At 69.3% G+C, this 56,541-nt stretch carries 52 protein-coding genes, 1 pseudogene and 1 riboswitch (2 of these 54 cut by a window edge); of the genes and pseudogenes, 35 read left to right on the top strand and 18 right to left on the bottom strand.

Annotation, left to right across the window (positions count from 1 at the left end; translation table 11 throughout):
* The 5 genes from KVT44_RS21210 to KVT44_RS21190 form a co-directional block, all read left to right on the top strand.
* Positions 1-371, top strand: partial view of a sugar kinase gene (locus KVT44_RS21210; protein WP_308314058.1) — the 3' end only. Its footprint begins 697 nt before the window's first position; only the last 371 of its 1,068 coding nucleotides appear in the window; the start codon falls outside the window, past its left edge; its stop codon occupies positions 369-371.
* Positions 368-1,141, top strand: a complete 774-nt coding sequence (locus KVT44_RS21205; protein WP_060899204.1) for an IclR family transcriptional regulator — start codon at positions 368-370, stop codon at positions 1,139-1,141. The genes KVT44_RS21210 and KVT44_RS21205 overlap by 4 nt, the downstream gene beginning before the upstream one ends.
* Complete coding sequence (locus KVT44_RS21200; protein ID WP_217568134.1) at positions 1,138-1,548, top strand: RidA family protein; 411 nt, start codon at positions 1,138-1,140, stop codon at positions 1,546-1,548. The genes KVT44_RS21205 and KVT44_RS21200 overlap by 4 nt, the downstream gene beginning before the upstream one ends.
* 168 nt (positions 1,549-1,716) lie before the next feature.
* Positions 1,717-3,192, top strand: a complete 1,476-nt coding sequence (locus KVT44_RS21195; protein WP_217568200.1) for a GntP family permease — start codon at positions 1,717-1,719, stop codon at positions 3,190-3,192.
* 86 nt (positions 3,193-3,278) lie between these two features.
* Complete coding sequence (locus tag KVT44_RS21190; RefSeq protein ID WP_217568133.1) at positions 3,279-3,860, top strand: hypothetical protein; 582 nt, start codon at positions 3,279-3,281, stop codon at positions 3,858-3,860.
* 69 nt (positions 3,861-3,929) lie between these two features.
* Here the strand turns inward: KVT44_RS21190 and KVT44_RS21185 are convergent, their stop codons facing one another.
* From KVT44_RS21185 to KVT44_RS21175, 3 genes are all read right to left on the bottom strand, one after another.
* Entirely contained in the window at positions 3,930-5,267 is a 1,338-nt protein-coding gene (locus tag KVT44_RS21185) for a M14 family metallopeptidase (protein ID WP_190172228.1), read from the bottom strand.
* A 192-nt stretch (positions 5,268-5,459) separates the two neighbouring features.
* Positions 5,460-6,749: a hypothetical protein gene (locus KVT44_RS21180; RefSeq protein WP_217568132.1), complete on the bottom strand. Its 1,290-nt coding sequence runs from the start codon at positions 6,747-6,749 to the stop codon at positions 5,460-5,462.
* Positions 6,750-6,850: 101 nt separating this feature from the next.
* Positions 6,851-7,366: a SigE family RNA polymerase sigma factor gene (locus KVT44_RS21175; RefSeq protein ID WP_075032300.1), complete on the bottom strand. Its 516-nt coding sequence runs from the start codon at positions 7,364-7,366 to the stop codon at positions 6,851-6,853.
* A gap of 150 nt (positions 7,367-7,516) precedes the next feature.
* Here KVT44_RS21175 and KVT44_RS21170 point away from each other — a divergent pair, with 150 nt between their 5' ends.
* A complete protein-coding gene (locus KVT44_RS21170) occupies positions 7,517-7,885 on the top strand; it encodes a hypothetical protein (protein WP_217568131.1) in 369 nt (122 codons plus the stop codon).
* A 12-nt stretch (positions 7,886-7,897) separates the two neighbouring features.
* Here the strand turns inward: KVT44_RS21170 and KVT44_RS21165 are convergent, their stop codons facing one another.
* Both KVT44_RS21165 and KVT44_RS21160 read right to left on the bottom strand, forming a co-directional pair.
* Positions 7,898-8,089 carry a hypothetical protein gene (locus tag KVT44_RS21165; RefSeq protein ID WP_217568130.1) on the bottom strand — a complete coding sequence of 64 codons (192 nt, stop codon included), beginning with the start codon at positions 8,087-8,089 and terminating at the stop codon, positions 7,898-7,900.
* Positions 8,090-8,100: 11 nt separating this feature from the next.
* Entirely contained in the window at positions 8,101-8,952 is an 852-nt protein-coding gene (locus KVT44_RS21160; RefSeq protein ID WP_217568129.1) for a helix-turn-helix transcriptional regulator, read from the bottom strand.
* Positions 8,953-9,157: 205 nt separating this feature from the next.
* On the opposite strand from KVT44_RS21160, the gene KVT44_RS21155 reads away from it, so the two are divergent.
* On the top strand, positions 9,158-9,661 hold the full coding sequence (locus KVT44_RS21155) for an ATP-binding protein (RefSeq protein WP_217568207.1): 504 nt from the start codon (positions 9,158-9,160) through the stop codon (positions 9,659-9,661).
* 181 nt (positions 9,662-9,842) lie between these two features.
* Here the strand turns inward: KVT44_RS21155 and KVT44_RS21150 are convergent, their stop codons facing one another.
* Complete coding sequence (locus tag KVT44_RS21150) at positions 9,843-10,277, bottom strand: VOC family protein (RefSeq protein ID WP_217568128.1); 435 nt, start codon at positions 10,275-10,277, stop codon at positions 9,843-9,845.
* Between the two features lie 1,414 nt (positions 10,278-11,691).
* Between KVT44_RS21150 and KVT44_RS21145 the strand changes: the two genes are divergently transcribed.
* From KVT44_RS21145 to KVT44_RS21135, 3 genes are read left to right on the top strand one after another with little or no spacing between them, the layout of a single operon-like run.
* On the top strand, positions 11,692-12,117 hold the full coding sequence (locus tag KVT44_RS21145; RefSeq protein ID WP_217568127.1) for a hypothetical protein: 426 nt from the start codon (positions 11,692-11,694) through the stop codon (positions 12,115-12,117).
* A complete protein-coding gene (locus tag KVT44_RS21140) occupies positions 12,117-13,469 on the top strand; it encodes a hypothetical protein (RefSeq protein WP_217568126.1) in 1,353 nt (450 codons plus the stop codon). The genes KVT44_RS21145 and KVT44_RS21140 overlap by 1 nt, the downstream gene beginning before the upstream one ends.
* Before the next feature lie 4 nt (positions 13,470-13,473).
* A complete protein-coding gene (locus KVT44_RS21135) occupies positions 13,474-14,283 on the top strand; it encodes a hypothetical protein (protein WP_217568125.1) in 810 nt (269 codons plus the stop codon).
* A 72-nt stretch (positions 14,284-14,355) separates the two neighbouring features.
* On the opposite strand, the gene KVT44_RS21130 is transcribed toward KVT44_RS21135, so the two are convergent.
* Both KVT44_RS21130 and KVT44_RS21125 read right to left on the bottom strand, forming a co-directional pair.
* Positions 14,356-14,577 (bottom strand): hypothetical protein, encoded by a 222-nt coding sequence (locus KVT44_RS21130; RefSeq protein WP_217568124.1) that lies wholly within the window; start codon positions 14,575-14,577, stop codon positions 14,356-14,358.
* 2 nt (positions 14,578-14,579) lie between these two features.
* The gene (locus tag KVT44_RS21125) at positions 14,580-15,080 is read right to left on the bottom strand and encodes a DUF3293 domain-containing protein (protein ID WP_217568123.1); all 501 of its coding nucleotides are present in this window, start codon (positions 15,078-15,080) and stop codon (positions 14,580-14,582) included.
* Positions 15,081-15,330: 250 nt separating this feature from the next.
* Positions 15,331-15,441: riboswitch (SAM riboswitch) on the top strand.
* Positions 15,442-15,498: 57 nt separating this feature from the next.
* On the opposite strand from KVT44_RS21125, the gene KVT44_RS21120 reads away from it, so the two are divergent.
* Positions 15,499-16,551 (top strand): hypothetical protein, encoded by a 1,053-nt coding sequence (locus KVT44_RS21120; RefSeq protein ID WP_217568122.1) that lies wholly within the window; start codon positions 15,499-15,501, stop codon positions 16,549-16,551.
* 239 nt (positions 16,552-16,790) lie between these two features.
* On the opposite strand, the gene KVT44_RS21115 is transcribed toward KVT44_RS21120, so the two are convergent.
* Complete coding sequence (locus KVT44_RS21115) at positions 16,791-18,491, bottom strand: chitinase (RefSeq protein WP_217568121.1); 1,701 nt, start codon at positions 18,489-18,491, stop codon at positions 16,791-16,793.
* Positions 18,492-18,865: 374 nt separating this feature from the next.
* On the opposite strand from KVT44_RS21115, the gene KVT44_RS21110 reads away from it, so the two are divergent.
* The 17 genes and pseudogenes from KVT44_RS21110 to KVT44_RS21030 form a co-directional block, all read left to right on the top strand.
* Positions 18,866-19,741 (top strand): hypothetical protein, encoded by an 876-nt coding sequence (locus KVT44_RS21110; protein WP_217568120.1) that lies wholly within the window; start codon positions 18,866-18,868, stop codon positions 19,739-19,741.
* Positions 19,742-19,823: 82 nt separating this feature from the next.
* On the top strand, positions 19,824-20,537 hold the full coding sequence (cpaB, locus tag KVT44_RS21105) for a Flp pilus assembly protein CpaB (RefSeq protein WP_217568119.1): 714 nt from the start codon (positions 19,824-19,826) through the stop codon (positions 20,535-20,537).
* A 39-nt stretch (positions 20,538-20,576) separates the two neighbouring features.
* Positions 20,577-22,196, top strand: coding sequence for an AAA family ATPase (locus tag KVT44_RS21100; protein ID WP_099920869.1), 1,620 nt, complete (start codon positions 20,577-20,579; stop codon positions 22,194-22,196).
* Positions 22,193-22,561, top strand: coding sequence for a TadE family protein (locus KVT44_RS21095; protein ID WP_254649660.1), 369 nt, complete (start codon positions 22,193-22,195; stop codon positions 22,559-22,561). The genes KVT44_RS21100 and KVT44_RS21095 overlap by 4 nt, the downstream gene beginning before the upstream one ends.
* Positions 22,562-22,605: 44 nt before the next feature.
* On the top strand, positions 22,606-23,946 hold the full coding sequence (locus tag KVT44_RS21090) for a CpaF family protein (protein WP_217568118.1): 1,341 nt from the start codon (positions 22,606-22,608) through the stop codon (positions 23,944-23,946).
* 28 nt (positions 23,947-23,974) lie between these two features.
* Positions 23,975-24,916: a type II secretion system F family protein gene (locus KVT44_RS21085; RefSeq protein ID WP_054234988.1), complete on the top strand. Its 942-nt coding sequence runs from the start codon at positions 23,975-23,977 to the stop codon at positions 24,914-24,916.
* A 16-nt stretch (positions 24,917-24,932) separates the two neighbouring features.
* Positions 24,933-25,823 carry a DUF5936 domain-containing protein gene (locus KVT44_RS21080; RefSeq protein ID WP_095852807.1) on the top strand — a complete coding sequence of 297 codons (891 nt, stop codon included), beginning with the start codon at positions 24,933-24,935 and terminating at the stop codon, positions 25,821-25,823.
* Positions 25,823-27,232 (top strand): sensor histidine kinase, encoded by a 1,410-nt coding sequence (locus KVT44_RS21075; RefSeq protein ID WP_217568117.1) that lies wholly within the window; start codon positions 25,823-25,825, stop codon positions 27,230-27,232. Before KVT44_RS21080 ends, KVT44_RS21075 begins: the two co-directional genes overlap by 1 nt.
* Complete coding sequence (locus tag KVT44_RS21070) at positions 27,225-27,956, top strand: response regulator transcription factor (protein WP_217568116.1); 732 nt, start codon at positions 27,225-27,227, stop codon at positions 27,954-27,956. Before KVT44_RS21075 ends, KVT44_RS21070 begins: the two co-directional genes overlap by 8 nt.
* Before the next feature lie 105 nt (positions 27,957-28,061).
* Entirely contained in the window at positions 28,062-28,301 is a 240-nt protein-coding gene (locus KVT44_RS21065) for a hypothetical protein (RefSeq protein ID WP_190172242.1), read from the top strand.
* Positions 28,298-28,897, top strand: coding sequence for a pilus assembly protein TadG-related protein (locus KVT44_RS21060; protein WP_302832080.1), 600 nt, complete (start codon positions 28,298-28,300; stop codon positions 28,895-28,897). Before KVT44_RS21065 ends, KVT44_RS21060 begins: the two co-directional genes overlap by 4 nt.
* Positions 28,898-28,912: 15 nt before the next feature.
* Positions 28,913-29,503, top strand: coding sequence for a hypothetical protein (locus tag KVT44_RS21055; protein ID WP_190172243.1), 591 nt, complete (start codon positions 28,913-28,915; stop codon positions 29,501-29,503).
* A 2-nt stretch (positions 29,504-29,505) separates the two neighbouring features.
* Complete coding sequence (locus KVT44_RS21050) at positions 29,506-30,162, top strand: OmpA family protein (RefSeq protein ID WP_107437862.1); 657 nt, start codon at positions 29,506-29,508, stop codon at positions 30,160-30,162.
* 12 nt (positions 30,163-30,174) lie between these two features.
* The gene (locus KVT44_RS21045) at positions 30,175-30,768 is read left to right on the top strand and encodes a dihydrofolate reductase family protein (RefSeq protein WP_217568115.1); all 594 of its coding nucleotides are present in this window, start codon (positions 30,175-30,177) and stop codon (positions 30,766-30,768) included.
* A 40-nt stretch (positions 30,769-30,808) separates the two neighbouring features.
* Entirely contained in the window at positions 30,809-31,681 is an 873-nt protein-coding gene (locus KVT44_RS21040) for an LLM class flavin-dependent oxidoreductase (RefSeq protein WP_217568114.1), read from the top strand.
* 38 nt (positions 31,682-31,719) lie between these two features.
* Positions 31,720-32,181, top strand: coding sequence for a GNAT family N-acetyltransferase (locus KVT44_RS21035; RefSeq protein ID WP_217568113.1), 462 nt, complete (start codon positions 31,720-31,722; stop codon positions 32,179-32,181).
* Positions 32,182-32,280: 99 nt separating this feature from the next.
* Positions 32,281-33,042: pseudogene (locus KVT44_RS21030) on the top strand (class I SAM-dependent methyltransferase); the annotation flags it as partial.
* An 81-nt stretch (positions 33,043-33,123) separates the two neighbouring features.
* Here the strand turns inward: KVT44_RS21030 and KVT44_RS21025 are convergent.
* The gene (locus KVT44_RS21025) at positions 33,124-34,272 is read right to left on the bottom strand and encodes a winged helix DNA-binding domain-containing protein (protein WP_217568112.1); all 1,149 of its coding nucleotides are present in this window, start codon (positions 34,270-34,272) and stop codon (positions 33,124-33,126) included.
* A 277-nt stretch (positions 34,273-34,549) separates the two neighbouring features.
* Entirely contained in the window at positions 34,550-34,885 is a 336-nt protein-coding gene (locus KVT44_RS21020; protein WP_054234999.1) for a DUF192 domain-containing protein, read from the bottom strand.
* A 607-nt stretch (positions 34,886-35,492) separates the two neighbouring features.
* Here KVT44_RS21020 and KVT44_RS21015 point away from each other — a divergent pair.
* The 4 genes from KVT44_RS21015 (at position 35,493) to KVT44_RS21000 (ending at position 40,658) form a co-directional block, all read left to right on the top strand.
* Positions 35,493-36,266 (top strand): isoprenyl transferase, encoded by a 774-nt coding sequence (locus KVT44_RS21015; RefSeq protein ID WP_190172251.1) that lies wholly within the window; start codon positions 35,493-35,495, stop codon positions 36,264-36,266.
* A 297-nt stretch (positions 36,267-36,563) separates the two neighbouring features.
* Positions 36,564-37,889, top strand: coding sequence for a PhoH family protein (locus KVT44_RS21010; RefSeq protein ID WP_217568111.1), 1,326 nt, complete (start codon positions 36,564-36,566; stop codon positions 37,887-37,889).
* A 505-nt stretch (positions 37,890-38,394) separates the two neighbouring features.
* Positions 38,395-39,081: a transglycosylase SLT domain-containing protein gene (locus KVT44_RS21005; RefSeq protein WP_308314057.1), complete on the top strand. Its 687-nt coding sequence runs from the start codon at positions 38,395-38,397 to the stop codon at positions 39,079-39,081.
* Positions 39,082-39,215: 134 nt separating this feature from the next.
* On the top strand, positions 39,216-40,658 hold the full coding sequence (locus tag KVT44_RS21000) for an AI-2E family transporter (protein ID WP_217568109.1): 1,443 nt from the start codon (positions 39,216-39,218) through the stop codon (positions 40,656-40,658).
* A 323-nt stretch (positions 40,659-40,981) separates the two neighbouring features.
* Here the strand turns inward: KVT44_RS21000 and KVT44_RS20995 are convergent, their stop codons facing one another.
* Both KVT44_RS20995 and KVT44_RS20990 read right to left on the bottom strand, forming a co-directional pair.
* Positions 40,982-41,515, bottom strand: a complete 534-nt coding sequence (locus KVT44_RS20995) for an alkyl hydroperoxide reductase (protein ID WP_099920853.1) — start codon at positions 41,513-41,515, stop codon at positions 40,982-40,984.
* 6 nt (positions 41,516-41,521) lie between these two features.
* On the bottom strand, positions 41,522-42,076 hold the full coding sequence (locus KVT44_RS20990) for a peroxiredoxin (protein WP_054235005.1): 555 nt from the start codon (positions 42,074-42,076) through the stop codon (positions 41,522-41,524).
* A 251-nt stretch (positions 42,077-42,327) separates the two neighbouring features.
* Here KVT44_RS20990 and KVT44_RS20985 point away from each other — a divergent pair, with 251 nt between their 5' ends.
* The gene (locus tag KVT44_RS20985; RefSeq protein ID WP_099925409.1) at positions 42,328-43,281 is read left to right on the top strand and encodes a LysR substrate-binding domain-containing protein; all 954 of its coding nucleotides are present in this window, start codon (positions 42,328-42,330) and stop codon (positions 43,279-43,281) included.
* Between the two features lie 22 nt (positions 43,282-43,303).
* Here the strand turns inward: KVT44_RS20985 and KVT44_RS20980 are convergent, their stop codons facing one another.
* The 4 genes from KVT44_RS20980 to KVT44_RS20960 form a co-directional block, all read right to left on the bottom strand.
* Positions 43,304-45,652, bottom strand: a complete 2,349-nt coding sequence (locus tag KVT44_RS20980) for an ABC transporter permease (RefSeq protein ID WP_217568108.1) — start codon at positions 45,650-45,652, stop codon at positions 43,304-43,306.
* Positions 45,649-46,335: an ABC transporter ATP-binding protein gene (locus KVT44_RS20975; protein ID WP_217568107.1), complete on the bottom strand. Its 687-nt coding sequence runs from the start codon at positions 46,333-46,335 to the stop codon at positions 45,649-45,651. The genes KVT44_RS20980 and KVT44_RS20975 overlap by 4 nt, the downstream gene beginning before the upstream one ends.
* Positions 46,332-46,856, bottom strand: coding sequence for a PadR family transcriptional regulator (locus KVT44_RS20970; RefSeq protein ID WP_067368291.1), 525 nt, complete (start codon positions 46,854-46,856; stop codon positions 46,332-46,334). Before KVT44_RS20970 ends, KVT44_RS20975 begins: the two co-directional genes overlap by 4 nt.
* Positions 46,857-47,753: 897 nt before the next feature.
* Positions 47,754-48,734, bottom strand: a complete 981-nt coding sequence (locus KVT44_RS20960; RefSeq protein WP_254649658.1) for an SPFH domain-containing protein — start codon at positions 48,732-48,734, stop codon at positions 47,754-47,756.
* Positions 48,735-49,089: 355 nt separating this feature from the next.
* On the opposite strand from KVT44_RS20960, the gene KVT44_RS20955 reads away from it, so the two are divergent.
* On the top strand, positions 49,090-51,390 hold the full coding sequence (locus KVT44_RS20955) for a transglycosylase domain-containing protein (RefSeq protein WP_217568106.1): 2,301 nt from the start codon (positions 49,090-49,092) through the stop codon (positions 51,388-51,390).
* A 449-nt stretch (positions 51,391-51,839) separates the two neighbouring features.
* The gene (locus tag KVT44_RS20950; protein WP_217568105.1) at positions 51,840-56,291 is read left to right on the top strand and encodes a hypothetical protein; all 4,452 of its coding nucleotides are present in this window, start codon (positions 51,840-51,842) and stop codon (positions 56,289-56,291) included.
* A 66-nt stretch (positions 56,292-56,357) separates the two neighbouring features.
* Here KVT44_RS20950 and KVT44_RS20945 read toward each other — a convergent pair whose 3' ends face one another.
* On the bottom strand, positions 56,358-56,541 hold the 3' portion of the coding sequence (locus KVT44_RS20945) for an SMI1/KNR4 family protein (protein ID WP_217568104.1). Its footprint extends 368 nt past the window's final position; only the last 184 of its 552 coding nucleotides appear in the window; the start codon falls outside the window, past its right edge; it ends in the stop codon at positions 56,358-56,360.

The raw sequence follows: 56,541 nt of genomic DNA, 5'->3' as shown, positions 1-56,541 counted from the left end.
GGGCGACCGTGTTCGAGAGGGCCGCGGCGGGCCGCGCGGCTTCGGGGGCCGGCCAGGACGCCCCCGACACCGCCACGTTCGTACGCGCCCTGCGCGTCGACGTGATCGCGGCCGTCGGCGCGGGCGACGCCTTCGCCGCCGGGTTCCTCTCCGCCACCCTGCGCGCACTGCCCGCCCGGGAGCGGCTCCGGCACGGCCACCTCATGGCCGCCGCCGCCCTCACCGTCCACGGCGACCTCGCCGCGCCCCCCTCCCGCGACCACGCCGACCGGCTGGCCGCTGTGGACGACGACGCGTGGGAGACACTTCGACTCGGCCCCGGCTGGACCGAAGCCGTCACGCGGGCCCAGGAGGAGGTACGTACCCCATGAGCCAGACCGTCGACCGAGCGCTGAGCATCCTGCCGCTGCTCGCCGAGGGACCCGCCGACCTCGGCCAGGTCGCCGACCGCCTCGGCGTCCACAAGTCCACCGCGCTCCGCCTCCTGCGCACCCTGCACGAGCACGGCCTCGTCTACCGCCAGTCCGACCAGCGCTACCGCCTCGGCGCCCGCCTCTTCGCCCTCGCCCAGGAAGCCGTCGAGAACCTCGACGTCCGCGAGATCGCCCACCCCCACCTCGTACGGCTCAACGAGACGTGCGGGCACACCGTCCACCTCGCGGTGTACGAGGAGAACGAGGTCCTCTACATCGACAAGGTGGAGAGCCGCTACCCGGTGCGCATGTACTCGCGGATCGGGAAGCCGGTCGCCATCACGGTCGCCGCCGTCGCCAAACTCCTCCTCGCCGATCTTCCCGAGCCCGAGCGCCGCGCCCTCGCGGACAAGCTCGACTACCCCATGTACACGGCCCGTTCGACCCCCAACGCGCCCGCATTCCTCAAGGAGCTGGCCACGGTGCGCGAACAGGGCTGGGCCACCGACCTCGGTGGCCACGAGGAGTCCATCAACTGCGTCGCGGCCCCCATCCGCGGCGCCGACGGACGCGTCGTCGCCGCGATGTCGGTCTCCGCGCCGAACGTCGTCGTCACCGCCGACGAACTCCTCACCCTGCTCCCGCTGGTGCGCCGGACCGCCGACGCCATCAGCCACGAGTATTCCGGCAAGCCCCCAGCCAAGGAAGAGAGTTCCCGACGTCCATGACCGAGAAGACCGCCCTCACCCCCAAGACCCACACCACGCCGCCCGCGAAGTTCTCGCACGGCGTGAAGAAGGGGAACATCCTCCAGGTCGCCGGACAGGTCGGCTTCCTCCCGGCCGAGGAGGGCAAGCCGCCCACGCCCGCCGGTCCCACCCTGCGTGAACAGACCCTCCAGACCCTCGCCAACGTTCAGGCGATCCTCGAGGAGGGCGGCGCGAGCTGGGACGACGCGATGATGATCCGCGTCTACCTCACGGACGTCGACCACTTCGCCGAGATGAACCAGATCTACAACACCTACTTCGAGGAGCAGGGCCTCACCGAGCCCCCCGCCGCCCGCACCACGGTCTACGTCGGCCTGCCGGCCGGCCTCCTCATCGAGATCGACGCGCTCGCCGTACTGGGCTGAGCAACCCCCTCCAACTCCCGCACCCCGTACGTCATCACGGCACGGCGTCCATCCCCATGGGACGCCGAGCCGCGATCCCCCCTGCCCGAAAGCCGCATGCCCCACTTACCCGACTGCAGAGGTCCCCCGCCCATGTCCTCGCCCCTGTCCTCGCTCATGTCCGCGCCCATGCCCCTGCTGGCCGCCACCACCGCACCACCGGCCCCACTCCACACCGGCGGTCTGATCGCCCTCATCCACGGCACCGCCGGTCTGTTGACCGTCGCCGCGCTCGGCATCGCCCTGCTCCTCGTCCTGATCATCAAGGCGAGACTCCAGCCCTTCGTGGCGCTGCTCGCGGTCTCCATAGCCGTCGGCCTCGCGGCCGGTCTCTCCGTCACCGAACTCTTCGGCACGGTCCAGCGCTCCGACGCCGTCTCCCTCATCGAGTCCGGCATGGGCGGCACCCTCGGCCACATCGCGATCATCATCGGGCTCGGCACGATGCTCGGCGCGATCCTCGAAGTCAGCGGCGGGGCCGAGGTGTTGGCGTCCCGGCTGCTGAACCTCTTCGGCGAGGAGCGGGCGCCCCTCGCCATGGGCCTCACCGGCCTCATCTTCGGTATCCCGGTCTTCTTCGACGTCGGCATCTTCGTCCTCGCGCCGATCGTGTACGCGGCAGCCAAGCGCGGCGGCAAGTCGATCCTGCTCTACTGCCTGCCCCTGCTCGCGGGTCTCTCCATGACCCACGCGTTCCTGCCGCCGCACCCGGGCCCGGTCGCCGCCGCGGGACTGCTCCACGTACAGCTCGGCTGGGTCATCCTCATGGGCATCGTCTGCGGCATCCCCGCCGTGCTCGCCGCCTGGGTCTGGTCCGCGTGGATCGGCAGGCGGATCTTCGTCCCCGTACCGCAGGACATGGCCGAGGCCGCCGACGAGGCGAGGGCCGCGCTGGTCGAGGAGCAGCGGGCCGCCGGGGTCGCGCCGCAGGAGAAGCCGGTGCCGCTCGGCACGGTCCTGGCCATCATCGGTACGCCGCTGGTGCTGATCCTGCTCGCGACCTTCTCCTCGATCGCCTTCGACCCCTCCACGGGCCGCTCGGTCATCACGTTCTTCGGCCACCCCTTCGTCGCGCTGACGATCGCGCTGCTGCTGGCGTACTACCTGCTCGGCATCCGCCGCGGCTGGTCCCGCAAGTCGCTGGAGACGGTGTCCACGGCCTCGCTGAAGCCGGTCGGCAACATTCTGCTCGTGGTCGGCGCGGGCGGGGTCTTCGGCGCGGTCCTCAAGGGCAGCGGGGTCGCCCAGGCCCTCTCCGACACCTTCAACGACGTCGGCCTGCCGGTGATCGTCCTCGCCTACCTCATCTCCTTGGTCCTGCGTGTCGCCCAGGGCTCGGCCACGGTCGCCATCGTCACCACGGCCGGTATCGTGGCCCCGCTGCTGACCGAGGGCGACCACTCCCAGGCCTTCGTCGCTCTGGTCATCATGGCGATCTCGGCGGGCTCCATCTTCGCCTCGCACGTCAACGACGGCGGCTTCTGGATGGTCGCGAAGTACTTCGGCATCTCCGAACGGGACACCCTCAAGACCTGGACGGTTCTGGAGTCGGTGCTGTCGGTCGCGGGCTTCGCGGTGGCGGCGGTGGTGAGCCTGTTCGTGTAGGTACGGGGCGTCTTCGTACAACAGTCGCGTTGCCAACTTGGGGGCTGGCTGTGTCCGGCACAGGATCTTCGACCATACTGCCCGCTGTGGAGCAGCGCATAGGTTCGAAGAGCCAGCCCCTGGACGCCGCCGCGGTGAACCCGGCGTACATCCCCGGGCTCACGTCACCCGCGAAGGCGGAGCCGATGGACGCGGCCGTCGAGGAGGCCGCCTCCGAAGAGGCCGCGTCCGAGGAGGCGGTTGTCGAGGACGCCGCCCCCGAGACGGCGGTCGCCGAGGAGGCACCCGCCGAGCCCGAAGAGGAGGCCACCTCCGAATCCGACCCGGACTCCGAGCCCGAACCGGACCCGGACGGGCCGGTGTTCGAGGCGTCCGACCGGCGCGCCTCGATCAAGGCAGACCACAGCGGCGTACGGCTGCGTCTGGACGACCAGGAGGCGGAGTTCCGCTGGGACGAGATCGGCGCCGTCGAGACGGAGTCGCCCCGCTTCGGGAAGCGGTTCACCATCACGGTGCACACCCCGGACCGCCGCTGGTACCCGATCGAGATCGAGGCGACGGCCCGGGCCCGCTTCAAGGAGTGGGAGGACCAGCTGGACGCGGTCCTGGACGCCTACTTCGAAGACGGTGACGATTCCGAAGAGGCCCCGGAGGAGAGCGCCCCGTAAGGGGCGCGGGGAACTGCGCGACCAGCTACATCCGGCCCGCAGTTCCCCACCCACCGGTCTGTCCCACTCCTAGCTGCAGTACTGCGTCGCCTTACCGATCGACCGGTACATGCAGTCCGCGTTCTCCAGCAACTGCAACACCGCGTCCCGGTTCCGCGAGGTCTCCCGCTCGATGACCTCGTCGGGCGGGTAGAACCCACCTCCGGAACTGGACGTCGGGTACATCTCGAAGGTGTAGTCGAAGATCTTCTGACTGCCCCAGAGGTAGTCGTCGATCGACCCGTCGGTGATGTAGAGGTCGCTGGACTGCTCCGGGGTGTACCCGTTGCTGGCCGCCATCTTCTGGCCGACGGCCTTGAACGCGGCGGCGTCGTCCGCGGTCATGCCGGTCGCGGTGTCGGCGGTGGTGTACCCGAAGGGCCACAGCACGAGTTCGCTGTACGTGTGGAAGTCGATCCCGGCCTTGATCTGCTGCTTCCCGCCGACGACCCGGCCGCGCACGAAGTCGGCGACGACCTTCACCTCGGGCGCGGACTCGGCGGAGGCGCCGCGGTAGGTCTCGGAGGACGTGGAGCCGGACGAGCCGCCGCAGCAGCCCCACTTGTAGTTCCAGTTGCGGTTGAGGTCCGTACCGACGTACGAGGAACCGGAGTTGGGCTGACGGTTCTTGCGCCAGGAGCGGTAGGAGCCGGTCGCGATGTCGTACTCGCCGCCGTCCGGATTGAGGTCCGGGACGATCCAGATCTCACGGTTGTTCACCATGTCGGTGACCCGGGAGTCGCTGCCGTACCCGGCCCCGAGCTCGCGCAGCAGATACAGCGCCATCTCGACGGTCAGGTGCTCGCGGGCGTGCTGGTGGAAGGTGAGGAGGACCTCGGGCTCGTTCTCGTCGGTGGCCACGTTGTCGCTGACCTTGATGGCGACGATGTCCCGGCCCTGGTACGACTTGCCGATCACCCGCTTGCTCATGATGCTCGGGTAGGCCGCGAGGCGCTGGTCGATCTCCGTGTTCATCTCGGCGTAGTTGTGGTACTTCGAGTCGGCCGAGGGGAAGTCGAGGAGGCGGACGTCACCGGCGCCGTTCGACCGGTTCGGCGCGGACCCCAACAGGGAGACCTCGTAGCCGAGTTGGCGCAGCTCTTTGACCTGGTCGGCGCGGCCCGAGACGACGACGGTCTCCTCGTCGGCCTCGTCCACAGTGACGCCGGTCCGCTGGATGGCGGTGCGGGTCACCGGGGTGGTGCTCTGGTGGATCTCGTACTGGCGGATGTCGTCGGCCGAGGGCGCGGGGGCCTTCGCTCCGGTCGCCGTGGCGTGGGTGGCGGTGGCGGTGATCGGGGCGGCGAGGGCGAGCGCGAGCAGGGTCGCGAGGGTGACGGTGCGCCTGCCGCGTCTGTGAAGTCGCATGAATTCTCCTTGGCGGAGTGTGGGGGGTGGAACCAGTGCGACGTACGGAGTGCGGGTGTGGCGCTCATGGTGAGTGTTTGGCATGGGCAGGTCAAGAGTCCCTAAAGGGCCGGTGGCGGAAACCGGTCATGCGTCGGACCCCGCCGGCAGGTCCGCCCGACGGGGCCCGAGTTGGGAAAGAGGCGAGGGAACTCAGCCCAGACCGCGCCACTTCGCACTGAGGGCGATCGCCCGGAGCTGCTTCGTCGTGAGCGCGGGGGCGGTGCGCGTCGCGGCGGTCGCCTGGCTGCCGGAGTTGAAGGCGCTGACCACCACGCGGAATCCGTTGGTCCTGATGGTGTCGGCGGTCCACATGACGACGCCGGCGCCGCCCTTCTCGCCCGGCTCCTCGCGCGTGACGACCTTCGCGCCGTCGGCCAGCGTCTCGGTGCCCGCCCCGAAGAGCTGGTGCTCGACGTCCGACATGTTCGGCTGCACGTTGATCTGGACCAGGCTCCTGCCCTTGCCGTCGTCGAGGACGACATAGCCGTACCCGCTGTCCGCGCCGCTCTTGGCGACCACCTTGACGCCCTTGGGGAGCAGCGAGACAAGTGTGGAAGCGACCGCGCCGCCGTGGGCGCCCGAGGGCTGTGCGGGTGCCGCCGTCGGGGCCTTGGGTTCCACCGGGATCGCGTCGACGACGCCCAGCCACACGCGGGCCGTGACGAGTGTCTTCAACCGTGCCGTGGACAGCGGGGGTTCGGCCCTGCTGACCGGCGCGCCCTTCTCGGCCGCGGCGTTCCATTCACTCACGCCGACGTGCTGACCCTTGGGGGTGACGAGGTCCGCCGTCCATAGCTTCGTGTCCGCGCGGCGGTCCGGGTACTCGTACCCCTGGAAGATCTTGAGTGCCGAGCCGTCGGGCAGCCTGGTCACGGCGCAACTGTCGTACGGCGTCAGGACCTTGTCCGGGCATTCGACGGTCTGGCGGGCCTGCTCGCTGCCCGGCAGGACCCGGTCGAAGCCGACGGCGATGGCCGCCTTGCCCTTGCCGTCGTTGTAGACGACCTGGGCGTACGGCGGCAGCTCCGCGTCCGTGCCGCGTGCTTCCGCCGAGGCGAACTCGCCCCGGGGGAGCAGCTTCTCGAGGATGCCGATCAGTTCGTCGCCGGTGTACGACGCCTTGGGGGTGGCCGAAGCGACGGGGGTCTTCGCACCGGTGGCCACGGACTGCCGCCCGTCGTCCCCGCCCGGTACGAGGAGTGCCCCGCCGAGGCCCACGAGCGCGACCGAGGCCAGGCCCGCCACGACGGCGGCCCTGCGCCGCAGCAGCAGTCGGTGGCCGCGCGTCTCGCCGGCGGCGACCAGGGCGCGCCGGTCGGTCTCGTAGGCCCCGCCGGCCTGGTGCAGGGCCTCGCCGAGCCGTTCCTCGAAACGGTCCTCGTGGTCGTGGTCGTGGTCCTGGTCGTGGCCGTGGTGGTGGTCGTGGTTGTCAACGGGCATGGCGAATCACCCTCTCTGCTCTCCGTAAGGGCTGTCTGTCGGAGCTGTGGGTCGGAGCTGTGGGTCGGAGTCTCGGTACGGTCGTCGGCGCCGGGGCGGCGTCAGGGTCTGGCGTGCTCGCCGAGGGCGTCCCCGAGCAGCAGCCGCAGCCGGGCGAGTGCGCGGGTGCAGCGGGTGCGTACGGCGGCCGAGCTGACGTTCATGGCCTCGGCGGTCTCCTCGACGCTGCGGTCCTCCCAGTAGCGCAGCACGACCACGGCCCGGTCCTTGGCGGACAGCCGGCCGAGTGCCTCGACCAGGGTCAGCCGCAGGGGCGTGTCGGTGTCGGCCGCGCGCGGGTCGGGAAGGTCGGGGAACTCGTCCGTGGCGCGTTCCCGGCTGCTGCGGCGCCGCTGGTGGGCGAGGAAGGTACGGGTGAGGACGGTCTGGGCGTACCCGGCGGGGTTGCCGACGCGGGAGACCCGGTACCAGCGGACGTACAGGCGACCGAGGGTCTCCTGCACCAGGTCCTCGGCGAGATGGGTGTCCCCGCCGGTGAGCAGACAGGCGGAACGGTAGAGATGCCCCGCCCGCGCCGCCGCGAACTCGGCGTAGTCGGCCCCCCGGATCTGTCTCATCCCGCCCCCGTGTCTTCGGTACCGCCGCCTTCACTTCATTGATGCGCCGGCCCCCCGGAAATGTTTCAGCGGATGGAAAGAAGGTCCGGAGGGGGCTCACAGGGGGCCCTCCACGTAGGGGGTCCGCGTGCGCAGGGATAGGTTGCCGGAGTGACAGACCAGCCGCCCGCCTCCACCCCACCGGGCTTCGGCCCGCCCCCGCCGCAGTACGCCCCGCGGCCGCCCCAGCCCCCGGCGCCCGGCCCGGAGTTCCTGGCGGTCGACAAGCACAACTCGGTCGTTGTCGACGCGTCTGGTGTGGCCTTCGAGATGTACGACATCACGGTCGACTTCCCCTGGGCCGAGATCCGCAGCGTCCACTACAAGGCGAGCCCCAACGGCAAGGCCCTGATGGTCGCCGTGGTCCACCTGGACGGCAGGGTCTACGAGTGCGTGGTGACCGCGAAGCCGCGGGAGTTGTTGCGCGGGTGGTTCGCACAGTTGGCGTGGGTGCTGGGGTACTACCGGCCGATGGGGTAGCCGTCCGACGACTCAGAGGAGGTGGTCGGCCCTGCCCGCCTTGATGTCGAGGATCATGGTGCGGAGCGCTTCGCGGGTGTCGGTGAGGTAGGTGTCCTCGGCGCCGGCTATGGCGATGTAGGCGTTGCCTTGGGGGTCGGTGCCGAGGCGGAAGCAGCTGGCTCCCTCGCCGCAGAACGGGTCCTCCCAGGTGATGTTGTCCATCGGGCGTCTCCTCACAGGCTGTTGGCGATGTCGCGGATGAAGTCGCGTGATGCCTCTGGGGAGAGGGCCATGCGCTCCATCCAGTCCAAGTGCGCACGGTACTTGGCCAACTGCACGGCCCCGCCCAGGAATTCCGGGCCGTGCGAGTTGTCGACCTGGACGGTGTCGAGTTGCGGCACGGACGCTTCCAGGTAGTTGACCGTGTTGCCCGCGCCGGGGAACGTCCCTGCGGCGAAGGGGATGACCAGGAGACGAATCGGTGGGCGCTCCGACAAGCTGAGCAGGTGCTCCAGCTGGGCGCGGGCCACTTTGCGGCCACCGAACTGCATGCGCAGCACGGCCTCGTGCACCAGGCCGACGTACTCGGGCGGGTTCTCGCCTTCCAGTACTTGCTGCCGCTCCACTCGGTAGGCGAGTCGCAGGGCGACCTCACGCTCGGGCAGCGGTGGCAGTACAGCCCTGAAGAGTTCGAGCGCGTGATCGCTGGTCTGCAGTACCCCCGGAACATGGATGGTGTGGGCCGTGCGCATCCTGACCGCGTGTGACTCCAACTCCGCGATGTCCAGCAGATTGGAGGGAAGGGAGCCCCGGTACCGCTCCCACCAGCCACGACCGCTGGGTTGAGCCATGGCTACCAGCGCCTCCACGTACGCCGGGTCCGAGCAGTCGCAGTTGCAGGCGAGGGTGCGTAGCCGCTCGGGGCTGATGGTGCGGATGCCCGTCTCTACGTTGGAGATCTTCGCCCGGTCGAGACCGAGCAGCCCGGCGGCATGGTCTGCGGTCATTCCCGCTGCCGTCCGCATCTTGCGCAGCTCGGCGCCCAGACGCTTCTGACGCTCCGTGGGTGTCGTCCTCGGTGGCATGGCCTCCCTCTCGCGCGGCTCGGCAGCAGTCTGCCGTTACTGGCCGTCGATGGACCACGAATGGGTCAATTTCTTCACCCAGGTGGCAATGTAACCATCGCTTGCCCTACGTTGAGTAACGCACCAGCCACTGACGGCAGTTGGAAGTGCACCGCAGGCCCCTGCCCGCGACAGGCCACCGCTGCCCTCCCCCCAAGGAGGACCGATGTCCCCATGCCCCCTCGCGACCGCCTACCCCGCCGACCCCACCCGGCCCAGCCCCGAAACCCTCGCGTACAGCCTCACTCTCCCGGCGGCGCTGGCCAGCCCGGCGCTCGCGCGAGCGGCCACGCGTGCGTTGCTGGCTGCGCACGATCTGCGCGACATCATGGACGCGGCGCTACAGGCGGTCGGTGAACTGACCGCGACCGCCTGCCAGTTCACCGAATCCCCCGACTTCTACCTGTCGCTCCGCTATCGGGGTGGCGCCTTCCGCGTGATTGTCTACGACCGTCACCCACGCCACACCCACCCCCGCCTGACCGCGGCCTGCGACGCCCGCCGCCGCGCGGGCCTGCGGGTCCTGGCCTGCGTATGCCGGGCCTGCGACGGCGACTGGGGCTTCGGGGAGTCGCGGGAGCCGGGCGGGGGGACGCGGATGTGGGCGACGTTGCCGCGGGTGAGCGCGGCCGAGTACGGCGCGCGGTCGAGCGCGCTCGACCCCGCATGACGACTCCACCGAGCGTGCGGGGTGAGCGCGTCACAGCACCTATCACCGCATGGTCCGGGCCCGCGTCGAGCACGTCTTCGCCCGGCTGCACAACCTCGCCCTCACGGGATAACTCCCGCCCCATACGAGACCAGAGAGGTCCAAGGGAGGCGGCTCCCCGCCTTTTCGGCTCGGAGAATGCTCAGTCGATACAGAACTCGTTGCCCTCGATGTCCAGCATCGGGATGCACGACTCGTTTTCCTCATCGGCGTACAGCGTTTGCACGTGTACCGCGCCGAGCGGGACCAGTCGTGCGCATTCGGCCTCAAGTGCGGCGAGGCGCTCTTTGCCCACGAGCCCGGTGCCGACCCGCACATCAAGATGCACCCGGTTCTTGGCGGCCTTCCCCTCGGGAACACGCTGGAAGTACAGTCGCGGGCCCACACCTGAGGGATCACTGCAGGCGAACCATGAATCCCGCTGCTCAGGTGGCTGCGAGCGCTTGAAATCGTCCCAAGTGGCAAAACCCTCCGGTGGCGGTGGCACGACGTACCCCAACACCTCGCACCAGAAACGAGCGAGACGCTCAGGTTCTGCGCAGTCAAAGGTGACTTGGAACTTCTTGATCTCTGACATCGGCGCACCATAACAGGGGCATTCTGCGCACCTGGCGGCGGAGCCCACCAGCGGCCTCCAGGGTCCAGTCCTGACCAACCACCCTCATGCCAAAGATCAGTTACGGGACAGGCTGCGGCCGAGGGATTCAAGGGCCGCCCTCATACGGACCGCCCCGGAAGTACATGCTCCCGTGCGGGCGGGGACGGTCACCGCGCTCATGTGCGGCGTCCGATCGGTCGGCAGGTGCTGACCGCCTGGCCAGCGCTCGCAGCGTCTCCAGGCCGGCCAGGACCTCGGAGCGATTGTGGGACCTCTTCATCCACGGTGGCAGCCGCGCAAACATTGCCCTCGTCGGCCGCGCCCCACCCCGCTCGCGCAACTGCGCACCGACATAGGCCGAAAGTTCGTCGACGTGCTCCTCGTTGTAGGCCCACAGGACGTGGCCGACGCAACGGGTCTGCAGCCAAAGGGGCTGCCAGAAGAACGGATCCTCACTACCGCCCAGTACCGCGCCGACCAGACCGGCGCCCCGCACCTCGGGTTCCCAGCCGGCGACGGCACCGCACCCTCCGCAAGCCAGACGGCGTGGCTGGAACAAAAGCTCGCTGAAATACCTCGGTGCAGGAAGACCGGGCCGGGGAACCACGAGCGCGCAGCCGCCGCACTGCGGGCAGACCACAAGCATTCGGCCCGCGTACTGGGCCAACCAGCCCCCTGGGTCGTAGTGGCGCGCCGGAGCGTCACCCGGCTCAGAATCCATGGCGAACACCTTCCCAGGTTCGCGACGCCGCCCGCGACCTGATGGTGACTCTCTTGTTCAGCGGGTCCTCAATGATCCGAAGGGGCCGTGTGCATGAGGTCTACGCTCGCGAACTCAGCCGTGCGATGACCAGACTTGGCGCGCTTACTGCGAGGCATGGTCGGCGGCCGGGCGTTCCGTACAGGCGGCGTGCGGCGAGGCGGGCGCGACGAGGTCTGGCCCGATGGGGGAGGGGTACCGGAGTGTGCCGTGCGACGGTGGCACGCCTGCCGGTCCCGCGCCCCGGACGACTGCGCGGGACCTGCAGGTCCGGTCCAGCTCTCCGATCGCGAAGAAGTGGCTGGCCATCCTGCCGTACACCTGGGCAGTAACCGCTGCGTTGTCGCTACCGGCGGTGCGGCCGTGCTGGTCCCGGACAAGAAGGCAGCCGAGCGTCACCGCCTGAGCGAGACCGTGATCGACATCTGTCCGTCGGACGCGGCCGGGAATGCGGGATCGTACGCGAGCGAGCCCCAGGTGTTGATGATGAGGTTTCGCAAACGCCGCATCCGTGCTCTCGGCCACGAACCGTTCGGAGGGCGGCGCAGCTTGGGGCTTCCAGAGGGGCGTCCGTACACAACAGGTAGAGTTGACTGCGGTGTTATCCAAGACGCATGTGCAACGGGGGAATGCATGTCGTTCGAGGAAGAGTGGCGTCAGCTCAAAGCGGATGCACTTCGCAGGTCCAACACACACACGGAACTCGCTTCTGCCGACGGCGGTGCCTCGGCTGCGCCGGGAGCGCAGGGTGTGGACCTCGGGCTGACCGACGCGCCGATCCGTGCCAAGGCGTCGAACCTGCGGACCGCGCACCGCGACGCGCGGGAGAAGTCGAAGCTCGAGGATGCCGAGGCCGTGGGAAAGACGCACGCCGGCTGGGATGCGGGAGCTGCCAGCAATGCCAGTGTGTCCGCCTGGCAGAAACGTCTCCGCGAGCTCAGTGATCTGGTCGAGGACGCCACCGACGCGCTCACCAAAGGAATGGACCAGCAGATCAGTGACGACGGCTCGATCGCGGCACAGCTCAGGAAGTCGGCCGACTGGCTGGAGGACGCCTGATGGTCTCCGTGAGCGACCTCGACACGGCGAAGCCCCAGCAGTGGCGCGACGCGGCGAGCGACGCGGTCGAGGCCGCCAAGCAGTGCGACGGCATCGCCTCCATCGCCCGCGACGAGATGGCGGCCACCCTGCGGCAGTGCTGGGTCGGTGACGCCGGGCGTGCGGCGCGGGAGAAGTTCGTCAAGCACGCCGACGACTACGAAGCGGCCTCCGTTTCCCTTCGCGCACTGGCCCGGGTGTACGACGGCCTCGCCGACGACATCACTGACGCCCAACGCGACCTGCACAGCAGCCTCGACTACGCAGCGCGACACGACCTGAAGGTCGACGACAGCGGTCGCGTCGACTTCGCCCACCCGGTCGCGACGTCACCGGACAGCGATGAACATCAGAAGGTCACTCACGCGCACCAGGTGATCGCGGATGCCTTGACGAAGGCGGACAAGGCCGACGCCGAGGCGGCCCGCACACTGCGGACCATCGAGGGACTGACCGGGATCGGCGATCCCAAGCTGGCCAAAGAGGCCCTCGACGGCAACAGCCCACTGGCCATCGCGCTCCGTCTGTCCGGCGGCCTGGACGGTCTCCACCCGATCAACGTTCCGCCGAACGTCCTCAATCAGGTGAAACTGGCCTCCGCCGAGACCGGGGTCAGCCAGAAGCTGCTGCTCGCCATCTTGTGGCAGGAGCAGCAGTGGTACCAGAACTCCAACCCGAGCCTGAGCGGGCCGCTGACAGAGTTCGGTCGGTTCTTCGACTGGAGCCTCACCCTCGGAGCGAAGCCCGACAAGTCGCTGGGCATCACGCACATGAAGCTGGAAACGGCCCGGTCGGTCGTCGACCAGCACCGCGAGGCGTTCCAGCTCGAAGACGGCAGATACCTCAGCGACCTGAGCGACGCCGAACTCGCCGCGAACATCGAGGGGCACCCCGACCTGGACGTCCGGTTGAGCGCGTACCACCTCTCGGACCTGCGCGACGATCCCTACGGCTCCGACACGGACAAGCAGCTGTTCACCCTTTACGCCGCCGACACCCCTGACGTGCGGGAGAAGAACGAGCAGTACGGTGACGACTCCGACCACCGCGGCGCCGACATCAAGGTGCGAGGCAAGAACTGGGACAAGATGGAGCCGCACCTCGACGACGCGATGGCCTGGAACGCCCTCAGCGACGATGAACGAGCCAGGGCCATAACGCAGTTGGAGTCGCAGACTCCCGCAGGACACCACGTCTCCCTCGACCCGCTCTACAGCACCGGCCAGACCACCGGCACCGGCACCGGCGAGCCCGAACCGGGAACACCGTCACCGAGCCCCGGCCCGACCCCCACGCCGCCAGGAGCCCACTGACCCCATGAAGAGGACCGCACCGGCGCTGATCGCATGTCTTCTGGCGGTACTGCTCACCGCATGTGACGCCGTCAAGGCCCCCAGCTCCGATCAGCTCACCCCCATGCCCAGCAACGTGCCTACGACGCCGCAGTACCGGACGGCGGATGACGTGGTGGCCGCACTCGAGCGAGGGGGCATCACCTGTGACGTGCTCCGGCGCAAGGCCGGCGGCCTCGACTGCAAGACCGCGATCGACGGAGCGGAGGTGGAGAACCAGATCCAGGTGTTGAATCCCAAGAAGTCCAGCCGGAACGAGGTCGGGGACTCCATCGCCAGTTGGCGCAGCAGCGGCAACACCATCGTGGCCGCCGGTAACTGGTTCATCCGCGTCCTGCCCAACGGCTCCCCCGACTATTCCGTAAAGATCGCCAAAGCCGTCGACGCCGTCGTCCTTCCTCCTCTGTATCGCCTGCCCGCCATTCCCCAGAAGCCCCGATACAAGAGCGTTGACGCACTCGCCGACGCGCTGGACAAGTCCGTCGGCTGCGACCGGCGGAAGACGGAGTCAGCCGACCAGGCACTGTGCGAGACGCAGGCGGCGAAGACGCACCCCTGCGGTCGGTCCGGCGACGGACGCGACGCCCACCTCATGCTGCACGACAGCTCTGCCGCTCGGAACGACTACATCCGGCTGCTCCTCAGCGACGACCACGTTCCGTACTACATCGCCACGGCCGGGAACTGGACCATCCAGTTCTGCGACGCCGCCACCGGGCAGGAAGCGGCCCGGGAACTTGGAGGGGTCGTGGTCGACCACAAGACGAACAAGTGAACCGGTACAGCGACGCAGTGCGTCGCGACCGCCGGGCCGGGGATGCTCGCCGTTCCGCCGAGCATCGTGATCTCAGTCGGTGCCGTCCACACGGGAGCGGGCCAGGCCACGCAGCGGGGACGTCTTGTCCCACACGTGCCAGCGCGCCCCGCACAAGGGGTCGGTCTCGTACGTCACCTCCGCGGGAAACCCGTCGACCCTGACCCGCTCGGCCGGCGGGCCGTCAAGAGTTCTTCCGAGGGTTCTGCCGCAGCGGGGACAGTGGTCCGGGGTCCGCATGGGGTACATGCCCATCGTCACCGCTCCTGTCGTACGCCGGTGCCTGTGGTCTTGGTGAGCGCCGCCCATCCACTCACGGCTGCGGTGTCGCCGTCGCACGACGACACACGCCATGCGTCGGGAGTCCAGGTGAAGATCGCGTCCTGGCCGAAACGCCGCCCCAGTTCGCGTGCCGCGCTGTCGCTCATGCCCGTGACGGCGACACTCTCCTCGACGTGCGTGCCGCGCGCGTCGCCTCCTGCCGCGGGCCACCAGGTGAGCCGCTGCCGGTTGAGCTCATCGATCAACAAGCTCTGAGCGTGGGCGTTGTACTCGGCAGAGGCGGTATGACCACGAGGATTCCAGGCCGTGATCACGTGAAGGGCGGTGTTGCCGGCCGGTTCCGGGAAGGATCCCTCGGCCGTGCCCGGCGAACGCGGTTCGACCCGTACGGTCCGGTCGTGGAAGTGGATGTCCACGACCGCGTGACGGTAGAGCTCCCAGTTCTGGGGCGCACCGGATGCGTCGGTGGTGTGCACAAGGGCCTCCTGTGGAACGAAGGACCCCCTTACACGCCGTGCAGGGAGATCGATGCCTGCCCCCATGGGCATGGGAGCACGGTGTGGCCCGGAAGGTCACCCGCACGGTGTGCGCGATGGCCGACCGGTGGCTTCCCCCGGCCGAGTTCGGCCGGGTCGACCGAGTCGCAAGGTGTCACGCATCGGATCCTGGAGCAAGGGGTTTCGGATCACGTTGCGAAGGCCGGTCAGGAGTGTTAATTTCCCGCTCGGTCACGAGTTCCAGCGCCAAGTCCCGGCTTGCTGGACGGCATCCCGTCCGTCGCGGATGTCCCCGGGGGACGGCCGATCGCCGCGCGTGGTGCGTGGTGAACCGCAGATCACCGGGGTGCGGACAGTGCGCTACCGGGGTCCTTCGACTCCGGGAGGCTGCCCGACCATGCCCGTTCCCTCCGAGACCGAGCCCGACCGCGCGGGCCTGCCGGTCATCGAACTCGCCGCCGCACGGGTGCTGTTCCGAACGGCCGAGGCGAGCGGCCTCGGTTCGCCAGGGACTGATGACCTCTTCGGCGAATGGCTCGACCGCGGCTTCGACATCGCCTTCTACCGCTCCGCGGACCGGCCTCTGCAAGCGCGTGCCGTCGAACAACGGGACGACGTGCCCGAGTGGCTGAGCAACAGCCGTATCGGCAAGGCCCCCTTGGAGGCAGTCTGTCTCAACCCGCGCCGGGATGCTCCCTCCCCGGGTGAGGAGCCCACCCCGGTGTCCCCAGAAGTCGAAGGGACCTCGGAACCCGAGGAGACCACCGAGTCCGCCGAGGGGACGGACACGTGCACCTGCGCGCATGGCGGCATGCCTGGCCTCTGTTGGGGACACGAAGCCGACAAAAGGCAGTACGCGAAGGTGGAGAACCAGGACGAGGACGACGAGGATGACGAGAACGATGACTGCGTCCTGGTGGTTGTGGACGACTTCGCCGAAGGGATGGCGAACGATCCGATCTACGACCTGAGTGACACACTTCCCCCCGACTTCGACAGGCGCTCGCTGCGGGGGCTCACCACCCTGATCGATATCGCCCAGGCGAGACTGGACAGGGAGGAAAGGACCACTGACGGGCCGTGGCAGCTCTGGTGGTCCTCCTGCGGCAGCGACGTCGCAGGGCCCCTGAACGCAACCGACGACACCGATTCCTCCAGTGCCGATTCGGACGAGGGAGTGGACGACGGCAGCTGCTATGTGTCCCTCCAGAACGACGACGACCACACCGTCGAGGTCATCAGGGCGCGCGGGGCGGAACAGCACGTGATGTACTCCGCGCCCGCCTGGGAGCCCGGCAGCGAGCCTCAGGTCCGTGATACTTCGGATGCGCTGCGGAGCCTCCTGGACCGGGTGACGGAACAGGTGCGCGAGGCCGGCTACACGGTGGCGGGCGACTGGACCGTCAACTGGTCACGCTGCTACGTGCTTCTGGCCAACCGGGACTACTGATGGCCATGGCCGCGCTGCCCTCCGCCGTCTGGTCCCGTTGGCGACGAATTCGGCAGTGCTGAGCGTCAAGGTCTCCCTGAGGCCGAAGACGTACGGACGGCCCCGGAGGTCCGGCCGGGTCGCCGAAACAACCCCGCGGCCCGCCACCGCCGAAACCGTTCGCACCTGGCAACAAGCCGGGATGCGATGACAGCTCCGGGCGGGGCGGGCCGTGCTCAGGGGGCGTGGAGGCAGGCGCGTCAGCCGAGCGCGTGCACGTGCGCCCCCACCGAGTTCGACCACGCGTTGCCCGCCGCCGCGTCCCAGTTCGTCGACCAGGTCATCGCGCCGCGCAGGTCCGGGTAGGTCTTGGAGGGCTTGAAGGAGCCGCAGTTGGTGCCCTTGGCCAGGCAGTCCAACGCGTTGTTCACCACCGTCGGAGACACGTAGCCGCTGCCCGCGCCGCTCGTCGAGGCCGGGAGGCCCAGGCCCACCTGGGAGGGGGCCAGGCCGCCCTGGAGCTGGATGCAGGCGAGGGCGGTGAGGAAGTCGACCGAGCCCTGGCTGTAGACCTTGCCGTCGCAGCCCAGCATCGAACCGCTGTTGTAGTACTGCATGTTGACGACCGTCAGGATGTCCTTGATGTTCAGGGCGGTCTGGAAGTAGGTGTTCGACGTGGACTGCATGTCGATCGTCTGCGGGGCCATCGTGATGATGAGAGACGACCCTGCCTTGGCGGAGAGGGACCTCAGGGCCTGCGTCATGTACGTGGCGTTGAGGCCGTTCTCCAGGTCGATGTCGACGCCGTCGAAGCCGTACGTCTGCATGAGGGAGTAGACGGAGTTCGCGAAGTTCGTCGCGGACGTGGAGTCGCTGATCGACACCGTGCCGTTCTGGCCGCCGATGGAGATGACGACCTTCTTGCCCGCGGCCTGCTTGGCCTTGATGTCCGCCTTGAACTGGTCGACGGTGTAGCCGCCGAGCCCGGCCGAGTCGAGGTTGAAGGTCACCGCGCCCGGCGTGGTCGTCGCGTCCGCGAACGCCACCGCGATGATGTCGTACTGGGACTGCACGGCGGAGATCTTCTGGACCGTCGCGCCGTTGTTGAAGTTCTGCCAGTAGCCCGTGACGGCGTGCTTGGGCAGGGAACCGCCGCCACCGCCGCCCGAGGACGCGGTCGTCGTGCCCGTCACCGCCGTCGACTTCGCCGACTCACCCGCCGCGTTCGTCGCCGTGACCTGGAAGGAGTACGAGGTGGAGGCCGCGAGGGACGAGACGGTCGCCGAGGTCCCCGTCGTCGACTGGACCTTCGTACCCGCCTGGTAGACGTTGTAGCCCGTCGCGCCCGACACCGTGTTCCAGGAGAGGGAGACGGAGGAGGACGTGGCGGAGGAGACCGTCAGACCGGTGGGTGCCGCCGGGACCGTGGGGGCCGGGTCGCCGCCTCCGCCGCCGTCGGGGCCGAAGACCGAGAGGTCGTCGGCGTAGTACGGGGCCTGGCCGTACCACCCGTGCGTGTACACCGTCACCGAGGTCGTCGACGCGCCCGTGGTGAAGGTGGTCGAGAGCTGTTTCCAGGAGGCGGAGTCGGGGGTCCAGGTCGAGACGTCCGTGGTGCCGGTGCCCGTCACGCCCAGGTAGGCGTATCCGCCCTGCAGCCACGCGCTCAGCGTGTACGTCGAGTTGGGCTTGACCGCGACGGCCTGGGTGCACTGGGCGTTGTCCTGCCCGGCGGGCGTGCCCTTGAGCGCGGCCGAGCCGCCGTGCACCGGCGAGGAGACGGTCGAACCGCTGCCCGCCGTACAGGTCCAGTTGCTCAGGCCCGACTCGTAGCCGCCGTTCTTGGCGTTGTTGACGTCCGCCGCCTGGGCCTGGCCCGCCAGACCGGTGAGGGAGAGGACGGAGGCGGTGACGACGGCGGCGAGGGCGCCCGCCCATCTCCGTCGGGGCGGTCGGGGCATACGTATGACGCGGTCCACTGGGACCTCCGGTGAGGGGAGGGGAGGGGGGAGGAGAAGGGGAGAACCGGGGTGCGGAACGGTGGCCACCGTCGTACGTTGCTGGCGTACAAGTTGGTCCAGACCAATTGGGTTGTCAAGACCTCTGGTGGGTGACAGGGGTGGCCGGGTGCCCCAATGGGCCCAAAGAGTGGGCGACTTGTGGCATATTCGTCTCACTCTCCGTTGATCAAGGCCGTACCTTCCGTGAGTTGATGTGGAAGATTCGGTGTTGAGGCGGCCATGCCGTGGATATGGTGCTGATGCAAGAGGACGTCACAGGGGCCATCTGAGGCGGTGGTCGACCACCCCGCCACAGTGAACGGGGTGTGTGCAGCGTGCCGACCGCGATAGCCGTCACCAGTCCCGATCTGGTGCTCCCGCCGCACGACCGGCAGACCCCACCCGCCGTGGTCCAGCCCCTCGACAGTCTCGAAAGCTCCCTCACGGGCATGCACGCCCTCATCGAGCAGCACGGATACGTCATCGCGCTCTACCCGGCCTCGGCCGAGGACGCGGTCACCCGGCGGCTGCACACCGTCCGCTCCGTCCTGGAGAGCGACCGCATCGCCCTGCTCGGCATCGACCTGCCGCCGCTCGGAGTGGCCCTGCTGGCCCAGCAGTTGCGGCAGCTGTCGGTCTGCGACTTCAGCCCGGGCGTGCTCGCCTCCTCCGCCCGGCTGCTCGCCCACTACATCTACGCCGGCGCCCTGCTCGGCTCGGTCGCCAAGCTCGACCGGGTCCCGGTGACGCTGAAGTCGCACGCCAAGTCATGGGTGCCGGGCGCCCAGTTCGCCGTACTGTCCCATCCACGCCCGCAGCTGGCCCGGATCGGTCAGGACGAGCTGACCGGGCCCGAGTTCGGCACCCGGCTGCTCGTCGCCGCGGGCCAGCCGCCCTCCGACTGGGTCACCGCGACCCTCGCGCCCGCCTGGCGTGTGCAGGGCGTCGCGACCGTACCGCTGCCGCAGGAGTCGGCCCGCTGGTGGGGCACCACCAAGCTCGCCGAGTTCGCCGCCGGTCTGTACGACGTCTCCGTGCTCTACCAGCTCGTGTCGTCCGTCCGCCGGGAGGAGTGCCACTGGTGCGGTCTCGAACTCATCGGTGACCGATGCGGGTTCTGTGCCGCGCCGCTGCCCCCGCCTCCCGAGCTTCCGACGGCCACGGTGCGGGCAGCATCCTCAGTACGCGCTCTGCCCCGAGGCGCAACTTGAGCACCCGCAGTACACGTGAAGAGCACCAGGCACGACCGCTCGACCCCGCCGTCCCCGCCCCACGATCGAGGTTGTCCGCGTCATGAACTCACGCCAGCGCCGCGGCGTCATCCTGCTGGTCCTGTCGGTCCTGTGCGCCCTGGGCGCCTTCGCCGGAGTGCTCTCGGTGATCCGCGACGTGAACTCCAAGGTCGGCCCGGAGGTGGCGGCGTACCGCCTGAAGAACGACATCGCGCCCTACAAGGAGCTGTCGGCCGACCAGTTCCAGAAGGTCTCGATGCCCAAGCGCTGGCTGTCGAGCACGGCGGTCACGAACCTAGGCCAGATCCGCGGGAAGATCGCCGTCACCCAGCTCCAGAAGGGCTCCCTGCTCCAGACCGACATGATCGTGGACCGGCCCGCGCTGGAGGCGGGCCAGCAGGAGATCGCGATCATGATCGACGCGGCGACCGGTGTGGCCGGAAAGATCGACCCCGGCTCCAGGGTCAACATCTACGCCACCTTCAAGGCCGAGAACGACAAGCAGAAGGACCAGTCCAAGGTCATCGTGGCGAACGCCCGCGTCATCGACGTCGGCAAGCTCACCGCCCTCGACCCCGGCCAGTCCAGCAACGACCGGCGCAACAGCGCCACCCAGGCCGTCCCCATCACCTTCGCGCTCGACACCGCCGACGCCCAACGCGTCGCGTACGCCGAGTCGTTCGCCGAACACGTCCGCCTCGCCCTGGTCGCGGGCGGCTCCGACGCGACCGTCGCCCCCGGCGACCGTACGTACACCCTCGACGAGGACAAGTAGGAGGCCGCGCATGAGGTCCACGCCCACGGGGCTGTGCCGATGACCATCCGTATCCTCCCGGCCGTCAGTGACGTCGACTCGGCCCGCGCGCTCGCCACTCTGCTGAGCCAGCTCGCGGACGCCGAGCCGGCCCCGCCCGTCCCCGACTCGACGGCGCTCCTCGACACCCTGGCGCGGCTCGCCGCCGAGTCCCTCGACGAACTGCCCGAAGTGGTCCTGGTCCATGAACGCATAGGTCCCGTACCGGCGTTGGACCTGATTCGCGACGTGGTCATGCGCTTCCCCGCGATCGGCGTCGTCTTCATCACCGCGGACACCAGCACCGGTGTCCTCACCGCCGCCATGGACTCCGGCGCCCGCGGCATCATCGGCCTCCCGCTGGGCTACGACGCCCTCGCCGAACGCGTCCAGGCCGCCGCCGGGTGGTCGCTCGGCATGCGCCGCCACCTCGGCAGCGGCACCCCCGAGCTGTACGCGGGCCCCGGCGGCACCGTCGTCACGGTCACCGGGGCGAAGGGCGGCGTCGGAGCGACGGTCACCGCCGTCGAACTCGCCCTCGCCGCCCAGGCGTCGGGGCGCAGCGTCGCGCTGGTGGACCTCGACCTCCAGTCCGGGGACGTGGCCTCGTACCTGGACGTCCAGTTCCGGCGGTCGATCGCCGACCTCGCCGGAATCAGCGACATCAACCCCCGCGTCCTCCAGGACGCCGTCTACACCCACGACAGCGGAGTGGGCCTCCTGCTGGCCCCGGCCGAGGGGGAGCGCGGCGAGGAGGTCACCGACCGGGTGACCCGCCAGGTCCTGAGCGCCCTGCGCTCCCGCCACGACGTCGTGGTCGTGGACTGCGGCGCCCAGATGAACTCCGCGACCGCCGCGGCCGTCGAGATGGCCGACCGGGCCCTGCTCCTCGTCACCCCCGACGTGGTCGCCGTGCGCGCCGCCAAACGCATGGTCCGCATGTGGGACCGCCTCCAGATCCGCAAGGCGGAGGAGACGACCACGGTCGTCAACCGTTTCGCCCGCGGTACGGAGATCCAGCCCTCCCTCGTCGAACGCGTCACCGGCACCAAGGTCGCCCGCACCCCCGTCCCCGCCGCCTTCAAGGAACTCCAGTCCGTCGTCGACGCGGGGCGCCTCCAGGACCTGGACACCCGCTCGACGGTCAAGCAGGCGCTGTGGGCGCTGGCGGGGGAGCTGGGGCTGGTGGTCGCCCAGGAGACCGGCGGGGGCGGCGGCAGGCGCCGCAAGGCCTCCTCGGACCGGGGCGCACTGGCCCTGCGGCGCAAGGGCGGCGACCGGGGCGCGGTCACCCTCGAATTCGCCGGCATGTTCCCCATCCTGCTCGTCGTGATGACGATCCTGTGGCAGTGCGTGCTGTACGGCTACTCGTACTCGCTGGCCGGGAACGCGGCGGACGAGGCGGCGCGGGCGGCGACGGCGGCGTACGCAGTCAACGGTGACGTACCCGGGGCGTGCCAGACGGCCGGGAGCAAGCATCTGCCGGGCGCCTGGAACGGCGCCGAGATCCGCTGCGGCGCGGCGGGCTCGGTCATGAAGGCCACCGTCGACGTCAAAGTGCCCCTGTTCTTCCCCGGCTTCGACGCCGGGTGGCGCGTGAAGGGGAACGCGGGCGCCGCGCTGGAGGGGAACAACGGATGAGGCCCTTACGGTGGCTGAGGCGTCGGCTCCGCGACGACCGGGGCGTCTCCATGCTGGAGTTCGCCGGGTTCCTGCCCATCCTGCTCCTCATCGGGATGGCCGCCATTCAGCTCGGCCTCATCGGCTACGGGATCAACCAGGCGGGGACGGGGGCGCGGGCGGCGGCACGGGTCGCCTCGCAGGGCGGCGACGGCACGGCGGCCGGACAGGCCGCGGTGAGCGGCTGGCTCAACCCGAACATCCCACCGCCCGCCCAAGGCCCCGACGTCACCACCGCCACTGTCACCGTCACCGTCCCCGGAGTCATCCCCTTCTTCGGCCCCTACCCGGTGACCCGCCACGCCACCATGCCCACCGACAACTGACCCGGAAACGGACAACCGACGAATGACCGGGAGGAGCTGAACCCATGAGTCTGCGCAGCCGACTCTCCACCCCCGACGAGTCGGGCCCCGCCCGCGAGGACGGACACCTCGTCGCCGTCTACCGAGCCAAGCTCCTCGAGGAGATCGACCTCGCGGAGATGTCGAGCCTGGCGGCGGCCGAACGCCGGGTACGCCTGGAGCGCGTGCTCGGCCACATCATCAGCCGTGAGGGCCCGGTCCTGTCCTCCACCGAGCGCTCCCAGCTGATCCGGCGGGTCGTCGACGAGGCCCTCGGCCTCGGCGTCCTGGAACCGCTGCTCGCCGACGCGTCGATCACCGAGATCATGGTCAACGGGCCGGACTCCATCTTCGTGGAGCGGGCGGGACGGGTCGAACAGCTCCCTCTCCGTTTCGCCTCCCACGACCAGCTGATGCAGACCATCGAGCGCATCGTCTCCACGGTCAACCGCCGCGTCGACGAGTCGAACCCCATGGTCGACGCCCGTCTCCCCACCGGCGAGCGCGTCAACGTCATCATCCCGCCGCTCGCCCTCACCGGCCCCACCCTCACCATCCGCCGCTTCCCCCGCGCGTACACCCTGCCCGAACTCATCGATCTCGGCTCGCTCGACGAGCAGATGCTGATGCTGCTCGCGGCCTTCGTGCGGGCCCGCTTCAACGTCATCGTCAGCGGCGGCACCGGCAGCGGCAAGACGACCCTGCTCAACGCCCTCTCCGGCCTGATCCCGTCCCGCGAGCGCATCATCACCATCGAGGACTCGGCCGAACTCCAGCTCCAGCAGGAACACGTCATCCGGCTGGAGTCCCGCCCACCGAACGTCGAAGGCAAGGGCCATATCACCATCCGCGACCTGGTCCGCAACTCCCTCCGTATGCGGCCCGACCGCATCATCGTCGGCGAGGTCCGCGGCGGCGAGACCCTCGACATGCTCCAGGCGATGTCGACCGGTCACGACGGGTCCCTGGCGACCGTGCACGCGAACTCCGCCGAGGACGCCCTCATGAGGCTCCAGACCCTCGGCTCGATGTCCGAGGTCCAGATCCCCTTCGAGGCGCTGAAGGACCAGATCAACTCGGCCGTGGACGTCGTCGTCCAGCTCACCCGCCACGCCGACGGCTCCCGCAAGGTCACCGAGATAGCCCTGGTCGTCTCGCACGGCCGCGAACAGTTCCGCGTCATCCCCGTCACCCGCTTCGTCCCCCGCCCCGCAGGACCCGACCGTGTCGTACACGGCCGTTTCGAGCACCTTCCGGTGCCGCGCCAGGTCGCCGAGAAGCTGTACGTCGCAAACGAACCGCTGCCGCCCGCGTTCGGCGTGGCCGAGGTCCTCGACGTACTCGACACGAGGCGGGCCATCGGATGACCAACCCCGCCCCCGAAGGGAGGCAGTCATGAACGACCCCGCACTCCTCGCCCTCGGCGCCACCGTGCTGTGCGGCACCCTCGCCGTCGCGGGCGTCCACATGTACGCCTCGGGCCGTGCCCAGCGCCAGGCCCTCGTCGACCGCCTCTCCGGCGGTGGCCCGCTGCGCACCGCGGCCGGCCGCGTACGCCGTTTCGCCGCGATCGACCGCCGGCTGCGCCGCACCCGCCTCGGCCGGACGATCCACCTGCGCCTGTCGGCGACGGGCCTGGACGTGACGGCGGGGGAGTTCGCCACGTACGTCACCGCCGTCGTCGTCGCGCTGTGGCTGATCGCCGCGTCGGTGCTGGCCCCCTTCTTCGGTCCTATCGCCGCCCTCGTGGGCGTGTGGAGCGCGGCCATCTTCCTCAACTGGCAGCGCCAGAAACGCATCGAGGCCTTCATCGGCCAACTCCCCGACGTCGCCCGCCTGCTGGCCAACGCGACCGCCGCGGGACTGGCCCTGCGGACGGCTCTGGCGATGGCGGCGGAGGAGCTCGAAGCCCCCGCGGGCGAGGAACTCGCGCACGTGGCCGACCAGTTGATGCTGGGCCGCACCATCGACGACGCCCTCGGTGAACTCTCCGAGCGCCTCCCGTCCCGTGAGCTGATCGTCCTCGTCACGACCCTGGTCCTCGCCAACAAGGCGGGCGGTTCGGTCGTCAGCTCCCTGCGCAACCTCACCCACACCCTGGAGGACCGCAAGGAGACCCGCCGCGAGGTCCGCACCATGCTCTCCGAGGTCAACGCCACCGCCTTCACGGTCCCGATGCTCGGTCTGGGCTCGCTGCTCCTGATCAACTCCTCGAACGAGGGCGCCCTCGCCCGCGTCACCGGCTCCGGCCTCGGCCAGACCCTCGTCCTGATCTCGCTCGGCCTCTACACCGTCGGCTTCTTCGTCATCCGCCGCCTCGGCAAGATCGAAGTCTGAGAGAGGAGGGGTCACGTTGCTCGCACTGCTGCTCGCCCTCCTGACGGCCGGGGCCGTCGCGGGCGCCCTGCTGGGCATCCGCATGATCCGCGCCGACGCCAAACTACCGAGCGACCTCGCGCTCGCCCTGGAGGTCGGCGGGACCCGCGTCTCCACGGCCGAGTCCGCCGTCGACCGCCTCGGCATGCGCTTCGCGCCCACGGTCCTGCGCCTGATGGGCCCCCGCCGTGTCGAGGCCAAACGTCGCCGCATCGACATGGCGGGCAACCCCGGCGGCCTGACCCTCAACCGCTACGCCGCCCGCCGCGCGGTGTACGGCGTCTTCGGCGTCGTACTCGGCCTCGTCTTCCTCTCCAACGGCCAACTTCTCTTCGCCGTCCTCACCCTGACCTTCGGGCTCGTCGCCGCCGACGCCCTCATCTGGCAGGCCGTCCGCGAACGCAAGGAGGTCATCGACCGCACGCTCCCCGACTTCCTCGACGTCCTCGCGGTCGTGGTCTCGGCGGGACTCGGCTTCCGCCAGGCGCTGGACCGGGTCGCGGAGAAGTACGAGGGCCCCTGGGCGGACGAACTGCGCATCACGCTGCGCCAGATGGACATGGGCGTCAGCCGCCGCCAGGCCTTCGACGAACTGCGCAAGCGCAACTCCTCCGAGCAGGTCGCCCAGTTCGTCTCGGCGCTGCAGCAGGGCGAGGAGCTGGGTTCCCCCATCGCCGAGACCCTCATCCAACTCGCCACGGACATGCGCCGTACGGACGCCCAGAACGCCCGCCGCCGCGCCGCCAAGACCATCCCCAAGGCGACGATGGTGACCCTCGTGTTCATGCTCCCGGCGACGATGATCCTGATCGCCACGGGCATGTTCCTGGGGTCGGGCACGAACTTCGGTTCGATCCTGGGCCGCTGATGACCAGCCGCCGTACTCCCCTGCCGAGGCCCTCACCGCCCTGGACGCTCCCTCAGTGGCTGGCACAGCCCCCGCCGTGGCTGACCCGGCTGTGGGCGCGGCGGCACCTCGCGAGCACCGAGGACGGCTACCTGGCCGACGACGCCCCGGCCCCCGGAAGCGTGCGCCTCCAGCTCAACGCCCTCCAGGCACTGTGCCGCCAGGCCTTCGGCGTCCGCCTCGCCGCGATCGCGATCGGCGCCCCCTTCGCGATGACCAACGCCGTGAACGGCCCGCCCCGCTACACGGTCCTGGCCGCCGCCGTCCTCGGCGTCATGGGCTCGTACGCCATGCTCAGGGACTGGGAACGGTTCGGCCCCCGCCTCCTCGCGCACCCCGGCCTCATGGCCGTGGATCTGACCTTCGGCGCGGTCCTGCTCCTGACGGCGTCCCCCGCGTCCCCCCTCGCGTACGCGACGGTCTGCACCCCACTTCTGGCAGGCCTGCTGTACGGCTGGCGCGGCTCGGGCATCTTCACCGGCCTGCAGCTGATCGTGCTGGTGACGGTGTACCGGGCCTGGCAACACCACCCGGGATCCGGCGCCAGCACCCTCCTCGTGGCGGGCTTCTGCGTCGGCGCCGGCATCATCGGCGTCACCCTGCGAAACCTGATGTTCCGCTTCGGTACGGCGAGCCAGGCACTGTCGGAGGCGAACTCCCGCCTGGCCGTCGCCGAGGCGGTCGAGTCCGAACGGGCCCGCCTGGCCCGTGAGATGCACGACTCGGTCGCGAAGACCCTGCACGGCCTGGCCCTGGCGGCCGAGGCCCTCGCCACCTCGGCCGCCGCCGGGGACGCGGACCCGCACACGCTGGGGCGGCAGGCGACGATGGTCGCGGGCGCGGCCCGCCGGGCGGCCGCGGAGTCCCGCGACCTCCTCTCCGACCTGCGCCGCCACACGGACCTCACGAGTGCGAACACGGACGTCCTGTCCGAACTCGACTCTCGGGTGCGGGCCTTCGAGTCCCGCACCCACCTCCGCACTTCCCTCCACCACCGGGGCGAGCCCCCGATCCTCCCGTACGCCACCGCCCACCACGTCCTGGCGATCGTGTCCGAGGCGCTGGAGAACGCGCACCGCCACGCGGACGCGACGCGGGTGACGGTGGAGCTCGACGTGTCGGAAACCGAGTGCGCCGTACGCGTACGGGACGACGGAGTCGGTCTGCCCCCGCCCGTCGCCCTCGACGACCTGACCAGATCCGGCCACTTCGGGCTGCTCGGCATGGCGGAGCGAGCCGCGTCGCTGGGCGGCCGTATCGACCTGAACCGTTCCCCACAAGGAGGCGCGGAGATTCACCTGACCCTCCCGCGATCCTCCGCCGTCCCCCACCGTCCCCCCACCCCCCAAGAGGAGGCCGCACATGCCTGACCAGGCACTTCCCGGCCCGAACCTCCGTGTACTCGTGGCCGACGACAACCCGGTCGTCCGGGCCGGCCTGGCCGCGCTGCTCGACGGCCACCCGGACCTCGAGGTCGTCGCGCAGGCGGCCGACGGCGAGGAGGCCATCGCGGCCGCGACCCGACTGCGCCCGGACGTCGTCCTCCTCGACGTCCGCATGCCCGGCACGGACGGCCTGACGGCCCTTCCCGCCCTCTCCCTGCTCGCCCCCGTGATGATGCTGACGTACAGCCGCGAACCCGAGGTCGTGGCCGAGGCGTTGCGGCGGGGCGCGGTCGGCTATCTCGTCCACGGCGAGTTCACGGCCGCCGAACTGATCTCCGCCGTACGGGAGATACGGCACGCGAAGGCGACTGTCCCGGATTCACTCGGTGTTTCGTACGAACCGAACGATTTTCCTTCGCACCTGCAACTGGTTGTGGGACAGTCGTCGAAGGCCCGGTCCGGCCTCGCGGCGAGGCTCCACCGCCGCGTGCCCAACCGGCTCAACTTCGGCCTGAGCTCACGGGAGGTGGAGGTCATGGATCTCATCGCGTCCGGCATGAGCAATCAGCAGATCGCCGCCGCCTGCTTCATCAGCGAGAAGACCGTCAAGAACCACATCAACCGCATCTTCGCAAAGCTGCACAGTTCCTCGCGCAGCGAAGCGATCGCCCACTGGCTGGGCACGGCACGTGAGGGGTGGAGCCGATGACTCCACCGACGGCAAGTTGGGCCCCTGGGCCCACCCGGAGTAGGCGTGGTCTCACGTACGGTGCTCGGGTCGGTAGTGGTGGCGTCGGGTGGGAGGACAGGGGCCATGGTGACGAGGGACTGGACGCTGAGGGTGGGGGTCCGGGTCGAGACCTGGGCGAAGACCGTCGCCGGTCGGATGCGGGGCCGCGGACGGGACGCCGGCGCCGGTTTCGTGGAGTACGCCGGGTTGATGATCATCATCGCGGGGATCTTCACGCTGATCGATCAGATCGGCCTCGACGGGCTGATCTCGGGAGCGATCCGGACGGCAGTCACCCAGGTCACCGGCGGTGGCGGCGGCTGATCCACCCGGCCCGCAGCGACCGAGGACAGACCCTCCCCGTCTACATCTGGCTGTCGGGGATTCTTCTCTTCGCTGCGCTCGCCTTCTTCGTGTTCGCCCAAGCAGCGTCCGCCCGGAATGGAGCTCAATCCGCGGCGGACGCTGCGGCGTTGGCGGCCGCACGGGACTCCCGCGACGAGCTGATGACAGGCTTGACGGGAGCCGTGGGCACGGATGACCACTGGCTGGACTGGCTCAAGGGCAACCTGTTCAAAGGCACCGGAGCCGCGGCCGCGGCCGGTCGGCTGGCCGCCGAGAACGACTCGACCGTGCAGGGTTTTACCCCAACCGCAGTGAACGGATTTCCGGGCTACCGAGTGGATATCGAGACCCGGTACACGGTTGGCAAGTCGATCATTCCCGGCACGGACAAGCACGCGACGGCCCATGCCACCGCTGTCATCCAGCCGCGCTGCGACTTCGATCCGGCCGCGGATCCCAAGAAGCCCGTGGAACTGAACTGCGACGGCCAGACCGTCGACATCGACCCCGGAAAGTTCGATCCGGCCGACCTTCCGGATGCTTCCGTGCTGTTCTCTGTGCATCTGGCCGAGTGAGAGGAAGCCGTACCGATGGATCTCCGGCACACCATGAAGGGCCGACGGGCACTGGCCGCGGTGGCCATCACGACTGGGTTGCTCCTCACGGTGTCCGGTTGCGGCGGGGGAGACGGCGGTGGCAAGCCGAGCGGGACCTCGACCTCCCAGTCGAGCAAAGGCGGCGGAAGCAAGCCGCAGGCGTCTCCGACACCGAGTCAGGCGACGGCACTGGCGGAGGTGAAGGGCGGCGACATCACACTCACCGTCACCTCGGCCGTCCGTGACCAGGGAGGCTATGTCACCGTGAGCGGCAAGGTGACCAACGGTGGCGGCCAGTTCTGGATCGCGTCGAACTGGCGTGGTGACGAGCGGGAGTTGAGCGGAAACGGAGCCTCCCTCGCCGGAGCCTCCCTGATCGACAGCAAGGGCAAGAAGAAGTACCTCGTCCTGCGGGACACCCAGGGGCGCTGCCTCTGCACGAAGTTCGACGGCGGTGGCGTCGAAGCGGGCCAGTCGGCCGACTGGTTCGCCCAATTCCCCGCACCCCCCGCCGACACCACCAACGTCGACTTCCAGGTCGGCTCCATGCCCCCCGCCTCCATCCAGATCTCCGACGGCGAGTGACCATGGCCCTCCCACCCCGCAGCGCAGCGACCACGCTCACGGCCCTCGCCGTACTGGCCGCGCTGAGCCTCACCGGCGGCCCGGCGCACGCCGACGGCACCGACCCCAGTGCCCCGCCGGGCAGCGTCACCACCTCCCCACCCCCCACCGTCGACCCCACCAGCCCCGGCCTGAAACTCGCCGACGGCGCCACGCTCGCGCCGGCCAAGGTGTTGGACATCAAGTCGGTCGTCGAGGACCTCGGGGGTGAGGAGCGGCGGGAGGACACGAACTCGGACGTGACGTTCGCGTTGCAGGCCGAGGTGCTGTTCCCCAAGGACAGTTCGAAGCTGAACCCCGACGCCCGTTCCCGTATCCAGGCGATCGCGGACGAGATCAAGAACCAGAAGGCGACGACGGTCAGGGTGTTCGGGTTCACCGACAACCTCGGCTCGTACGCCCACGGCCTGGTCCTCTCCAAGAAGCGCGCGGAGATCGTCCACGACGAACTGGCGGCGGCGCTCGGCTCGACGGACGTCACGTTCGAGGTGCGCGGCTACAGCGAGGACTACCCGATCGCGGACAACACCTCGGAGGAGGGCCGCCGGAAGAACCGCCGGGTGGAGGTGACGTTCCCACGCGGCGCGGTGAACGGTGCTTCCTCGGGAGCCCAGAGCTGAGAACCTGGTGACATGAGAAGAATCGTCCTGATGATGTCGGTGTCCCTGGACGGATTCATCGAGGGACCGAACCGTGAGATCGACTGGCACCGCGTCGACGCGGAACTGCACCAGCACTTCAACGAGGAGATCAGGAAGCTCGGCGGCCTGCTGGAAGGCCGCGTGACGCACGAGCTGATGGCCGGGTTCTGGCCGACGGCCGACCAGGATCCGGACAGTACGGCCCAGGTGGTCGAGTTCGCGGGGATCTGGCGGGACATCCCCAAGTACGTGTACTCGCGGACGCTGGAGCGGGCCGACTGGAACACCACGATCGTCCGCGACGTCGTACCGGACGAGGTCAGGGCGCTCAAGGAACAGCCCGGCGGGGACCTCGGCCTCGGCGGCGCCGACCTCGCGGCCGCGTTCCTGCGGCACGACCTGGTCGACGAGTTCCGGGTGTACGTCCATCCGGTGCTGATCGGCCGCGGCAAACCCCTGTTCCCGGAGTCGCACACCCCGACCGGTCTCCGGTTCGCCGAGTCACGGGCCTTCGGCAACGGGGTCGTACTCCTGCGCTACGAACGCGACAGCACCGCCCCCGCTACCGGAACCGCCGACGCGTAAAGGTGTTGTCCGCGAGCCGGGGCATCGGTAGGAAGGCTCCATGACTGTTCTCGGCGTTGTGTTCCGGCCCCAACTGCCCCCCGAGCGTCTGCGGGCCGTCGCGCGCGCGGCGGACGACGCGGGCCTGGAGGAGCTGTGGCTCTGGGAGGACTGCTTCCTCGAAGGGGGCATCTCGGCCGCGGCGGCCGCCCTCGCCTGGACCGAACGGGTCCGGGTCGGCGTGGGCCTGCTGCCCGTCCCGCTGCGGAACGTCGCCGTCACCGCGATGGAGGCCGCGACGCTGCACCGGATGTTCCCGGGGCGCGCGATCCTGGGCGTCGGTCACGGCGTACAGGACTGGATGGGGCAGGTCGGGGCGCGTGCGGAGTCGCCCGTGACGCTGCTGCGCGAGCACCTCGACGCGCTGCGCGCGCTGCTGCGGGGCGAGCGGGTCAGCACGGACGGCCGGTACGTGAAGCTGGACGGCGTCGCCCTCGACTGGCCGCCGACGGGGGCACCGGAGGTGCTCGCGGGCGCCACCGGGCCGCGTTCGCTCCGGCTCTCCGGGGCCGCCGCCGACGGCACCGTCCTCACCGCCGCCACCGGGCCGGAAGGGGTACGGCGGGCGCGCCGGCTCATCGACGAGGGGCGCGAGTCGGCGGGCCGGACCGACCACCACCGGGTGGTCGTCTACCTCCACACGGCCACCGGACCGGACGCGGCGGCCCGGCTGCGCGCCGAGATCGAGGCGAACGGTGAGGATCCGCTGCCGGAGCACGGCGTCGCCGGGGACGCGGGCGCGGTCGCCAAGGCCGTACAGCGCCTCGCGGAGGCGGGCGCCGACACCGTGGTCCTCCAGCCGACCGCCGACGAACCCGACCCCGAGGCCCTCGTACGGTTCGCGGCGGAGGAAGTACGGCCGCTCATCACGTAGGCCGGTCGTTGTCAGTACCCGCTGCCACACTCGTCGGCATGAGCGATGACGACGTGCGACTGAGGGACGTGGCCGAGGCAGACCTCGACCTGTTCCTGGCCTACGAGCACGACCCCGAGGCGGCCCGGCGGTCGAGGTTCACGCCCCGGCCGCGGGACGCGTTCATGTCCCACTGGAAGACGAGGGTCCTCGGCGACGACACCGTCCTCGTGCAGACGGTCACCGTGGACGGTGTGCCGGCGGGGAACCTCGTCTCCTGGTGGGACGGCGAGCGGCGCTTCATCGGCTACTGGTTCGGCCGCCCGTACTGGGGTCGGGGGATCGGCACCAAGGCTCTGACCCGCTTCCTCGAGCTGGAGAAGAACCGCCCCCTGTACGCCGACCCCTTCACAGGCAACACCGCGTCCATACGCCTCCTGGAACGCCACGGCTTCCAACACCACGGCACCATCCACCACGGCGACGACGACCACACCCTGCTCGTACTCCCTGAGGAGTGAAGGCACGGGCGACGAGCACCCTGGCCGCCTGGCCCCAGAACCCCGTTGCCCGAAGGAAAACCCCTCGCCTCCCCACCACCCCCTTGAGAAGATCCCCCCATGACCACCACCCGTACCTTCGAAGCCCTCGTGGACGAGGGTGTGGCGGCGCCCGTCGAGGGCTGGGACTTTTCCTGGTTCGAGGGGCGTGCCACCGAGGAGCGGCCCTCGTGGGGGTATGCGCGGGCGATGGGGGAGCGGCTGGCGCGTGCGTCCGCCGCGTTGGACATCCAGACCGGTGGCGGTGAGGTGCTGGCCTCCGCCCCGACGCTGCCCCCGCTCACCGTCGCCACCGAGGGCTGGCCCCCGAACGTCGCGAAGGCCACCGCCCTGCTGCACCCCCGTGGTGCCGTGGTCGTCGCCTCTCCCGAGGACGCCCCGCTGCCCTTCGCGGACGGCGCCTTCGACCTGGTCACCAGCCGGCACCCGGTCGCGACGCACTGGTCCGAGATCGCGCGCGTCCTGCGCCCCGGCGGCACGTACTTCTCCCAGCAGGTCGGCCCGGCGAGCGTCTTCGAACTCGTCGAGCACTTCCTCGGCCCGCTGCCGGAGGACGTCAGGAGCGGCCGGCACCCGGACCGCGCCCGCGCCGCCGCCGAGGCCGCCGGGCTCGACGTCGTCGACCTGCGCGCGGAGCGGCTGCGCATCGAGTTCCACGACATCGGTGCCGTCGTCCACTTCCTGCGCAAGGTGATCTGGATGGTCCCCGGCTTCACCGTCGACCGGTACCGGACCGAGCTGCGTGCCCTGCACGAGCGGATCGAGGCGAAGGGCCCGTTCGTCGCCCACAGCGCCCGCTTCCTGATCGAGGCGCGCAAGCCGCGTCGTTCCTACGGATGCCCGGGGATGCCTTGGGATGCCCGGTCATCCCCAGGTGTCCCTGCGAAGGGCTCACGCTCGGGCTCAGGCGTGCGGGCCCGCCGTCACCCTCCCCACCACCAACTCCGCCTTCGCCTCCAAGATTTCGCCCACCCGTTCCACCCGCTCCGCCAACTCCCGTTCCCGCTCCGCAGTCAGCCCTTCCAACGGCTCCACGGTGACCGTCGTACGCCCTCCCCGGCGCCGCTGGTGCCAGACCCCGGCCACCACACCGTCGACCAGCAGCACGGGGAAGTTCCCGGCCTGACCGCCCGCGAGAGCACGCGCGTACGCCGGCCCGGGGAAGAGCACCTCGCGGGGCCCCGCGGCGATGGCGTACGCGTCGAAGTACGGAAGCAGCCGCACCCCGCGCACCGGCGCCCCCGGAAACTCCGTGTCACCCGCCGCGACCCACGCCGGCCCTTCGAAGTCGACCTCCTCGATGACCCCCGCCCCCGCCAGCGAGGCGAAGAGCTCCGTGGCCCAACCGCGCGGAGCGGCGGCCCACTTGGCGAACTGCCCCGGCGTCGCCGGTCCGTACGCGCGCAGATAGCGCCCTACGAGCAGGGCGAGCCCCTCGTCGGCGGCGAGCGGCTCGAAGTGCGGGGGCCGGGTGTACGTCACCTTGCGGCCCCGGTCCGGGGCGAAGCACAGCGCGCCGCGCTGACCCGCCCGGTGCATGACCTGCCGCCAGCGCGGCCACATGCCCTGGAACGCGGGCATCACCAGGTCCCCGGCCCAGGACCCGGTGCGTGCCACCACCTCGTCGCTCAACTCGTCGATGGTCAGCCGCGCGCCGTCCAGGGCGTCCCCGATCGCCGCCACGACCTCGTCCGCCTGCTCCCCGGTGAGCCGGACGGCGGGCGCGAAGGGGCTCCGGCCGGACGGGATCGCCGTCAACGCGGCCGTCCAGAGGGGAAGTTCCGCGGTGGGGAGCAGATGGACGGTGCCGCGCGGTCCGTACGTCTTCACCAGCGAGCCGTCCTCCCAGAGCGCGGCGCGTACGTCTGCCCGTGTGACCCCGTCGGCGCGTACGCCCACGGACACCTCGGCCGCCGACAGGACTTGTGCGTGCGCGCCGAGCATCGCGCCGACGACGTCGGCGACCGGAGTCCCGCCGCGCGCCGGAACGGCCAGGGACTGGCGCTCCATGCGGCGCGCGCTCGCCTCGTTCCATGTGATCTTCAGGGTCATGGGGCGAAGGTAGGAGGGAATGAGGTCAGAACTTGTCCGCTGGAGTGCCCGGAAACCGATTGACCGAAAACACCCTGATGCGACCTGTCATGGCTGAGATGTCCGTCCGCATGACGGACTTCTGCACAGGGTTTCCACATCGTTATCGGGGGTGGGTCGTCTGGGCTGTTCGCCTCACGTAAGTTCAGACCAAGGTAATTCGCGTGAGCAAAGCTGCGCGTGTGGCACCGCGCAGTGGAGGGGGCTGCGCGGTGCTGCGCCCCCGCCTGACGCCGCATCACCGGTCGTGCACCGTGACCTGCGTCCCGCGCCGTACGCCCCATCGCTCCATCGCCCCGGCCTCCGCCTCCAGGATGTGGCGGGAGCGTGGACGAGGGCGCCCCATGCGCCCCGGCTTCATCGTCCGCACCGCCAGGACGCGGAATTTCCGGTCCACATAGGCGACGTCGATCGCGAACCGCATCCCCAGGGTGTGCACCGCAGCGGCCGGCGAGAGCAGCAGGGCCCCGTCGATCCCGTCGCGCCCGAGCAGTCCACGGCGCCGGGCGCGGGCCGACGCGGCGACCTCCAGCGGCACCGGCGCGGGGATCCCCGGCGTGGTGAGCATGGCCATGGGTGCGAAGTTAGCGGCGCCGTCAAGCGGGCGACACGAAGGCGCGTCACTCTCCCGGAGTACGTGGGGGCGAGTCGGTAGGGAAGACGCAGTTGGTCGCAAACCCTCCGGATCTCTCCGTTTACCTCTCCATTCCCTTTGAATCCGCTGTGATTCGGCCATGGGCAAGCCCTGAATGAGAGGTTCCGGGGCCACCGTGGCGTCGTCGTCCGGTTTCGGAGAGTAGTTGTGGCACGCCGATGCACGCAGCATCACTTACGAAGGGTTATGGTGGAAACCCCCCCTCGGGCCGGTCCGTCTCCCCCCCACGGACCGGCCCGTTTTTTGTGCCCTTACGCCCCACCCCACCGCAGCCTCGGCCTGCGCCCCCGTGCGCCCCCCTGACCCCGGCGACCGGCCTTGGTGACGCAGCGCCCCCACCCCGTTCACCGGTATCGACGAGGCGCCGCCGCTTTCCTCCACCATGATCGACCGGACAGGCCCTTGCCGGGCCGTTGGTTTCGCGGGGGTAGGCTTCGCCCCCGGGGACCGTCATATGGACAGGGGTTGCGCTGAGCGAGGCCGCTCTGCCGCGCCCGTCCGATCCGCACGGAGGGGCTGACAACACGTGAACCTGCGGGACAACCTGCGCCGGCTGCTGCTCAGGTTCTACACACGCAGGGTGGAGGGCCACCTCGACCACGACCAGGTGCCCAAGCACATCGGCGTCATCATGGACGGCAACCGGCGCTGGGCGAAGGCGGCGGGCAGCACGGCCGCCCAGGGGCACCGCGCCGGTGCCGACAAGATCGAGGAGTTCCTCGGCTGGTGCTCGGAGACCGACGTCGAGGTCGTCACCCTCTGGCTGCTGTCGACGGACAACTTCGACCGCCCCGAGGACGAGCTCGTCCCCCTGCTCGGCATCATCGAGGGCGTCGTACGCACCCTCGCCGCCGACGGCCGCTGGCGGGTGCACCACGTGGGCACGCCGGACATCCTGCCCTCCCAGATGCAGACCGCGCTGAAGGAGGCCGAGGAGGCCACCGCGCACGTCGACGGGATAGTGGTCAACGTCGCCATCGGCTACGGCGGCCGCCAGGAGATCGCCGACGCCGTGCGCTCCATGCTCCTCGACGCCGCCGACAAGGGCTCCTCGATCGAGGACATCGCCGAGTCGGTGGACATCGACCTCATCGGCAAGCACCTCTATACGAGTGACCAGCCCGACCCCGACCTGGTGATCCGTACCAGCGGCGAGCAGCGGCTGTCCGGATTCATGCTGTGGCAGACGGCCCATTCGGAGTACTACTTCTGCGAAGTCTTCTGGCCGGCGTTCCGCAAGGTCGACTTCCTGCGCGCCCTGCGCGACTACGCGGCGCGACACCGCCGCTACGGAGGCTGACCCAGGGGGGTGCGAGGGGTGCGCGTCATCCGGAGTTAACGAACGCGTGGTCACATGCTCTTGCATGGCCGCGCATGTTCGAGGGCATAAGCCATGCAGGTCGACGCCCGAACCACGGGTGTCGTATCTCAGCGGACGGCACGGGGCCGTCCGCCCGGGAGGCCCTTTGCACCAGCCCGACCGTGCGGTCCGTACGGACGAGACGGAGGGCCGGTCTCCGGCCCGCGCAATGCGGCCAGGACCGGTCCAGCTCCTCTCCGTCGCTCCCCGACCTCATCCGAGGGGGTACGTCCTTCCGTGGTGACCAGCACAAAGCGTCGTATGCCAGACCGGCGCACCTATGTTCTCGACACCAGCGTCCTGCTGGCCGACCCGAACGCCCTGAGCCGCTTCGACGAGCACGAGGTCGTGCTTCCGATCGTCGTGGTGACGGAACTGGAGGCCAAGAGGCACCATCCGGAACTCGGCTACTTCGCCCGGCAGGCCCTGCGCCTGCTCGACGAGTTCCGGGTGCGGTTCGGCCGCCTCGACGCCCCCATCCCGATCGGGGACCTCGGTGGGACCGTACGCGTCGAGCTCAACCACTCGGACCCCAGCGTCCTGCCCAGCGGGTACCGCCTGGGGGACAACGACTCCCGCATCCTCGCGGTCGCCCGCAACCTGCAGGCCGAGGGGTACGACGTCACCGTCGTCTCGAAGGACCTGCCGCTCAGGATCAAGGCCTCGTCCGTCGGCCTCCTCGCCGAGGAGTACCGCGCGGAACTGGCCATCACGGGCTCCTCCGGCTGGACCGGAATGTCCGAACTGACCCTGTCCGGCGAGCAGGTGGACATCCTCTTCGAGGAGGGACACGCGTACGTCCCCGAAGCGGCCGACCTGCCGGTCCACACCGGTCTGACGATCCAGTCGGAGCGCGGCAAGGCCCTCGGCCGTGTCACCTCCGAGGGCAACGTCCGGCTGGTGCGCGGCGATCGGGAGGCCTTCGGCATCAAGGGCCGCAGCGCCGAGCAGCGCATCGCGCTCGATCTGCTGCTCGACCCCGACATCGGGATCCTGTCGATGGGCGGCCGGGCCGGCACCGGCAAGTCGGCGCTCGCGCTCTGCGCGGGCCTGGAGGCCGTGCTGGAGCGGCGGCAGCACCAGAAGGTGATGGTCTTCCGGCCGCTGTACGCGGTGGGCGGGCAGGAGCTCGGCTATCTGCCCGGCTCCGAGGCCGAGAAGATGGGCCCCTGGGCGCAGGCGGTTTTCGACACGCTGTCGGCGGTCACCTCGCGCGAGGTCATCGAGGAGGTCACCGCGCGCGGCATGCTGGAGGTCCTGCCGCTCACCCACATCCGCGGCCGCTCCCTCCACGACGCCTTCGTGATCGTGGACGAGGCCCAGTCACTGGAACGGAACGTGCTGCTGACCGTTCTGTCCCGCATCGGCGCCAACTCGCGGGTGGTTCTCACCCATGACGTGGCACAGCGGGACAATCTGCGCGTCGGCCGGTACGACGGCGTGGTCGCCGTCGTGGAGAAGCTGAAGGGTCATCCGCTCTTCGCGCACGTGACGTTGAACCGCTCCGAGAGGTCCCAGATCGCGGCGCTCGTGACCGAAATGCTGGAGGACGGACAGATCTGACCCACATGGTTCCACCTGGTTCCATATGGCTCTGTCTGACTCCGTCTGGAGTCACCTGGGACCATCTGGATCCATCTGGCACCACTTGACCCGGTTGGTCAAAACGTGGTGGATGCACGGTAGTTGACGCCGCCCGGCAAAAGGCGAAGAGCCTAGCCGGGCGGCGTCTTCGTGCGCGCTTGTTTCCGCAAAACTCCTGAGGCAAACGGGGTGTGAGCTTTCACACGCAACTGGGAATTGCCTCGCGGCGTCGGGTTACGGCAGAGTCTCACTCCTGTCAGGCCCCGCATACGACACACGTGTACCCCCAGCGGTACCGCACCTCAGGAACACCAGAACTCCATAGAGTCGTCGTATGCCGCCCGCGCACCACGCGGCACTTCCGTCACGGGAGTTGCCCACCGGGCCCGTGCCTCCCGTGACCCCGCAGTTGGGAGGCCAGCGTTCAGGGGCACGATTGCGTCCGCGAGGGTCACCTAAGCGGGCGATGCTGGAAGGAAACCGTGTGAGCCGGATTTCGGTCCGGGGACTCGCAGTGGCCTCGGCCACCGCGGTCACCGCTGTCGGCGCCGTGAGTGGTGTTGCCTCGGGCAACACCGGCCAGCCGTCGAACGACGCCGAGGCGATGGCGAGCGACTCGACTCTCCTCGCGGACATACCTGCGGGCCAGCAGGCCCAGGTGCAGACCGCGTCCCTGACGCAGCAGGCCGACGCACAGGCCATCGCCGCGGACGCGAGCGCCAAGAAGGACGCGGAGGAGGCTGCCCGCAAGCAGGCGGCCAAGGACGCGGTCGCGAAGCAGAAGGCCGCGGCGGACGCCAAGGCGCGCAAGGAAGCCGCGGAAGCGGCCAGCCGCTCCGAGACGCGTGCCGCTGTCAGCCTGGCCCCGCAGTCCTCGTACACCGTCGCCGAGGTCCAGGCCATCGCGCGCCAGATCATCCCCAGCGGTCAGTTCCAGTGCTTCAGCAACATCGTGGACCACGAGTCCACCTGGAACTACAGGGCGCAGAACCCCTCGTCCGGCGCCTACGGTCTCGTGCAGTCGCTGCCGGGCAGCAAGATGGCGTCCGTCGGTGCCGACTGGCAGACCAACCCGGCCACGCAGATCAAGTGGGGCCTCAACTACATGAACGACCGCTACGGCAGCCCCTGCGGCGCCTGGTCGTACTGGCAGGCTCACGGCAACTACTGAGCCGTCGTCACCTCCGGCCGCTCAACCTTTCGAAGCCCCTCCCCGTCCTAGGGTGAGGGGCTTCGGCCATGTACGGTCGGAACCGACGACTCCAGGGGGGAGTGGTGGGGAGCAGCGGGGGAAAAGGACGGATCATGTCGAGAGTGCCAGGGTTGCTCGGTCGGCTCGGCGCCGGGCTGACCGAGCTGGGTGCGCGGTTGGACGAGCGCCGCGCCGAGGTGGAGAAGGAGTCGGAGGGCTCGCTCGACCTGATCGACGAGACCGACGACCGGTCGCCGCGCGGCTCCACGACGACGGCACGGACGGACGAGAAGCCTTCCACACCCCCAGCCGACGCCGCTCCCGAACCCACCCCCGAACGTGAACCCGGATCCGATTCCGAGTCGGAGCCCTCCGCCGTTTCCGCCCCCGCCGCCCACTACACCCGTGGGCCGGAGACGGACACCCGGCCCGATCCCGTCCTGGCCGTGCCGTGGGGCGTACGGGTCGCGGCCGAGGCCGGCTGGCGGCTGCTGGTTCTCGCGGGCACCCTCTGGGTCTTGATGCGGGTGATCAGCGCCGTACAACTGGTCGTACTGGCCTTCGTCGCCGCGCTGCTCATCACCGCGCTCCTTCAGCCCACCGTGGCGCGCCTGAAGAGAGTGGGATTCCCCAGGGGCCTCGCCACCGCGCTCACCGCGATCCTCGGCTTCGTCATCATGGGGCTGGTCGGCTGGTTCGTGGTCTGGCAGGTCCAGGAGAACATCGACAACCTCTCGAACCAGATCCAGGACGGCATCGACGAGTTGCGCAAGTGGCTCCTCACCAGCCCGTTCCATGTGACGGACAAGCAGATCAACGAGATCGCCAAGAACCTGCGGGAGGCGATCGGCGCGAACACGGACCAGATCACGTCGGCGGGGCTGGAGGGCGTGACGGTCATAGTGGAAGCCCTGACCGGCATCCTCCTGACGATGTTCTCGACGCTCTTCCTTCTCTACGACGGCAAGCGGATCTGGGAGTGGACGCTGAAGCTGGTGCCGGCGGCGGCACGGCCGGGGGTGGCCGGGGCGGGGCCCCGCGCGTGGCGGACCCTTACGGCCTATGTGCGCGGCACGGTGATAGTGGCTCTGATCGACGCGATCTTCATCGGCCTCGGCATCTACTTCCTGAACGTCCCCATGGCCGTGCCCCTCGCCGTCTTCATCTTCCTCTTCGCGTTCATTCCGCTGGTGGGCGCGGTGATGTCGGGGGCGTTGGCGGTGGTGGTCGCGGTGGTGACGCAGGGTGTGTTCACCGCGCTGATGACGCTGCTCGTCGTGCTCGCGGTCCAGCAGATCGAGGGCCACATCCTCCAGCCGTTCATTCTGGGGCGGGCCGTGCGGGTGCATCCGCTGGCGGTGGTGCTGTCCGTCGCGGCGGGTGGGCTGGTCGCCGGGATCGGCGGGGCCGTGGTGGCGGTGCCGCTGGTGGCGGTCACCAACACGGTGGTGGGATACCTGCGTTCGTACTCACGCGAGCCGGCACTCCGCCACGCGCCGGAGCCGCGGGGTGCCACAGCGATGGATGTGGCCCCGGTGCGCCCCCCATCTCCTTGACGATTCCCCCCCCGGGCGGGTGGGGGCTGGTCGCGCAGTTCCCCGCGCCCCCAAGACGGGGCTCCGCCCCGCATCCCCCGCTCACCCGGATTCGTTTGGCTGCGGGCCCGGTGGGGGCTGGTCGCGCAGTTCCCCGCGCCCCTAAAAACCTGGGGCGCCGGGGCGGAGCCCCGTGCCCCAGGGGCGCGGGGAACTGCGCGCCAAGCCCCCACCCACCCGCAGCCGAAGAACCCATCCGGGGGTCCGGGGGCGGAGCCCCCAGGTGAAGCCGAGGCCCCGCCCACCCGGCCAGGGTGAACGGGGCCTGAGAGAAGAGGCGGAGGTTACTCCGCGAGAACGGCTTCGGCGTCCAGGGTCGTGGCGACCGCCTGGATCACGGAAGCGATCTTGAACGCCTCCTGGATCGTCTCCCGGTCGACACCCGCCTTGCGGAGCACCTGCTCATGGGAGTCGAGACACTGCCCGCAGCCGTTGACCGCGGACACCGCCAGCGACCACAGCTCGAAGTCGACCTTCTCGACACCGGGGTTGCCGATGACGTTCATCCGCAGACCGGCCCGCAGGGTCCCGTACTCGGGGTCAGACAGCAGGTGCCGCGTGCGGTAGAAGACGTTGTTCATCGCCATGATCGCGGCAGCCGACTTGGCGGCGGTGTACGCCTCCGGCGACAGCTGAGCCTTCGCTTCCGGCTCCAGCTCCCGCAGCACCCGCGGCGACCGCGCCGCGATCGCGCACGCCAGCACCGTCCCCCACAGCTGCTGCTGCGGAAGGTCCGAGTTGCCGATGACCGAGCCGAGGTTGAGACGCAGGTCCTTCGCGTAGTCCGGCAGGGCGGACTTCAGTTGGTCGAGGGACATGGAGGGTTACTCACCCGCCAGGAGCGCCACCGGGTCGAGGGTGTTCTCGCCCTTGGTCCAGTTGCACGGGCAGAGCTCGTCCGTCTGGAGCGCGTCGAGGACCCGGAGGACCTCCTTGGGGTTACGGCCGACGGAACCGGCGGTCACCATGGAGAACTGGATCTCGTTGTTCTGGTCGACGATGAACACCGCACGCTTGGCGAAGCCGTCCTCGCCCTCGATGCCGAGGTCCCGCATGAGCTCGTGCTTCGAGTCGGCCATCATCGGGAAGGGCAGGTCACGCAGGTCGTCGTGGTCCTTGCGCCAGGCGTGGTGCACGAACTCGGAGTCGCCGGAGAAGCCGAGCACCTGGGCGTCACGGTCGGCGAACTCGTCGTTCAGCTTGCCGAAGGCCGCGATCTCGGTCGGGCACACGAAGGTGAAGTCCTTGGGCCATGCGAAGATCACCTTCCACTGACCCTCGTAGGTCTTGTGGTTGATCTGCTGGAACTCCTCGCCCTTCTCCAGCGAGACACAGGCGGTCAGATCGAACTCGGGGAACTTGTCACCGACAGTGAGCACGGGCTCTCCTTGCAGCGAGGAAAAGCCCTTTTTGGGGGCGTTTCCCGGGGGTTGGACGAAGCTGATGTTGGCACACGCTGCATTGATTACGGAAATAGCTACACTCGGTCGTGTTGATCGACTGCAACTATCAGTGACTATGAGTAAGAGGTACGGCCATGGCCAGCCCGATGGGCAACGCAAGCTCCAAGGGCTCCATGGGCGGCAAGGGAGCCATGGGTGGCAAGGGAACCATGAGTTCCAAGGGAGCCATGAGTTCCAAGGGGAACGGGCGCCGTCAGCCGAGCCTCGCCCAGCTGCGCGCCTTCGCCGCCGTGGCCGAACACCTGCACTTCCGTGACGCGGCCGCCGCGATCGGCATGAGCCAGCCCGCGCTGTCGGGCGCGGTATCCGTCCTGGAGGAGACGCTCGGCGTGACCCTCCTGGAGCGTACGACCCGCAAGGTGCTGCTCTCACCCGCCGGCGAGCGTCTCGCCGTACGTGCGAAGGCGGTACTGGACGAGGTCGGCGCGCTCATGGAGGAGGCGGAGGCGGTACGGGCGCCGTTCACCGGGGCGCTGCGCCTCGGCGTCATCCCCACCGTCGCGCCCTACCTCCTGCCCACCGTCCTCAACCTGGTCCACGACCGCTACCCGGACCTCGACCTCCAGGTCCACGAGGAGCAGACCGCCAACCTCCTCGACGGGCTGACCTCCGGCCGTCTCGACCTGCTGCTGCTCGCCGTCCCCCTCGGTGTGCCCGGCATGACCGAACTCCCGCTGTTCGACGAGGACTTCGTGCTCGTCACCCCGCTCGACCACTCGCTCGGCGGCCGGGAGGGAATCCCCCGCGAAGCCCTGCGCGAGCTCAACCTGCTCCTGCTCGACGAGGGGCACTGTCTGCGCGACCAGGCCCTCGACATCTGCCGCGAGGCGGGCCGGGAGGACGCGCCGGTCACCACCACGGCTGCGGGCCTGTCCACCCTGGTCCAGCTCGTCGCCGGCGGCCTCGGCTGCACCCTGCTGCCGCGCACCGCCGTCAAGGTCGAGACGACCCGCAGCAACCAGCTCCTCACCGGCTACTTCGCGGACCCGGCGCCGACCCGGCGGATCGCGCTGGCGATGCGCGCCGGGGCCGCGCGCGGCGGCGAGTACGAAGAACTGGCCGCAGCGCTCCGAGAAGCGCTGCGACCACTGCCGGTACGGGTGTGGGGCCGGGACGCCTGAGCGCCCCGGCCCACGGGCCCCGTCACTCGGTGCGCAGGCCGTCCGGCCGCATCAGGCGCAGCAGCGGTGGCAGGCTGAGTGCGGTCACCAGCAGGACGACTCCCGCGCCGATGCCGGTCATCGACAGCAGGCTCGGCCAGTCCACGCGCACCGAGACGCTCGTCATCTTCTGCAGGACCACGCCCAGGGTCACGCCGACCACGGAAGCGAGCAACAGACCCAGCGCGATCGGGATCGCGGTCTGCCAGAGCACCGACAGGCTCAGCGTGCGGCGTCGAGTACCGAAGGCGACCAGGACGGAGAGCAGTTTCTTTCGCTCGCGCAGCTGTTCCAGTTGGGAGACCAGCAGGCTCGCGCCGATCAGGAACAGGACGCAGGCCGCGCCGACGGACAGGCCGGTGCGGATGGAGGTGTAGCGGTTGTCCTGCTCGGTCGACGCCCAGGTCCAGGCGTGGGCCAGCGGGCTGAGCTTTGCCGTGGTGTTGCGAACGAGGTCGTAGACGTCCGGTGCCGACTGGTCGATCTGCAGGTAGGCGTTGCCCTCGATCGCCTGTGCGGCCCCGGCCGGCAGTGCGCTCGGGGTGAACAGGATGCCGCCGGTCAGACCGTTCGTCGCATCCGTGCGGATCCGGGCTGCCTTGATGTCCTGCGGCACGGTCCAGGCGGCCTGCCTGCCCCTGAAGCTCTCGGCGTAGGAGGGGTCGATGTAGAGGGTTCGGCCGGGCTTGCCGAGCTTCGGCGCGTCCAGGTCGCTGTCGGGGCCCTTGACGAGGAAGACGTCGCCGTCGCGGCACGTCGGCAGCGTGGCCACCTCGCGCAGCGACGCGCAGTTACCGACGGTCACGGTCGTGGACGTGTTGGGGTCCCGCTTCCGGTCGCCCAGCGAACCGGAGCCGATCGCGGTGACCTGTCGTACGCCCTTGGTCCGCGCGAGCTGCTCGCGGGCCTGGTCGAGCGGGACGTCGTACGGGAGGCGGACCTGCATCTGCGCCCGCTGGAGGTCGTTCGACGTGTCCTTGGTGTAGTCGCCCTCGACCCCGGCGAACAGCATTTGCAGGGCGATGGCGCCGGCCACCGCGACCGCGATGCCGTTGACCATGCGGGCCGCCGTTCCGCTGCTCAACTGGAGTCTGCGGATGGCGAGTTGCCAGGACACCGAGCCGGATCCGAGCCGGGCGACGACCGTTTCGACGATCCAGGGCAGCAGCGCCGTGACGCCGATCAGGAGCAGCAGGACACCGCCGATCACCAGGTACTGGTTGAAGTTTCCGCTGGTGTTGCCCTTGCCGATCATCGGGTAGAGCATCGCGAGTCCGCCGATCGGCAGCAGCAGTCGCCACCACAGTCGGCGCCGCGCGGGCTTGGCCGCACGGACCACTCCGAGCGGCTCGATGACGACCCCGCGCAGTGCGAGCAGGGTGACGAGGACCGCGGCCGCGGGCACCGCGACGGCGACCAGGGCGGCCAGTGCGGGCGTGGGGTTCAGATAGCTCGGGAACACGCTCTTGCCGAAGATCTCGACGGATCCCGCCAGTTGACGGGCCAGCAGGAAGAAGACGGTGCCGAAGGCGAGCCCGAGGACGGCGCCCGAGAGGGCCTCGCCCGCGGCGATCCGCCGGGTCATCCGGCTGTCGGAGCCGACCAGGCGCAGTGCCGCGAGCCGCCGGTCGCGCCGCTCGCCGCCGAAGCGCACGGCCGCGGCGATGAAGACACCGACCGGCAGCAGCAGCACCACGAAGACGACGATGATCAGGAGGAGGAGTACCGGGTCCAGTTTGTCGGGCGGTCCGAGGGGCTCCCCGAAGTGGTCGATACGGGTCACTCTGGAGCCGTCGATCCTCGGGGCGAGGTTGTCGGCGCCCGCGTAGAAGCTGAGTTCGTTCGCGCCGACGAGACCGGGCTCCCCGATGGTGCCGATGGTGCGGTAGGGCAGCCGCTCGCGCAGCAGTTTCCCGCTGCCGGACTTCAGCAGGTCCGCCAGCGCGGGGGAGACCACCATCTCGCCCGGCGCCGGGATCTTCTTCACCCCTGGCGGCAGCGGCGCCCGGGCCCCCTCGGGTTGCACCTCGCGTCCGCGGATGTCCTTGTCGCGGTAGGTGTCGTCGACGGCCGCGACGAGAAGGGTCCGATCGGACGCCTTGGGTATGCCCACATCGGTGAACGTGATGTCAGTACGGGCCTTCTCGCGGTCGCTGCGGGCCTGGAGCGCACTCGGCAGCGCCGTGGTGAGCAGCAGTAGCGCGACGCCGAGCCCGACCCCGACGGCCGTGAGGACCGCGCGCATCCAGCCCTCGCGTCCGCCGGTGAAGGCGAACTTGGCGCCCATGGCCAGGTCTCTGGACCACTGCCGGACGCTGGGAGCGGCGCTCATACGATCCGCTCCATGTCGCGGGACTTTCCGTCGCGTACGACGATCTCGCGGTCCGAGTAGGCGGCCACCCGTGTCTCGTGCGTGACCAGCACGACCGCCGCGTTGGTCGACCGGGCCGCCTCCGTGAGGAGTTCCATCACGCGCTCGCCGTTGAGGGAGTCGAGGGCGCCGGTGGGCTCGTCGGCGAAGAGCACGCGCGGGCTGGTGACGAGGGAGCGGGCCACGGCGACCCGCTGTCCCTGGCCGCCGGATATCTCGCCCGGCCGCTTGCCCTTGAGGTCGTCGACCTCCAGCCGTTCCATCCAGGACAGGGCGGTTCGCTCGGCCTCCTTGCGCCCGGTGCCGTTGAGCCGCAGCGGGAGGGCGACGTTCTCGACGCAGGTCAGTTCGGGAACGAGCTGCCCGAACTGGAACACGAACCCGAACTCGCTGCGCCGCAGCGCGCTGCGCTGGGCGTCGTTCATGGTCGCCATCTCCTGGCCGTTGTAGACGATGGACCCGGAGTCCGGTGTCACGATGCCGGCCAGGCAGTGCAGGAGGGTCGACTTGCCGGAGCCGGAGGGGCCCATCACGGCGACGACCTCGCCCGGGTGGATGGAGAACTCGGCGCCGTCGAGGGCGCTGGTGGGGCCGTACGCCTTGCGCAGGTCGTGGGCCGTGAGCAGGGAGCCTGCGGGGGTCATCGGGTTACCGCCTCGGCGAGTTTTTCGAGGCGCGCGGCGGTGAGCTCCAGCCACCGCAGGTCGGCCTCCAGGTGGAAGAGGGCGTGGTCGCAGATCAGCTGGTCGGCGAGGTCGCCCTTGCGCTTGCGGTCCGTCAGGATGCGCATCATCCGCAGGTGCTCGGAGCGCTGTGTGTCGAGGATCTCGGACGCGTCCCGGTGTGTGAGCAGCGCGAGAACGACCTTCGTGTAGAGGGTCGACTGCAGATACGGCTCGGGCTTCTCCGGCGTCGCGAGCCACTGCTGTACGTCGGTGATCCCGGCGTCGGTGATCGCGTACCGCTTCCGCTCCGGGCCGCCGCCCGCCTCTATCCCGTCGACCTCGACGAGTCCGTGCTTGAGCAGCCGCGACATCGTCGAGTAGACCTGGCCGTAGTGCAGCGGCCGGTCGTGACCGAACTTCTCGTCGAAGGCCCGCTTCAGGTCGTAACCGTGGCGGGGCCCGGACTCCAGGAGTCCTAGGAGGGTGTGACCGATGGACATGCCGAGCACTCTACACACGGCGTATACACCGCACGTATACACGCCGCGAATAGATCATGGTGGACCCCACGTCCGTGCAGGTCACGCCCGATTGTCACGGTTCCGTCACCACGATTCCCTCGCCCCCGCCGCCCCTACCCGTCCCATCCCTGGGGGCTACGCCCCCAGCCCCCCGATCGGCCTGAACGGCCTCGTCCTCAAACGCCGGACGGGCTGGAGATGCGGGCCGGGGCGGGCGGGGCACCGGCCCCGTTCTAGAACGTCGCGCGGACCGAGGCTTTCAGGGGCGCGGGGAACTGCGCGACCAGCCCCCACCGGCCCGCAGCCGAAGAACGGACCCCCGGCTTTCAGGGGCGCGGGGAACTGCGCGATCAGCCCCCACTCGCCCGCGGTCGAAGTGCGACCCTCGGCTTTCAGGGGTGCGGGGAACTGCGCGATCAGCCCCCACTCGCCTGCGGTCGAAGTGCGACCCTCGGCTTTTAGGGGCGCGGGGAACTGCGCGATCAGCCCCCACTCGCCTGCGGTCGAAGTGCGACCCTCGGCTTTTAGGGGCGCGAGGAACTGCGCGATCAGCCCCCACTCGCCCGCAGGCAGCAGGCAGGCGGACGCGGCGGGGAGGGGAAGCCGGCGGTGCCTACTCCTCCGTCGCGTCCGTCGCGGAAGCGGACGGTCGCCCCCGCCGAGGAATCGGCCCCGCCCCACCCGGCAACCGCCCCGCCTCCGCAAGCGCCCGCCGCAACAGATACTCGATCTGCGCGTTCGCCGAGCGCAGCTCATCCGCCGCCCACCGAGCCAGCGCTTCATGGACCAGCGGATCCAGCCGCAGCAGAACCTGCTTGCGCTGCTGCGGCTGCGGCTGTGGCCGACGCTCGGGGACCGACCCCCCGGAGGGATCCGTCACTGGTAGAGGGACCCCGTGTTCAGGACGGGCTGCGGAGCCCGGTCACCGCACAGCACCACCAACAGGTTCGACACCATCGCCGCCTTCCGCTCGGGGTCCAGCTCCACAATGTCCCGCTCGGCGATCCGGGCGAGCGCGGCCTCGACCATCCCGACCGCCCCGTCCACGATCTCCCGCCGCGCCGCGACCACCGCCCCGGCCTGCTGGCGCTGAAGCATCGCGGAGGCGATCTCGGGAGCGTACGCGAGATGTGTGAAGCGCGACTCGATGATCGAGACCCCGGCCGCCTCCACACGCGCGTGCAGTTCGACGGCGAGCTTCTCGGTGATCTCCTCGGCGTTGCCGCGCAGCGAGAGACCGTCCGCGTCGTGGGCGTCGTAGGGGTACTCGATCGCGATGTGCCGTACGGCCGCCTCGGTCTGTGTGGCGACGAACTCCAGGAAGTCGTCGACCTCGAAGGTGGCCTGCGCGGTGTCCTCGACCCTCCAGACCACGACCGCGGCGAGCTCTATCGGGTTGCCGTAGGCGTCGTTGACCTTGAGGACGGCGGTCTCGTGGTTGCGTACCCGGGTCGAGATCCTGGTGCGGGAGGTGAAGGGGTTCACCCAGCGCAGCCCGTCCCGGCGGATCGTCCCCCGGTACCGCCCGAAGAGCTGGACGACCCGCGCCTCGCCGGGCGCCACCGTGTTCAGCCCGCACATCGCGATGAACGCGGCGAGGCCGATCAGGATGCCGGGGACGATCAGCGCGGCCTTCGCCCCGCCGGCGTCGACCGTCGTGGCGGCCGCGATCATGCCGGCGCCGAGCAGCAGCCCGACCAGCCCGAACAACAGTGCGAGCCCGCCGCCGATGCTGTGCGCGGCGAACTCCCGTACCCGGGGATCAGGTATCCGCGGCACATCCGCGAGAGCGGAGGAGTCGCTGGGAGTCGAGTCGGTGGGAGTCGGGCCGTTGGGAGTGGAGTCGTGTTCCGGCATTGGTGCCCCCGTCTTCGTACGGCGGAAGCCCGTATGACTCCCACTCGTCCATGGCCGTCCAGGCCTATCTAAGTGATATCACTTTACCCGGCAGGACAACCTTCCACCCCTCCCGCACGTCGGTTGAGATGGGGCGGATGCGATGTCCTGAGTGGTACGTGCTGATTGTCACGTCCCCAAAAGACCGGATCGACAGCCCTTTGTCATAGCGCGTGGTGTTAGTTTGCTGAGCTGACCTCAGCGGCGAACCTGTGTGACGCGCGAACACGAACGCGACACCCGAGCGCGTGAGTGAACGCGGCAGGACACGCGTACAAGAGAGCGCGACACGAGAGCGAGCGGAGCGGACGCAGCCATGGGACGAGCGGAAGAGAGACGAGCGCGGCAGCACGGTGGCCGCCGCGCGGCGGCCATGCCCTCGTCCGGAGGAAAGCCCCGCCGCACCGGCATACGCCGGTTCGTGAACTGGAAGACGATCCTCGGCACGTTCCTGGGCTTCTGTCTGCTCGGCATGGGCGCCTTCATCGTGCTCTACATGGTGGTGTCCATACCCCAGGGCAACGCGGCCGCCACGCAGCAGAGCAACATCTACAAGTACAGCGACGGCAGCACGCTCGCCCGAACCGGCAAGGTCAACCGCGAGATCGTCGGCCTGGACAAGGTGCCCAAGGACGTCCAGAAGACCTTCGTCGCCGCGGAGAACAAGTCCTTCTACAAGGACGCCGGCGTCGACCTCAAGGGCACGGCCCGCGGTCTGATCAACACCCTGTCCGGCAAGGGCAAGCAGGGTGGTTCGACGATCACCCAGCAGTACGTCAAGAACTACTACCTCACCCAGGACCAGACCGTCACGCGCAAGCTGAAGGAACTGGTCATCTCGCTGAAGCTGGACCGTCAGCAGTCCAAGGACGACATCCTCGCGGGCTACATCAACACCAGCTACTACGGCCGCAACTCCTACGGCATCCAGGCGGCGGCCCAGGCGTACTACGGCAAGGACGCGAGCGACCTCTCCGTCGAGCAGGGCGCGTACCTCGCCTCGCTGCTCCAGGCCCCGAGCCAGTACGACTGGGGTGCCGCCACGCCCACCGGCAAGCGGCTGGTCACGGCCCGCTGGAACTACACCCTCGACAACATGGTCGAGGAGGGCTGGCTGCCCGCCGCCAAGCGCGCGACCATGAAGTTCCCGGTCCCGCAGGACCCCAAGGGTGTGCCCGGCATGGAGGGCCAGACCGGCTATCTGGTGGACGCGGCCAACAGCGCGCTGGCCAACCGGCTCGTGACCCAGGGCGCCGCCGCCAACTACGACGACGCCAAGGCGCTGGTCGACGCGGGCGGCTGGACGATCACGCTCAACATCGACAAGAAGAAGCAGACGCAGCTGGAAGTCGCCGTCAAGACGAAGCTCACCGGCAAGCTGGACGCCAACAAGCGCAAGGTCGACGGTGACGTCGAGGCCGGTGCCGCGTCCGTCGACCCCAAGACCGGCAAGGTCGTGGCGATGTACGGCGGCGAGGACTACTTCAAGCACTACGTGAACAACGCGACCCGCCGCGACTACCAGCCCGCCTCCACCTTCAAGCCGCTGATCTTCGCGGCGGCCCTGGACGAGCAGGCCAAGACGCAGGACGGCCAGGACATCACGGCGGACACGGTCTACGACGGCACCAGCGGTCGCTCCGTCAAGGGCAGCAGCATCGGCTTCGCGCCGCCCAACGAGGACAACCAGGACTACGGCGACGTCACCGTCCAGACCGCGATGAACAAGTCCATCAACTCCGTCTTCGCGCAGATGGGCGTCGACGTCGGCATGGACGAGGTCCTCAAGGTCGCCGGCAAGCTCGGCATGGACACCAAGGGCATGCAGGCGGTGCCCGCGCAGACCCTCGGCACCATGGGCGCGAGCCCGCTGGAGATGGCCGGGATCTACGCGACCCTCGACAACCACGGCCGCAAGGTCACCCCGGCCATCGTCGCCTCGGCCGAGCACAAGGACCGTACGGTCGACTTCCCGAACTCGATCGGCGAGCAGGTCATCAGCTCCCAGGCGGCCGACACGGTCACCTCGGTGCTCACCGGCGTGGTCAACGACGGTACGGCCCAGGTCTCGGTGGCCCAGGCGGTCGACCGCAACGGCCAGCAGGTCGCGGGCAAGACGGGTACGTCCGACAACAACAAGTCGGCCTGGTTCACCGGGTACACGCCGAATCTGGTCACCTCGGTCGGTCTGTTCGGAGAGGTCCCCAAGGATCGCAAGGACAGCGCCGGCAAGGTGGTCAAGCAGGGGACGCAGGTCTCCCTGAGGGGCGCCGCGGGCGGCGGCCGTGTCAACGGCGGCGGCTTCCCGGCCCAGATATGGGCGGCGTACACCTTCAACGCGATGGGCAGCGTCAGCACGTTCGACCTGGACACCACCCAGGGCGCGGCGATGGCGCCCACCACCACGCCGACGATCAGTGACACGCCGACCGAGACGCCGTCGCAGACCCCGACCACCGAGCTGCCGACGAGCGAGCCGCCCACCACCAGCGCGCCGCCGACCCCGACGTCCGAGCCCCCGACCACCCCGGCGACGACACCCCCGACCACTCCGGCGGGAACCCCGACCGACGAGATCACACCACAGGACCCGTTCAACCCGAACAACCAGCAGTAACCGTCAAAAAGGCCCGCCAGGGCCTGAGGAGAAGGGCGTCCGGTGACCCACCGGGCGCCCTTCTCGTGTCAACCGGGCCGAAGCTCATGGTCGAGATGGTCGAGATGATTGCGTATATCTGGCGGATTCCCTTGATGGGGCGATTTATTGCCGGTTGATTATCGGCCACAAAGGCCGAAACTTTAAAGTTCTATGAGAAATTCGTTGACTCGGGTTGGGTGTCTGGACCATTCTCCCGTCAACGGGGAGGGGATCTTGGCGACACCTTGCGCTGCGCGCTGACCGGCTGACTGCGCTCAATTCTTGTCCTGTCTGAATCCGCGAACTCCGAACTCGATGTGCGGCTCATCAGGCATGCCCGGATTGTGGTCAAGGTGCCCTTTCCTTTTCAGGGTTCTCGTGGTGCGGGAGCCATGTGAGAAGGGGATGTTTTGAGACTCTGCAGACGAATGCGGGCACGGCTGGCCGCGTTGGCGGCCGGTGCGTTACTCGCCGGACTTACGCAGTCCGTGGCCTGGGCCGATCCACCGGCACCGACGTCTTCCGCCACGAAGGCGGCGACCGAGGCTCAGCGTGACGCGGTGCCGTCGGCCGAGCGGGCCGCGGTGCTGGGCAAGGGGTGGCAGGCGTCCGGCGACGTGGCGTGGACGACCTCGGGGGACGCGGACGGCTTCCATCTCCTGACCGCCAGGAAGAAGGACGGATACAGCTGGCGCACCATTGCGTCGCTTTCCGAGCCGGGATTCGACGCCGACGCCTGGATCGGCAACACCTGCGTCACCGGTTCGGGTAAGCGGGCGGTTGTGGTCTACGCGCCTCGTACCTTCACCAACAAGCCCCAGCTGATGGCTCGGGGCGGGTTCACCGCGGTGGTCGATCTGGCTTCCGGCCGGGTGACGAAGCTGGACCTCAAGGCGTCGCTGTCCTACTACAACCCGGGCTGCGGACCGGGTGAGACAGTGATCCTGACCCAGTCCGGTGGTGAGGACCGGCCCGGCACCCGGCTGTTCCGGCTGGACGCCTCAACAGGCGGGATCGGCAAGCCGATCCCGGTCAAGGGGCAGGTCACCTCGGCCGTCCCGGCTGCCGACGGTTCCATAGCCGCGGCCTCCGGCGCGGAGGTCATCAAGGTCGACGCCAGAGGCGGGCGCACGGCTCTCGCCCGTACCGACGGTGTGCCCTACCGCCTGACGCCCGACGGCGACGGGGGCATCACCTTCCTCGACAAGCACGGTGCCACGTCCAGGGTGAAGCGCATCACGGCCGGTGCCGTCGCGCACCCCGACGCACGTACCACGCGGGCGACCGTGCTGGCCCGGGGCCTCGCCACCGAGACCGGACTGACCCGCAGCGCCGACACCGTGTATGTGACCGGCACGACCAGGCCGACAGCCGCCCGGACGCCGACCACGGTGAAGAGGCTCGCGTCGACGCCGACGGACGTCACCGTCTCCACACGTGGCGAGGCCGTCCTGACCCACACGGCCTGGGCCGACGGCAAGGGCACGCTGCTGCAGCCCGGCGAGGCCACCAAGGCCCGTACGGTGAAGATGTCCCTGACCACCCGCGCCACCGGACGCAAGGCCTCCTTCACCGTCGATCCGGCGCGTCGGGTGTCGGCGTACGCGGGCCAGGGCCGTGACGCGTCCCCGGGGCTGCTGTCCGGTTCCGGAAGTACCGCCAAGGCGTCGGTCGCCGCGACGGCCGCGGGTGACCCGAGCGACCCGGTGGAGGCGGAGCGCACCTGCTCCGTGCCGCGCAACGATGTGCGCAACCAGGCCATGCAGCCCAAGCCGCGCCAGGTGGAGTGGGCGGTCGACATGGCGGTCAAGGGCTTGCTGAACACGCACATCTCGCGCCCCGCGAACTGGAAGAACCTGGGCATGCCCGCGTACATGCCGCAGTCACTCTTCCTGAACCCGGCGCTCGACGGGGGCGGCCGCGCCATGGCGCAGGTCATGCTCGGGGTGACCACTCAGGAATCGAACATGTGGCAGGCCGGCCGGGAGGCCGTGCCCGGGGTCACCGCCAGCCCGCTGATCGGCAACTACTACGGCATCAACCTCTACGACGGCGACCCCAGCAACGACTGGGACGTCGACTTCGCCAAGGCGGACTGCGGTTACGGCATCACGCAGATCACCGACCACATGCGGATGGCCGGCCGTGAGGACGGCCACGGCGGTGCGGCCTGGGACTACCAGAAGCAGCGGGCCGCCGCGCTGGACTACACCGCCAACATCGCCGCGGGCCTGCAGACCCTCGTCTCCAAGTGGAACGAGACCCGCGCCGCCGGCATGATCGCCAACCACGGCACCAGCGGTCGGCCGGAGAACTGGTACTTCGCCCTGTGGGCGTACAACTCCGGCTTCCACCCCAACGCCGGTGACGGCTCGCCATGGGGTCTGGGCTGGGCCAACAACCCCGCCAATCCCGAATGGGACGCCGGACGGCTGCCGTTCATGGAGAACGCGGCCGGCGGCGAGGACGCCAGCGCCGCGGCCCGCCCGCAGAACTGGCCCTACCAGGAGAAGGTCCTCGGCTTCGCCGCCCACCCGCCCTCCTTCCTGGAATCGCCCGGCACGCTGGTCCCCGCGTTCCGCCCCGCCACCTGGAACGGCACCAGCTCGGCCGTCACCGTCAAGGGCAGCGCGCTCTACAACCGGGCCCACCTCAAGGCGCCCGAGGACGCCTTCTGCGACTCCTCCAACAGCTGCGACCCGAGCCGGATCTCCGACGGCGCCTCCAACGACACCGCGAGCAGCGGTCCCTGTGGCCGTGGCGACGTCAAGTGCTGGTGGAACAAGCCGGTGACGTGGAAGACCGACTGCGTCGACACCTGCGGATACGAGTTCGTCCGCTTCGGTGACACCGCGCCGGAAGAGCCCGACGGCACGGCGTATCCGCCGAGCTGCAGCACCAGCGGACTCCCGGACGGGGCTCTCATCGTCGACGACGTCCCGGCCGACACCCCCGTCGTCCGAGCGGGCTGCAGCAACTCCTGGACGAACTCCGGCACCTTCAGCTTCAACTTCGCCAACAACTCGGTCGAGACCGTCTACCCGGCCAAGGTCGACCTCCACCAACTGGGCGCGGGCTTCGGCGGCCACTTCTGGTTCGGTCACACGCGCGCGGACGACACCAAGGGCCAGCGGCTGAAGATCACCGGAACCTGGCAGCTGAACAAGTCGCTCACGGGGCGGGCCAAGGTCCTCGTTCACCTCCCCGATCACGGTGCCCAGACCAAGTACGCGAAGTACCGGATCAAGACCAGAGGCGGTACGCGCACCAAGACGATCTCCCAGCCGGGCAGCAGCAACCGCTGGGTAGAGCTGGGCGTCTACGCGTTCGACAACGTTCCGGAAGTCCAGCTGGACACGATCACTCCCGATGGTACGGGCGACGAGGATGTCGCGTTCGACGCGGTGGCCTTCGTCCCCGGTCGCTACCAAACCGTCGACATCACGTTGCCGGAGCCGAACGACAAGGCGGCGAACATCGACTGGGACAGCATCAACGGACCCCAGACGATGGAGGCTCCTCAGTATGAGCCCGCTCTCCCCGACAACGCGGGCCCCGGCGGCGGCTCCACGGCCTTCAGCGGCAAGCCGGCGAAGCTGAAGGGCTACTCCTGCGGTCCCGCGAACTCGGCCGGCATCAGTGGCTGTTCCCGCCTGCTCACCACGAAGAAGCAGATGACCGGTCGGCCCGCGGTTCGACAGGCGATGTCGGCGCGGAGTCCCTTCGACTTCGGGGACATCGTCCCGTGGTGCACCAACACCATCGGATCGCACCGCTTCACCAGGTTCGAGGCCTGCTTCCACACGACGTACGAATACACGGCCATCGACACGAGTGACGGCTCGGTGTTCGCCGAGGCCGACTTCGATGTCTTCCAGCAGATCAAGCTGAACCAGAAATCGAGGGAGTTCGAGCAGCAGATGGAGGTCTGGCCGATCGGAACCCTGGATCCGAAACTGGTCAACATCACCCTGGACATGCGCTTCAACTGCTTCGACGAAGGCCTCACCTGCGCGTCCCAGCCGGAGCAGTGGAATTCGTCGTTGACCTGGACGCCCGGTGACGCCCACATCGCCAAGGCGACGAAGAAGCACTCCTGGTCCAACTACACCACGACCAAGGGCTGGGACATCCTCGGCTTCAACTGGAAGTTCCAGGGCTACACGCCCGTGGCCGGCCCCACCGCGGTCAAGGTCTACGCCCACGACCTGCTTCCCCAGTGCGACAACTTCGCCATCAACAACACGGAGGGCTGCAGCTTCGGCTCCTACCAGCCCACTTATCAGTTCAATTCGGCGAAGTACCCGGCGGCCGCCGCTCACGCCTGGCTCATCCAGAACGCGTTGTCACCGCACGCGGGGTCGAAGAAGTTCAAATCGCCGATGAACTACCTTCCCAATGGGAAGAACCAGTACGGCCGGGACACGGACGCGAACCGGAAGGTCATCTGCCCGAAGTCCTATGCTTACCACGACGACACCACGCTGCTGCCGGAGCTGGTGTCCACGGATACTCCGGACGTCAAGTCGTGCGACGAGTTCGCCTTCGCGGGGACTTATCAGTCGGCCGGCATGCCCGAGGAGATGCGCGGCCGTAACCCCGTGAAATCCGGCGACGAGTGTGTCCAGACCTACGCGACCCGGGTCACCCAGGGCACCTGGAAACTGTACGACGACGACCGCTACGATCCGCCCACCTTCAAGGAGGTGTGCGGCCGTTCCTCCATGTCCCAGTGGATGAACGGTGGTTCGATGAACCGTTTCGGTGGCTTCGCGTCGTACTTCCGGCTCCTCGACTCCGACTCCTACTGGGTCGACATCCCCGGATTCGACGGCTGCTCGGCCGACGGCCCGAAAGTCGAGTGCACCATGAAACCCTGACCGGTACACCGAGGTGAGGTGAGGTGAGGGGTGCGTGCCTGCCGGGCGCGCACCCCTCACACGCGTTCAGTCCCAGGACAACGCGTCGTCCTTGACGCTGGGCAGATAGCCGCGCATCTTCGTGATGTCCTCGATCGCGCCGGCCAGGTTCTCGGTGAACGTGGCGAGCGACGGCCACCTCCCGCACTCTCCGCCGCTCTCCATGAAGAAGTAGCCGATTTCGCCGTAGCCGGGTCCGGGACGCGCGTCG

The sequence above is a fragment of the Streptomyces sp. GbtcB7 genome (assembly GCF_019091445.1).
Lineage (GTDB): Bacteria > Actinomycetota > Actinomycetes > Streptomycetales > Streptomycetaceae > Streptomyces > Streptomyces mirabilis.
Note: the sequence above shows the minus strand (reverse complement) of the source record. Positions and strands in the feature narration are given on the sequence as shown.

What these genes read in the sequence shown, in the direction of transcription:
- KVT44_RS21205 (WP_060899204.1), top strand. Translation starts at nt 368, where the DNA reads ATGAGCCAGACCGTCGACCGAGCGCTGAGCATCCTGCCGCTGCTCGCC.
- KVT44_RS21200 (WP_217568134.1), top strand. Translation starts at nt 1,138, where the DNA reads ATGACCGAGAAGACCGCCCTCACCCCCAAGACCCACACCACGCCGCCC.
- KVT44_RS21195 (WP_217568200.1), top strand. Translation starts at nt 1,717, where the DNA reads ATGCCCCTGCTGGCCGCCACCACCGCACCACCGGCCCCACTCCACACC.
- KVT44_RS21185 (WP_190172228.1), bottom strand. Translation starts at nt 5,267, where the DNA reads ATGCGACTTCACAGACGCGGCAGGCGCACCGTCACCCTCGCGACCCTG.
- KVT44_RS21180 (WP_217568132.1), bottom strand. Translation starts at nt 6,749, where the DNA reads ATGCCCGTTGACAACCACGACCACCACCACGGCCACGACCAGGACCAC.
- KVT44_RS21175 (WP_075032300.1), bottom strand. Translation starts at nt 7,366, where the DNA reads ATGAGACAGATCCGGGGGGCCGACTACGCCGAGTTCGCGGCGGCGCGG.
- KVT44_RS21165 (WP_217568130.1), bottom strand. Translation starts at nt 8,089, where the DNA reads ATGGACAACATCACCTGGGAGGACCCGTTCTGCGGCGAGGGAGCCAGC.
- KVT44_RS21160 (WP_217568129.1), bottom strand. Translation starts at nt 8,952, where the DNA reads ATGCCACCGAGGACGACACCCACGGAGCGTCAGAAGCGTCTGGGCGCC.
- KVT44_RS21155 (WP_217568207.1), top strand. Translation starts at nt 9,158, where the DNA reads ATGTCCCCATGCCCCCTCGCGACCGCCTACCCCGCCGACCCCACCCGG.
- KVT44_RS21150 (WP_217568128.1), bottom strand. Translation starts at nt 10,277, where the DNA reads ATGTCAGAGATCAAGAAGTTCCAAGTCACCTTTGACTGCGCAGAACCT.
- KVT44_RS21145 (WP_217568127.1), top strand. Translation starts at nt 11,692, where the DNA reads ATGTCGTTCGAGGAAGAGTGGCGTCAGCTCAAAGCGGATGCACTTCGC.
- KVT44_RS21140 (WP_217568126.1), top strand. Translation starts at nt 12,117, where the DNA reads ATGGTCTCCGTGAGCGACCTCGACACGGCGAAGCCCCAGCAGTGGCGC.
- KVT44_RS21135 (WP_217568125.1), top strand. Translation starts at nt 13,474, where the DNA reads ATGAAGAGGACCGCACCGGCGCTGATCGCATGTCTTCTGGCGGTACTG.
- KVT44_RS21130 (WP_217568124.1), bottom strand. Translation starts at nt 14,577, where the DNA reads ATGGGCATGTACCCCATGCGGACCCCGGACCACTGTCCCCGCTGCGGC.
- KVT44_RS21120 (WP_217568122.1), top strand. Translation starts at nt 15,499, where the DNA reads ATGCCCGTTCCCTCCGAGACCGAGCCCGACCGCGCGGGCCTGCCGGTC.
- KVT44_RS21115 (WP_217568121.1), bottom strand. Translation starts at nt 18,491, where the DNA reads ATGCCCCGACCGCCCCGACGGAGATGGGCGGGCGCCCTCGCCGCCGTC.
- cpaB (WP_217568119.1), top strand. Translation starts at nt 19,824, where the DNA reads ATGAACTCACGCCAGCGCCGCGGCGTCATCCTGCTGGTCCTGTCGGTC.
- KVT44_RS21100 (WP_099920869.1), top strand. Translation starts at nt 20,577, where the DNA reads ATGACCATCCGTATCCTCCCGGCCGTCAGTGACGTCGACTCGGCCCGC.
- KVT44_RS21095 (WP_254649660.1), top strand. Translation starts at nt 22,193, where the DNA reads ATGAGGCCCTTACGGTGGCTGAGGCGTCGGCTCCGCGACGACCGGGGC.
- KVT44_RS21090 (WP_217568118.1), top strand. Translation starts at nt 22,606, where the DNA reads ATGAGTCTGCGCAGCCGACTCTCCACCCCCGACGAGTCGGGCCCCGCC.
- KVT44_RS21085 (WP_054234988.1), top strand. Translation starts at nt 23,975, where the DNA reads ATGAACGACCCCGCACTCCTCGCCCTCGGCGCCACCGTGCTGTGCGGC.
- KVT44_RS21075 (WP_217568117.1), top strand. Translation starts at nt 25,823, where the DNA reads ATGACCAGCCGCCGTACTCCCCTGCCGAGGCCCTCACCGCCCTGGACG.
- KVT44_RS21070 (WP_217568116.1), top strand. Translation starts at nt 27,225, where the DNA reads ATGCCTGACCAGGCACTTCCCGGCCCGAACCTCCGTGTACTCGTGGCC.
- KVT44_RS21065 (WP_190172242.1), top strand. Translation starts at nt 28,062, where the DNA reads ATGGTGACGAGGGACTGGACGCTGAGGGTGGGGGTCCGGGTCGAGACC.
- KVT44_RS21055 (WP_190172243.1), top strand. Translation starts at nt 28,913, where the DNA reads ATGGATCTCCGGCACACCATGAAGGGCCGACGGGCACTGGCCGCGGTG.
- KVT44_RS21050 (WP_107437862.1), top strand. Translation starts at nt 29,506, where the DNA reads ATGGCCCTCCCACCCCGCAGCGCAGCGACCACGCTCACGGCCCTCGCC.
- KVT44_RS21045 (WP_217568115.1), top strand. Translation starts at nt 30,175, where the DNA reads ATGAGAAGAATCGTCCTGATGATGTCGGTGTCCCTGGACGGATTCATC.
- KVT44_RS21040 (WP_217568114.1), top strand. Translation starts at nt 30,809, where the DNA reads ATGACTGTTCTCGGCGTTGTGTTCCGGCCCCAACTGCCCCCCGAGCGT.
- KVT44_RS21035 (WP_217568113.1), top strand. Translation starts at nt 31,720, where the DNA reads ATGAGCGATGACGACGTGCGACTGAGGGACGTGGCCGAGGCAGACCTC.
- KVT44_RS21025 (WP_217568112.1), bottom strand. Translation starts at nt 34,272, where the DNA reads ATGACCCTGAAGATCACATGGAACGAGGCGAGCGCGCGCCGCATGGAG.
- KVT44_RS21020 (WP_054234999.1), bottom strand. Translation starts at nt 34,885, where the DNA reads ATGGCCATGCTCACCACGCCGGGGATCCCCGCGCCGGTGCCGCTGGAG.
- KVT44_RS21000 (WP_217568109.1), top strand. Translation starts at nt 39,216, where the DNA reads ATGTCGAGAGTGCCAGGGTTGCTCGGTCGGCTCGGCGCCGGGCTGACC.
- KVT44_RS20995 (WP_099920853.1), bottom strand. Translation starts at nt 41,515, where the DNA reads ATGTCCCTCGACCAACTGAAGTCCGCCCTGCCGGACTACGCGAAGGAC.
- KVT44_RS20985 (WP_099925409.1), top strand. Translation starts at nt 42,328, where the DNA reads ATGAGTTCCAAGGGGAACGGGCGCCGTCAGCCGAGCCTCGCCCAGCTG.
- KVT44_RS20980 (WP_217568108.1), bottom strand. Translation starts at nt 45,652, where the DNA reads ATGAGCGCCGCTCCCAGCGTCCGGCAGTGGTCCAGAGACCTGGCCATG.
- KVT44_RS20975 (WP_217568107.1), bottom strand. Translation starts at nt 46,335, where the DNA reads ATGACCCCCGCAGGCTCCCTGCTCACGGCCCACGACCTGCGCAAGGCG.
- KVT44_RS20970 (WP_067368291.1), bottom strand. Translation starts at nt 46,856, where the DNA reads ATGTCCATCGGTCACACCCTCCTAGGACTCCTGGAGTCCGGGCCCCGC.
- KVT44_RS20960 (WP_254649658.1), bottom strand. Translation starts at nt 48,734, where the DNA reads ATGCCGGAACACGACTCCACTCCCAACGGCCCGACTCCCACCGACTCG.
- KVT44_RS20955 (WP_217568106.1), top strand. Translation starts at nt 49,090, where the DNA reads ATGGGACGAGCGGAAGAGAGACGAGCGCGGCAGCACGGTGGCCGCCGC.
- KVT44_RS20950 (WP_217568105.1), top strand. Translation starts at nt 51,840, where the DNA reads ATGCGGGCACGGCTGGCCGCGTTGGCGGCCGGTGCGTTACTCGCCGGA.